We start from the raw sequence: 57,671 nt of genomic DNA on the forward strand, positions 1-57,671 counted from the left end.
CGTGAGGTGCCCCGCCTCCACGACCTGGTCCTGCCCGACCAGCTGCGGGTGGTCGCCGACGACTTCGTGAACGCCGACCCGGCCCCGCCGTTGCTCACCCAGGCCACCACCGCCGTCGAAACCCTCCGCGCCGCCCTCTGACCCAGCGCCGTCACTCACCGGTGCCCCGCGTCAGACCCGTCGACGCCGGCCGGCCGCGCTACCTCAGGGCTGATCCGTCACGGGAAGACCGAGACCGATCAGCCCCTCCACCGGCCGGAACCCGAGCGACCGGTACAGCGCGAGGGCCGGCGTGTTCGCCGGCTCGGTCTGCAACGAGATCCGGATCGCCCCCGCCGCCCGAGCCTCGGCAACAACCTGATCCAGGAGCGCTCGCGCAGCACCACTCCGGCGGCATTCAGGACGAACGAACACGTCCCGTACGGCCCAGAACTCCCCCAACCGCAGCGAAGCCGGCATCACCGCCGCGGTCAGGAACCCGGCCGCGCGCCCGTCCTGCTCCGTCACCCATGCCCGCAGCCTGTCACCCCGCAGCTGCACCGAAAGCCACTCCGCCGTCCGCGCCGGCTCGGCCGCCTCCCCGTAGTGCACCCGGTACTCGTCGAACAACCCCACCAGCCCTCGAAACCCGGCCTCGCCGACCCCGACCCTCACAACTGTCACTGCCACCCCACCATCCTCCGCCCGGAACGCAGCGGCCCCAGCCTCCACCCCGACCGCCAGAGCACCCCTGAGCGCCAGCCGACAACACCTGGCCGGCCATGTGAGGTCCCGCCCACCGGCCGAAGCCCCTCTGGTCGCCGGCCGGCAACGCCCGGCTGGGTTTCCGGGGTCTCTCACGACCGCGTAATCAGTGCTGACTACGCGCTTGTTGGTGCGGCTCCAGCCGGGGCGGCGCGCCGGCGGACGTGACTCCGAGTCGGGGTTGGGTTTGGGGTTGGGGTGAGCTTGACCCGCCACGGACGTCGCCCTGGAGGGCTTCGCGTTCAGGGCCGGCCACGGCCCTGCGAAGCCTGTAAGGGCCCCCGCGGGAGCGACGATCCGGACCACAGCGGAGAGGGGACATGAAGCATTTGAATCTGATCTTGATTTGCGTCAAGGAACTCCGCGATCAGACCGAGACATCGCAGTGGAATGCCCGATGAATACAAAAACGACGCCCGGACCGCTGGGAGCGGGCCGGGCGTCGGTGAGGCGGGGGCAACGCCCGGACCGCGGGGAGTCGGGCCGGGCGTTGCGGGTTGCGGACGCGGCCGGCGAACCGTCAGTCGCGCCCTGCGAAGCGCGTCAGTCGTCGCCCTGGAGGTAGCTGAGCAGGCGCAGGATCTCGATGTAGAGCCAGACCAGGCCGACCAGGATGCCGAACGCAGCCGTCCACGAGTACTTCCGGGGGAGGCCGGCGCGGACGCCCTCCTCGATCTCGTTGAAGTTGAGGATGAAGCTGAGCGAGGCGACGACGATGCAGACCAGGCTGAAGATGTAGCCGAGCGGACCGTTGTCGCGCAGGCCGGTGTTGACGTCGAACAGCGCCAGCACGAAGTTGATCAGCATGACGCCGAAGAGGCCGGCCATCACCGAGATCATGATGCGCTGGAACTTCGGCGTGGCGCGGATGACGCGGGCCCGGTAGAGCGCCGCCATCAGGAAGAAGACGCCGAAGGTGGCGACCACTGCCTGCAGGACGATGCCGTCGTAGCCGAGAATGGTCTCGAACGCCTTGCTGACCATGCCGACGAAGACGCCCTCGACCACCGCGTAGGCGATGACGAGCGGCGGGCTGGCGATCCGCATGAACGAGATGACCAGGCCGAGCACGAGGCCGACCATCGCCGCCGCGATCCACGCGACGCCGGTCAGCTCGACGGGGATGAGGTTCCACGCGGCGATCGCGGAGATGCCGGTGATGCCGAGCAGGGTGACGGTCTTGACGACGACGTCGTCGACGGTCATCGGCTGCACAGCGGGCGGGGCGGCGGGGTAGCCCTCAGCGGTCGGGTACGGCTGACCGTAGCCCGGCTGACCGTAACCCGCGCCGGCCGGTCCGTATGGCCCGTACCCAGACGTACGCTCCCGCTCGGCCGCCTGGCCGAGGCGCGAGAGCACCGGGTTAGAAGTCTTCACTGTGTCCAGCCTCCCTTGAGGATCGGCACAACAATGCCTGTCGTTCCAGGGTAAGCGCTACGCGCCCGAAGTGCCGCTCTCCGGAGCTGTGAGCAGGCTGAAAATGACATCCGTCATGGGTTTCCGAGCAGGGCCGGTGGTAGTCGGAGCCGACATGACGGCCGAAAGACGAAACGGCCGCGACGGAGAGTCGCGACCGCTTCGCTATGTGTGTGCCCGGGGCGGGTCTCGAACCCGCACGCCTGTTAGGGCAGCCGCTTTTAAGGCGGCCGTGTCTGCCATTCCACCACCCGGGCGGGCCTGCGAACACCGTAGCTGGTGCCGCCCGGGTCGTGGAGAACGGCCTGACGTCAGCGCGAGGCCGAGGCCACCTTCTCCTCGGACTTCTCCTCCGCCTTCGGCTTCGGGGCGACCGGCGGGGTCACCTCGAGGAACTCTTCACGCGGGCGGTGCAGCTGGCCGAGGGCCACGGTCTCGCGCTTGAGCACGAAGGCCAGCACCCAGTCGGCGAGGACGCGGACCTTGCGGTTGAACGACGGGATCCGGCTGACGTGGTAGAAGCGGTGCATCAGCCACGCCGGGTAACCCTTGACCTTGATGCCGTAGACGTGCGCGACACCCTTGTTGATGCCCAGGCCGGCGACGCCACCGACGTGCTTGTGCCGGTACTCCGTGGGGGCACCGCCGAGGATGACCTGGCGGATGTTGTCGGCGAGCACCTTCGCCTGGCGGACCGCGTGCTGCGCGCTCGGCGAGCACCAGCCACCCGGGTTGGTCAGGTCGGGGACCTGAGCGCAGTCACCGGCGGCCCAGGCACCCTCGAGCACCTCGCCCTCGAGCGTGGCGATCTGGAGGGTCGGCAAGCAGTTGACGTGACCGCGCGGGCCGAGCGGCAGGTCGGTCTGCTGCAGCATCGGCGACGGCTTGACACCGGCCGTCCAGACCAGGGTCTCGGCGCGGAACGAGTCACCGTCGGAGAGCTCGATCTTGCCGTCGACGCACGAGTTCAGGAACGTGTCGAGACGCATGTCCACACCGCGGGCGGCGAGCTGACGGGCAGCGTAAGCACCCATCTCCGGCCCGACCTCGGGGAGGATCCGGTTCGTCGCCTCGACGAGGATGAAGTGGACCTCCTTCGGGTCCAGCTCCGGGTAGTACTTCAAGGCGTCGGCGACCACGTCCTGCATCTCGGCGAGCGCCTCGATGCCGGCGAAGCCACCGCCGACGAAGACGAAGTTCAGCGAGGCCTTGCGCACCTCCGGGTCCGGCGTCACGGCGGCGACGTCGAGCCGGTCGAGGATGTGGTTGCGCAGGTAGATGGCCTCACCGATGGTCTTGAGACCGATACCGATCTCGCTGAGGCCGGGGATCGGAAGAGTCCGCGAGACGGAGCCGGGCGCCACGATGATGTGGTCGTAGGCCATCTCGTAGGAGGGGCCGTCGATCGGCTGGATGGTCACGGTCTTGCTGGCGTGCTCGACCTTGGTGACCTCACCGGAGACGATGCGGCACTTCTTCAGCTCACGGCGCAGCGGCACAACGGCGTGGCGCGGCGAGATGCTACCGGCCGCTGCCTCGGGCAGGAACGGCTGATAGGTCATGTGCGGCACGGGGTCGATGACAACGACCTCGGCATGGTTCCGGTTCAGCTTCTTGGAGAGGCGAAGGGCCGTGTAAAGCCCGACGTGCCCAGCTCCTACGACGACTATGCGCGGCGGATTCACGCCCCTATTCTCGCGCGCGGCGGGCAGTTCATGCGTCGTTCTGTGACCATCGCAACCTTGAAAGTCAAGTGTCTAAGGACACATAAACTGCCCAGAATTCAGGTTCGCCTGGTAAGGCGAACCAGAATTACCGTCACTCCTGTCGCAGCAGCCAATCCCACCAATGTCGCCAATTGGAACGCATCGCCACCAAGGTCCTCGGTGAGACCGAGAGCGAGCACCGTCAACACGGCGGAGATCAGCACGACGACCAGCGCCCGCCCGAGCCAGAGACCCGGCACGTCGAGGTTGACCACACCGTCGTACGGCAGGACCGCCGCCAGCGCGGTAAGTGTGTGACCGAGATAGAGCAGCGTGGCCAGTGTGACGACCCGCCACAGCGCGATCCGCGAGTCGTAACCGGCGGTGTCGACGATCCAGCCACCCACCGTGACCAGCGCGGCGAACGTGGCGCTCCGGCCCCGCGGGGCGAACGCCGGCCAGACCGCGATCACCAGCAGCGGCACGACGAACTGGCTCGCCACCAGCTCGATCGGCCAGGCCACGACCATCGCGAACACACCGGCGAGCGCGATGCCACAACGCACCAGCACCGGTACGACGGTGGCCCGCCGCACCACGGTGGGGATCCGGCTCAGTCGCCGGAGCAGTCCGGTCAGCACCGTCAGCGCCCCCTCGGCGCGGCGGCCATCCGGGCCACGTCGCGCAGGACCAGGTCGAGACTGCCGGCGCCGGCCCACGTGACGACCGGCACACCGTGCTCGCGGAGCCGGCCCAGCACGTTCTCCCGCTCGATGCGCCACAGCCGGGTGGCGAACGGGGTCCACTGGTTACGGACCGGCGGGGCGGTCTCCTCGGGCAGGGTGTCGACCGCGACGACGAAACGGCCGGCCTGGGTGAGCTGGGCCAGCATGTCCGCGGCGCGCGGGTCGATCAACGGAGTGAGGACCACGACCAGCGCGGACGTCGAGATGTGGTGGGCGCCGAGGACCGGCTCGTAATCCTCCTCGACCGGGTCAGCGCGCACGTCGAGCAGCCATTCCAGGACGGTGAGGTACTGCCGGCGGCCGGACGCGGCGCGCAGCCGGCGGGCGGTCGCCCCGTACTCCAGCAGCGACACGCGGTCGCCGCGGTGCAGGTAGTGCTCGGCGACCGCGGCGGCGGCGCGGACCGTGGTGTCCAGCACCGACGCGCTGCCGCGGACACCGCCCGAGCGGCCCACCTCGCCGAGCAGGTCGAGCAGGAGCAGCACCTCGGCGTCGCGGTCGGACAGGGTGGAGGCGACGTGCAGGTCACGGGTGCGCAGCGACACCCGCCAGTCGATGCGGCGCAGCCGGTCACCGGGAGCGAACTGGCGCACGCCGGCCAGCTCGCCGCCCTCGCCGAGCCGCCGCGAACGGTGCGCGCCGACCAGACCGGCGGCGGCCGGCATCGCCTCGGTCGCCTTGAACGGCTCGGTGGTCGGGTAGACGCGGACACCACGGGCCGGGGTGACGACCGGGCGGCAGGCCAGCAGGCCACCGCAGGCCGCCGCGCGGGCCGCGGCCGGCCCCACGTCGTGCCGGCCCCAGCGCAGCGCCTCACCGGGCAGGTCGATCGCGGCCCAGCCGTCGGACGGGACGGTGATCGCGAACGGGCGGTCGGCGTGCTCCAGGCGGAGCCACGGAGAGACCTTCGTACGGACGACGACCAGGTCGTACCCGAGTGCGTCAGCGTTGGAGACGGTCAGCCCGGCCTGGACCGTCCCGCCCTCGACCAGGTACGTCTCGTCGGCCGTGATCGTCACCTCGGGCACCGACTCCGGCCGCCGGCGCAGGTGCAGCGCCGCCCCGATCGCGAACGGCGCGGCCAGCAGCACCAGGTCGACCCGGCCCAGCGCCACCCCGAGCAGCAACAGCAGCCCGGTGAGCAGCACCGAACGGCCGAGCGCACGGGTCGGCGCCCAGCTCGGAGCGGCCGGTTCAGTCATGCCGCGCGTACGTGGGAAGCGCCCCGCTGGCCGGGGCCGGCACCGCGCTGAGCACCTCCTGCACCACGAACGACGGGTTCACCTGACGCAGCCACATCTCCGGGCGCAGCGTGATCCGGTGCGCCAGCGCCGGCACCGCGACGTCCTTGACGTCCTCGGGCACGACGTAGTCCCGCCCGGCCATCGCGGCCCGGGCGCGAGCCAGGAGCAGCAGCGCCAGCGAGCCACGCGGCGACGAGCCGACCAGCACCGCGTTGTGCTCACGGGTGGCGGCGGCCAGCGACACGATGTAACGGCCGATCGAGTCCTCGACCGTCACCGCCTCCAGCGCGGCCTGCATCACCTGCAGCGTGCGGGCGTCGACGACCGGGGCGAGCTGGGCCTCCTCCTGCCGGCGGGACATCCGCCGGCGCAGCACGTCCCACTCCTCCTCGGCGGTCGGGTAACCGAACGACACGCGGAGCATGAAGCGGTCGAGCTGAGCCTCGGGCAGCGGGTACGTGCCCTCGTACTCGATCGGGTTGGCGGTGGCCAGCACGTGGAACGGCGGGTCCAGCCGGTAGGTCACACCCTCGACCGACACCTGCTTCTCCTGCATCGCCTCGAGCAGGGCGGCCTGGGTCTTCGGCGGGGTGCGGTTGATCTCGTCGGCCAGCAACATGTTCGTGAAGACCGGGCCGGCCCGGAACGCGAAGTCACCCTTGCGCTGGTCGTAGAGGAACGAACCGGTCACGTCCGCGGGCAGCAGGTCGGGGGTGAACTGCAGCCGCCGGAAGTCCAGCCCGAGCGCCTGCGCGAAGGAGCGCGCGGTCAGCGTCTTGCCGAGCCCGGGCAGGTCCTCCAGCAGGACGTGCCCACCGGCCAGGATGCCGGCCAGCACCATCTCCAGGGCCTCCCGCTTGCCGACCACGACGCTGTTCACGGCGTCGAGGACGGCTCCGGCCAGGCGCCCGACCTCGAACGGGGGGAGGGCCTGTACGCCTGTCTGCGTCACCGGCGCACCTTTCTCACAGTCGTTCCATCGCTTGTACGTACGTCTCCAGGTCCCGCGTCTTCAGCCCGCGCCGGCCCGGGTCGGAAAGCACCGACCAGGCCTGTTCGCCGAGCAGCTCACGGGCACGGGCCGGGTCACCGGCCCGGGTGATGCCATGCCGCAACCGCAGGCGCTCGTCGGCGAGTTCGCCGAGCACCGGCAAGACGTTACGCGCATAGGTGTCCGACTCGGAGTGCGCCTTGTCGAGAGTTCGCTCCCAGCGGCGCACTGTGGCACGCAACGAGTCGGTCGCGCGAGCCGACGCGCTGCTGCCCGCGGCACCACCGCGGAACGCGCGGGGCGGGCGAACCGCCGAGGCCGCGATCGTGACCACCCGCAGGCCGGTCAGCAGGGCGACGACCAGCAGCAGCGGGGCGTGCACCGAGCCGGCCCGCAGCGCGGCGACGACCACGACGGTGGCGGCGGCGATCAGGATCACGTTGCCGGCCACCCGGACGGCCGGTGAGCGACGGCGCCGCGGCTTCGGCGCCGGCTCCGCGGACGCGGGCGCCGTCATCTCGAAGAGCTCGCCCAGTCCCCCGTAACTCATGCCGCCACCTCCGCTGCGCTCCGGCGTCGCCACGAGTTCTGGACTGAGCCCGATGATTCACTCGCAAGCTCGCTCATGCCGCCACCTCCGCTGCGCTCCGGCGTCGCCATGAGTTCTGGACTGAGCCCGATGATTCACTCGCAAGCTCGCTCATGCCGGGACCCCCGCTCCCAGGTCGGCCCGCAGGCGTTCCAGAGCGTTACGGGCCTGGAGCCGCATCCGGTCGTCGACGGTGTGCGTGGCGTACCGCGCCTCCCGGTACACCTCCATCAGCGCGGCCAGCACGGCCGCGTCCACCTGCTGCTCGGCCAGCAGCCGGCCGACCAGGTCGGTCGGGCTGTCGCCGGGATGTCTCGGGGTGCCGGCCTCGGCCGCCGCCTGCTCCAGCCGCACCCAGCAGGCGATGACCGCACGGCGCGGGTCCCGGTCGGCGTCGGAGAGTTCCTCCAGGCCGGCGTCGAGCGCGGCGACCAGGTCCTCCGCGGTGTTACCGGCGCGGCGCGGGTCACGGCGCCCGGTCCGGTTCCGGCGGCGGCGGTTCACGTCGCGCAGCAGCGCCCAGGTGAGAACCGCCACCATGCCGATCACCAGGACGGTGAGCAGCACGACCGTGACCGTGCCGATCCAGTCGGGCAGGCCCTGGGCGGCCTCGACCGGGGCGGGTGTCCCCTCCGGCGCGGTCGGGTTCGGGGTGGGTGGCAGCAGCGGCGCCTGCGTCGTGGGCGTGGCCGCGCGCGGGGTGATCCGGTCCAGCTGGGGCGCGGACCGGGTCGCTGCCAGCGAAGTCACGAAGAGCAGCGCGATGACGGCGACCAGAGGCCACCAGCGACGCAGTTGTGCAAGGTCCATACGGGCTGTTCAGATCCGTGACTCGAAACGGGATTCGGACACGCGCATCATGCCAGGCCCGCCAGAGCCTTGGCACGAGTGAACACCGCGTCGAGCATGTCGGGGGTGAGCCGGCCGGTGAACGTGTTCTGCTGGCTGACGTGGAAACACCCGAGCACCGGGGGTACGCCGGGCAGGCTGACCTCGGCTCCGTGCCCGAATTTGGGACGCGGGACGGGCGGGTTCACGCCGTACGCCGATCGCATGGCCGGCCACCAGGCGGCCCAGGCGAAGGCACCCAGGGCGACCACGACGCGGAGGGTGGGAGTGATCATTTGCAGTTCCCGGCGGATCCAGGGCGCGCAGGTGTCCCGTTCCTCCGGTGTGGGCTTGTTGTCCGGCGGGGCGCAGCGCACCGCCGCGAAGATCCGGGTGTGCCGCAGCTCCAGGCCGTCGTCGGCGGAGACACTGGTCGGCTGGTTGGCGAGGCCGGCCCGGTGCAGGGCGGCGAAGAGGACGTCCCCGGAGCGGTCGCCGGTGAAGATCCGGCCGGTGCGGTTGCCGCCGTGCGCGGCCGGCGCCAGGCCGAGGATCGCGATCGACGCGTCGGCGGGGCCGTAGCCGGGGATCGGACGGCCCCAGTACTCCTGGTCCCGGAAGGCGGCCCGCTTGACACGTGCGACCTCGGTGCGCCACTCGACCAGCCGTGGGCAGGCAAAACAATCCGCGATGCGGGCGTCGAGCACGCTCAGCGACGCGGCCTCGGCCGCCTGTGCGACAACCATTTCCGGCGTACGTGGTGAGGACTCCGACGGTTGCACCGGATCAGCACAACATCTGGGCCGCGTCGTGGTGCAACCGGGGGCGGCGTTCCAGGCCCGGAACGCCGCCCCCGATCAGGTCCCGCCGCGGATCAGGCCTTGGCCTTCACGCAGAGCAGGTACTTGTCGTCCGCACCGGTCGGGCTGGACAGGATCGCCGGGTCCTTGTCGGCCTCGGTGAAGAACGAGTCGCAGGCCTTGCTGTTCACGTCGTCGACGCCGGGAACCTTGCCGACGACCACGAACTTGGCCTTCGAGTTCGAGCAGTCGACGACGTCGGCCTCGGTCTCGGTCTCCTTGTCGGAGAGCTTCTCGCTGACCGAGATGCAGTCGCCGACCTTGGCGTCCTTGGTCGGGTCGGAGCTGAGCGCCGAGCGCAGGCCGATCTTGATCACGGCGATCACGATGATGATCGCGATCACGCCGAGGATGCTGAGGATCCGCTTGCCGGCCGACTTCTTCGGGGCCGGCTGCAGCGGGGCCGGCGGCGGGAAGCCCGCGGCGCCGGGCGGCGGGTAGCCACCGGGGGCACCGGCACCGGGCGGCGGGTAACCACCGGGGGACCGGCACCGGGCGCCGGGTAACCACCGGGGGCACCGGCACCGGGCGCCGGGTAACCACCGGGCGCGCCGGCGTTCGGCGGCGGATAGGCACCAGGCGTTCCCGGGGTGCCCGCGTTCGGCGGCGGGTACGCGGCGCCGGCTGCGTTCGGCGGCGGGAAGGCCTGGCCGCCGTGAGTCGGCTCAACCGGGTTCGACATCGATGCTTCCTTTCGCGGACGTTCACCGTCCGATCGTCTGGCAGGCGAGGATAACGACCGGCGGGAGCGTCGCGCGACCCCGATCTAGCTGGGGTTATCTGACATCACGCAACGGGTGCTGTGACTTTCCTGGGAATATGACCCGGTGTGCGCACGATGACGACACACGGGCAGCGAAAACCGGCCGAAAAGGCAGACCGATTTGCCCGTCCGGAGCCGGATCAGGCCGATGCGGCCAACCCGAAAGCGATGCCGTCCAGGATGTCGTGCTCGGAGGCGATCACCGTGTCGTGACCGGAACGCTCCAGGATGATGCGCATGATCAGGGCGCCGGCACCGATCACGTCGGCCCGGCCCGGGTGCATCACCGGCAGTGCCAGCCGCTGCTCGACGGTCATCGCGAGCAGCTCCCCGGTGACCCGGGTGACCGCCTCGCGGCTGAGCTCGCTGTGGTGGATGCGGTCCGAGTCGTACTCCGGGAGGTCGTGGACCAGGGCGGCGACCGTGGTGACGGTGCCGGCCAGGCCGACCAGCGTGCACGCCTCGCGGCCGGCGACCGCGGCCAGCGCCGTGTCGACCGCCGCCGTCACGTCCTTCTCCGCGGCGGCCAGCTCCTCCGCGGCAGGCGGGTCGCCGCGCAGGTGGCGCTCGGTCATCCGGACACAACCGATGTCCATCGAGATCGCCCGCTCGACCGTATCCGTGCCGGTGACGAACTCGGTGGAACCGCCCCCCAGGTCGAACACCAGGTACGGCCCCGGCGCCGGGAGACCCTTCACCGCCCCGAGGAACGAGAGCGTGGCCTCCTCCTCACCGGTGATCACCTCCGGATCCACGCCCAGCACGCCACGCACCATGTCCCGGAAGTCCTGCGCGTTCGAGGCGTCCCGCGAGGCGGAGGTGGCACACATCCGTACGGCGACCGCTTCTGATCTTTTGATCTCGGCGGCGTAGCCGACGAGCGCGACCCGGGTGCGCTCGATCGCGGCCGGGGAGAGCCTGCCGGTCCGGTCGACGCCCTCGCCCAGGCGGACGATCTCCATGGTGCGCCGGACGTCGGTCAGCCGGTCACCCTCGACGTCGGCGATCAGCAGACGGACCGCGTTGGTCCCGCAGTCGATGGCGGCGACCCTCATAGGTGCAGCAGCATTCTCGTGTTCCCCAACGTGTTCGGCTTGACCCGTTCCAGGTCCAGGAACTCGGCGACACCCTCGTCGTACGACCGGAGGAGCTGTTCGTAGACGGCGTGCGGCACCGGCGCGCCGTCGATCTCGGTGAACCCGAACGCGCCGAAGAACCGGGTCTCGAACGTCAGGCAGAAGACCCGGCGCACGCCGAGCTCACGGGCCTGGTCGAGCAGCACCGACACGATCCGGTGACCGATTTTGCGGCCGCGCTGGCTCGGGTGGACGGCGACCGTGCGGATCTCCGCCAGGTCCTCCCACATGACGTGCAGGGCACCGCAGCCGACGACCGTGCCGTCCTCGTCGACCGCCACCCAGAACTCCTGGACGGACTCGTAGAGGGTGACCGTGGCCTTGCTGAGCAGCCGCCGATCCGTCGTGTACGTGTCGACCAGGGCCCGGATCGCCTTCACGTCCCCGGTGCGGGCGCGACGGATCATCACTCGGCTTTTCGCACACACGGGCCGTCGACCCACCACGGCTCGACCGCGTCGCGCACCTCGTCGCCGAACGGGTTCACCCCGCGGCCCGCGGCCAGCGCGTGCCCGAGGTGGACGTGCAGGCACTTGACCCGATCGGGCATGCCGCCGGCGGACACGTTGCGGATCTCCGGCACGTCCTCGATCGCCTGGCGACGGTCCAGGTAGTCCTGATGCGCCTTCGCGTACTGCGCCGCGAGCTCGGGGTCGGTGCTCAACCGTTCCTGCATGTCGCGCATCACGCCGGCCGACTCCAGGCGGCTGCACGCGGCGGTGGCATGTGGACAGGTCAAGTAGTACATCGTGGGAAACGGCGTGCCGTCGTCGAGGCGCGGCGCGGTCTCCACCACATCCGGGTTGCCGCACGGGCAGCGGTGCGCGATCGCCCGGGTGCCGCGAGGACGGCGGCCGAGCTGGGCCGCCACGATGTCGAGATCGGCAGGGTCTGGTGCATCCATCAGTTCGCGGGCTCCGCGTCGGCGGCTCGGACGCTGTTCCACAGCGTGTCGTACCAGCGGTCCGGGACGGCCGCCGGGGCTTTCGGGTCGGCGTCACGGGACGCGCCGGGCGAGGCGGTGATCACCAGCAACGGGGCTTCGCCACGCCGTACGTAATAAAGGTCTTTCCGGGCTTGAATCCGGATGTACTCCTGGTCGTTCCACTTCTCCAGCTCGGCGGCGGTCTTCGCGATCTCGCCGCTCTGCTCGGCCTGCGAGCGCTTGAGCTGGGCGATCTCCGACTCCTGCTGCAGGTAGACGCGGATCGGATAGGTGTAGGCCAGGGCCAGCACCACGAACACCGCGAGCAGGATGGTGGCCCGGCTGGTCAGCGCGCGGGGCCGGGGAGCGTCGGTGCGCCGGGCGGCGGGACCGCCCGATTGCGACTGACGCCGTGAACCGGCCGGCCGGGCACTGCGAGACGCCGGCACCCGGACCGTGGGGCGCGCCTCCACCCGGATCGCACCGGTGTTGCGGGTGCGGGACGACGAGCCGGGACGGCCGCCGCCGCCGCTGCCACTCGATCGACGGGACGGACCCTGACCGCTCGGCATGCGACGCTGTGTCATCTCCACCCCTCCCCCACAACCGTCACGGATTGTGGCACCCGAGTGGGCTCGGGTGCCACTTCACCATGATGGCCGGTCGGGTGTTACGCGACCCGGTAACGCGGGAACGCGCCCGCACCGGCGTAACGCGCGGCGCTCTCCAGCTGCTCCTCGATGCGCAGGAGCTGGTTGTACTTCGCGACCCGGTCGGAACGGGCCGGGGCACCGGTCTTGATCTGACCCGAGCCGACCGCGACGGCCAGGTCGGCGATCGTGGTGTCCTCGGTCTCACCGGAGCGGTGCGACATCATCGTCTTGAAGCCGGCCCGGTGGGCCAGGTCCACGGCGTCCAGCGTCTCGGTCAGCGAACCGATCTGGTTCACCTTGACCAGCACCGCGTTGCCGGCCGCCTCGGCGATGCCGCGGGCGATGCGCTGCGGGTTGGTGACGAACAGGTCGTCGCCGACGATCTGGATCTTGTTGCCCAGCTCCGCGGTCATCGCGCTCCAGCCGGCCCAGTCGTCCTCGGCCAGCGGGTCCTCGATGGAGACGATCGGGTAGTCGGCGGCGAGCTTCGCGTAGTAGGCGATCATCTCGTCGGTCGACTTCGGGGCGCCCTCGAAAACGTACGACCCGTCCTTGTAGAACTCGGTCGCGGCGACGTCCATGGCCAGCACGATGTCGCTGCCCAGGGAGAAGCCGGCGGCCTGGACGGCCTCGGCGATCAGGTCCAGCGCGGCGGCGTTGGCCGGCAGGTTCGGCGCGAAGCCGCCCTCGTCGCCCAGGCCGGTCGACAGGCCCTTCTTCTTCAGCACCGACTTCAGCGCGTGGTAGACCTCGGCGCCGGTGCGCAGCGCCTCGCGGAACGTCGGGGCGCCGATCGGGGCGATCATGAACTCCTGCACGTCGACGTTGGAGTCGGCGTGCGCGCCACCGTTGACGATGTTCATCATCGGGACCGGCAGGACGGCGGCGTTCGGGCCACCGACGTAACGGAACAGCGGAAGCTCGGCGGAGAGCGCGGCCGCCTTGGCGACCGCGAGGGAGACGCCCAGGATCGCGTTGGCGCCCAGCTCCGACTTGGTGTCGGTGCCGTCCAGGTCGAGCATCTTCTGGTCGATCAGGCGCTGCTCGCTCGCCTCGTAACCGATCAGCTCGTCGGCGATCTTGTCCTCGATGTTGGCGACGGCCTTCTCGACACCCTTGCCGAGGTAACGCCCCTTGTCGCCGTCACGCAGCTCGTGCGCCTCGAACGCACCGGTGGAGGCGCCGGACGGAACCGCGGCGCGGCCGACGGTGCCGTCGTCGAGGCCGACCTCGACCTCGACGGTCGGGTTGCCACGGGAATCCAGGATCTCGCGGGCGACGATCGCTTCAATGGTGGCCATTTGTGGTGTCGCTCCCTAAGCGTTGTACGAATACCGTTTCGGTCCGCGACCCTGCGGGCCGACCACGCCAGTGAGCGTATCGAGCCGACGAGTCGCCTGTTCGGCCGCCCGGCCAACTTCACCGCGCGGTATGCCTCAAAACCACGGCCCGCCTGCCGAAACAGGGGGCACTATGAGCAGCAGCCTGATTCCTGAGGACGGCTCACGCGTCGAGATGGAAGCCGGTGGCGATATCCACCCCGGTGTCCGGGTCGTGACCGCCACCGAGGCGGCCGTGACCGTCTCGCTCCCCCGCGCCCACGTGCCGCGCCAGGGGTCGGTGGTGATCCTGCGCTGGTCCGCCGCACCCCGCGGCCGGTACGTGGTCTCCGCCACCGTCGCCGGCACCGACGAGAACCGGGCCGAGCTGCGGCTCTCCGGCGCACCGGAGATCGTTCAGAACCGCCTCTACGTGCGCGGAGGCGGCGGCGAGCCGATCGTGATGACCCGCACCGGGCACCCCGACGCGATCGGCTGGATCCACGACATCAGCGAGCGCTCGGTGCGCGCCCACTTCACCGACGTCGAGGTGCGGCCCGGTCACGAGGTGGCGCTGCGGGCGCAGCTCGGCGGCGACGTGGTCGAGTTCACGGCAACCGTGACGAAGGCCAGCGCGATGCGGCAGCAGGTACCGGTCCGTGGCCCGTTGTCGGTGGAGATGGTCGCCCTCTACGACCCGCCGGAGTCCGAGGCGAAGATCATTCGCCGTTATGTCATGCGTTATCAACTCATGCAGCGCACCAAAGCCGCCGAGTCCGCCTGAACAAACAATTCCCCCCTTTATCGACCGACATATATCGTTTGCGTGCGACTGACGTCCGGACCAGGGTGGGGATCGTGGCCCGCCGACGATTCGCGAATGCTTTCCTCGCCGCCGGCATGCTCCTCGCCACGGCCGCCTGCGCCGATCTCGCCCAGGCCGGCGCGGCCGGGGTCGGTCCGGCCGACGCGGTCACGCAGATCGCCGGCCAGATCGCCGACTCCGCCGGGCTGACCTACACGGCGGCCTACCGCCTGGCCGACGGGGCGACTGCGAAGATCATTCAAGAGCCTTCCCGTACGGCCTATCGCTGGCCCGGCGGTTCGCTGATCGTCACCCCGGCCGCCACCACCCGGTGCGCGCCCGGCTGCGTGGTCTCCGCCCCCGGCGCCGCCGACCTGCCGCCCGCCTCCGGCCTGATCACGCCGGCCGCGGTCGAGGCGAAGCTGCGGGCGGCCGCCGCTGACCCGGCACTGGAGATCACCGAGCGGGACACGACCATCGCCGGGCGGCACGCGGCCTGCGTGAAACTGACCGGCGCCTTCGAGGTGTGCGTGACCGGGGACGGGACGCTGGCCGCCTTCACCGGGGTGCTGGCCGGCACGGAGGCGGACCTGACGCTGACCGCGCTCGTCGGCACCGCCGACGACGCGGACTTCCAGCCCCGCTGAACGGCTCGGCCGCGCGGGATCTTCCGGCTGGCGCGGAACCGCCTGGCCGGCTGGCACGGAACCGCCTGGCCGTGACGACGCCGACTGCGCCGCGGCGTGCTCCCGCGCGGGGGGAGGCGCGGGTGCACGCACGGCCACGAGGGCATGCCTTCCTGATCGCTGCTGCGCCACGCATCACCTCCTTCCGCCGGTCGCGTCTCCCGGGCCTGCCCCGCTGCTTTCCCGGGTTCAAGCCTCCCGCCGCGACACACCCCGCATCAGGGCCGAAGGTCACCGCCGGGCGGACCTCTCAGACGCCGAGGAGGGCGCGCAGGTGGCGCGGGGGCGGCGAGCCGTGGGCCAGCATCGCGTCGTGCCAGGCTTTCGGGGTGGCGCCGAACGGGCGGGCCGCCGCGATCGCCGCGACCTCGGTGTAACCCACGAAGTAGGTGGAGAGCTGGGTCGAGGTGAGCAGCGCCCGCCGCCACTTGCCGGCCGCCTCGCCCTCCTCCTGGAAGCCGCGCCCGGTCATCAGCGCCATGGCCTCGGACTCGGCCAGGTCGTCGCAGTGCACCAACTGGTCGACGACCGCGTTGAGGCTCATCCGCAACTGCATCTTGAGCTGCTGCAACCGCACCTTCGGGCCGCCGAAGCCGAGACCGACCATCATCTCCTCGGCGTAGACCGCCCAGCCCTCGACGAACGGCCCGGACAGGCCCAGCGCGCGCACCTTGCTGCTGCCCCGGAACCGGCGGCCGTGCGCGAGCTGCAGGAAGTGACCCGGCATCGCCTCGTGCACGGTGAGATTCCGGATCATCTCGTTGTTGTATTCCCGGTAGAAGCTGCGGACCCGCTCGGCCGGCCAGTCCGACGGCGCCGGGGCGATGCAGTAGAACGTCGGGACGTCCGCGGTCTCCAGCGGGCCGGGCGGGTCACAGTAGGCCACCGCGACGCCGCGGGCGAACTCCGGCATCTCCTCGATCACGCAGGGATCGTCCACCAGCGACACGACGTCATGGGCGCGGACGAACTCGGTCGCCTCGTCCATCGCCCCCTTGGCCAGGCCGACGATCGTGGTGTTGTCCGGGTGCTGCCCGGCGATGGTGTCCAGCGCGCGGCGGACCGTCTCGTCGCTGGGCTCGCCGCCGACCAGCTCGGCCGCGAGCGTGCGCAGCTCGGCGCCGACCCGGTCCAGGTTCGCCTGGGCGCGGCTGAGCACCTCGGAGGCGGAGAGCTCGGTGTCCAGCGTGTGCCAGAGCCGCGCCTCCCACAGCCGGCGGCCGAGTCGCGGGTCACGGCCGGGCTCGCCGCTCTCCAGCCGCTGCCGCAGCCAGCCGCCGAACTCGCCGAGCGCGGCCAGCGAAGCCTGCACCACCGGCTCGACCGAGTCACGCAGGCCCGGCTCCTGAGCCAGCAGCACGGGCAGCTCGTCGCGGATCAGCCCGGCCGTGCCGGCGAACTGACCGGCCGCGGTCTCGGCATGGACCCGTGGCACGTCGCGCAGCACGGCACGAGCGGTGGCCAGCGCGTCGGGCAGGGCGGCGAGCCGGCCGCGCAAGCTCTCCAGCCGCTCGGCGGGCGGGGCGAACGGGCGGGACAGCAGGCCGTGCAGCAGCGGACCGGGGTTGTGCTCCAACGGATTCCACTCGTGCTCACGCACGTCGGTCAGCTCGAACAGCCGCCGCTCGACCTGGGCGCTGAGGATGGCGTGATCGGCCTGATCCTCCGCGTCGAGCCCGTCGGCGTCGATGCCGCTGAGCGCGTCGGCGGCATCGCGGAGCATGGCGACCCGGCCCCCGACCGCGGTGGCGGAGAGGTCGGGCAGGCGGTCGTCGAAGCGATGGTCCCCCGCGTAGAGGGCCGTCACGGGGTCGCTCTCCAGCAGAGCGTCGGCGATGCGCTCGGCGAGCGGTACGAACTCCGGCATGCCGAGAAAACTACTCGGGAGGTCCGACTTTTTCCGCCGCTCGCACCGCTTCGGCGTACGCCAGAGTGGCTTTTCGCAGTTGTGCCTCGGGGTCGAGACCTGCCTCACGCGCGTCGGCGACCAGGCGCAACAGCCCCGAGCCGAGGTCGTCGTCGCCGGGAAGCGGCACGTCGACACCGCCCCGGGCCGCGCGGTGCAGGATCTTCGCGGCCAGCGCGAGCGCCGGCTGGCTCAGTGCCACGCCGTCCAGAACGGAGTCGCGCGACTTCTCCTCGCGCTTGATCCGCTCCCAGTTCGCGGTGATCTCCTCGATGTCCTCGACGCGCTCACCGGCGAAGACGTGCGGGTTCCGGCGGATCATCTTCTCCACCAGGATCCCGGCGACGTCGTCGATGTTCCAGGCCCGGCCGTCCGGCAGCTCCTCGGCGAGGCGGGCGTGCAGCACGATCTGCAGCAGCACGTCGCCGAGTTCCTCACGCAGCTCGTCGAGGTCGTCGCGCTCGATGGCGTCGTACGCCTCATAGCTTTCCTCGAGCAGATAAGGCGCGAGCGTACGGTGGCTCTGCGCCCGCTTCCACGGATCGCCCCCGGGCGAGGCCAGGCGGTCCATGACGGCGACCGCGTCCAGCAGGCGCGCGCCGGGCGGGTCCCAGCTGCCGTACATCAGCTCGAGCTCGGCCAGCCCGGGTTCACGGGCCAGCCGCAGCCCGAGCTGGCGTGCGAACGGCTGATCGCCGTGCGGCCCGGCCAGCCAGACCGCGAGCGGGGCGTCCCCGATCGCGTCGAGCAGGCCCTGCGCGTCGGTGTCCAGCACGGTCACCGGCACACCGGCCGCGCGCAGCGCCACCGCCTGCTCGGACTCGGCGGCGGCGAAGACCGGGCCGGAGCGCACGGTGTCCCACGCCTCGGCGGTGAGCAGCCCCGCCGGCAGGCGCGGCGAGGTGACCAGCAGGACGATGCGACTGCTCAAGAGGCGATCCAAGTCGTTCAGGAGGCGCCGGCTTGTTCACCGGACGTCGGCTTTGTTCAGGAGACGTCGGCTTTGTTCAGGAGACGTCGGCGACCGGGACCGTGGCGTTGCCGCCGACCTGCGCCGCGACGATCTGATAGATCGCCTTGGTCTGCTGGTTCTGGACACCGTAGACGCCCAGCTCGATCGGCTGGTAACGCGGGTTGACGGTGACGTCGAGCGGGTCGGCGACCTGGTGCACCTCGTTGCGCAGCGCGACCGCGGCCTCCAGATCCTTCGTCACGTCGGCCGGGACGGTGCCCTTGAAGGCATCGAAGGTGGTGCCCGGCTCCAGCGCGTTGTTCGCGGTGAGCCGCTGGTAGACGTCCTTCAGGTCGTCCTCGGTGAGCGCGGTCGTGCCGGTGATCGACTGCTCGACGGTGTACTGCAAGGCGTTGTACTGCGCGTACAACTGCACGTACTCCGTCTTGGCGGGCAGGCGGACCAGGGCGGCGAACTGGTCGTAGGAGAGACCGGCCGGCAGCTGCACGTTGTGCCGCTGCGCGACCCGTTCGATCAGATTCCGGCTGACCAGCACGTTGACGACGTCGGTGCGGGTGATCGGCATGGCCGCGGCGTCGCCCAGCGCGGCGCGGGCGTCGTCCCACACCTCCTGGACCCGCTTCTCGGTGATCCGGGTGTCACCGATGTACGCGGCCACGGCCGGTTCGGACCGGCAGGCGGAAAGGCCGGTCACCGCGAGGGACGCGACGACGGCCATGGATGCGAGTCGACGGCTACGCTGCATGGCCATCACCTTCTCACGATCAATGTGATCCGTCACACCCGGGCCGCGACCGGCGCGTCGCCGAGCACGTCCTTCAGCAGCTGAGCGCACCACTGCAGCAGGGCCTGGTCGCGCAGCGGCTCGCCGCCCAGCCGGCGGGTGGCCGGGCGCGGGACACTGACCTGCTCGTTCGCCGCCTTGTAGACCGAGTCCGGGTGGTACCGCTTGAGCCGCATCTGCTTCGAGTCCAGCAGGTTCAGCGGCGAGAAGCGGAGGTGTTTGCCCTGCATGGACACGTCGGTGAGGCCGTAGGCGCGGGCCAGCTGGCGGAAGCGGGCGACCGCGATCAGGTTGACCACCGGGGCCGGCGGCTCGCCGTAGCGGTCGGTCATCTCGGCGATGACCTCCTCCAGGCGCGCCTCGTCGCGGGCCTCGGCCAGCTTGCGGTACATCTCCAGGCGCAACCGCTCGACCGCGATGTACTCCGTGGGCAGGTGCGCGTCGATCGGGAGATCGATCTTGACCTCGGGCTCCTCCTCGGGGCGCTCGCCCTTGAACGCGCTGACCGCCTCGCCGACCATCCGCACGTAGAGGTCGAAGCCGACGCCCTCGATGTGGCCGGACTGCTCGCCGCCGAGCAGGTTGCCGGCGCCGCGGATCTCCAGGTCCTTCATCGCCACGTACATCCCGGCGCCGAGCTCGGTGTGCTGGGCGATGGTGGCCAGCCGCTCGTGGGCGTGCTCGGTGAGCGGCTTCTCACGGGGGTAGAGGAAGTACGCGTACGCCCGCTCGCGCCCCCGGCCGACCCGGCCGCGGATCTGGTGCAGCTGGGCCAGGCCGAGCAGGTCGGCACGCTCGACGATCAGGGTGTTGGCGTTCGGGATGTCGATGCCGGACTCGACGATCGTGGTGCAGACCAGGACGTCGAACTCCTTCTCCCAGAAGCCGACCATCACCTTCTCCAGCTGTTCCTCGCTCATCTGGCCGTGCGCCACCGCGACCCGGGCCTCGGGCACCAGCTCGCGCAGCTTGCGGGCCGCCCGGTCGATCGACTCGACCCGGTTGTGCAGGTAGAACACCTGGCCGTCACGCAGCAGCTCGCGGTGGATGGAGGCGGCGACCTGCTTGTCGTCCTGGGCGCCGACGTAGGTGAGCACCGGGTGGCGCTCCTCCGGCGGCGTCGCGATGGTCGACATCTCCCGGATGCCGGTGATCGCCATCTCCAGCGTCCGCGGGATCGGGGTGGCCGACATGGTCAGCACGTCGACCGAGGCGCGCAGGGCCTTGAGCTGCTCCTTGTGCTCGACGCCGAAACGCTGCTCCTCGTCCACGATGATCAGCCCGAGGTTCTTGAACCGGGTCGATTTCGCCAGCAGGCGGTGCGTGCCGATCACGATGTCGGCGGTGCCGTCGGCGGCGTGCTCCAGGGTGAGCGCGGCCTCCTTCGGCGTCTGGAACCGGGACAGCTGCTTGATCTGCACCGGGAACTGGCTCATCCGCTCGGTGAACGTGTTGAAGTGCTGCTGGGCGAGCAGCGTGGTCGGCACGAGCACGGCGACCTGCTTGCCGTCCTGCACCGCCTTGAACGCCGCCCGGACCGCGATCTCGGTCTTGCCGTAACCGACGTCGCCGCAGATCAGCCTGTCCATCGGGGTCTGCAGTTCCATGTCGTGCTTGACCTCGACGATCGCGGCCATCTGGTCGGGCGTCTCGGTGTACGGGAACGCGTCCTCCAGCTCGCGCTGCCACGGCGTGTCCGGCCCGAACGAGTGACCCTTGGACGCCTGGCGGGCCGCGTACAGCTGGATGAGCTGGGCGGCGATCTCCTTGACCGCCTTCTTGGCCCGGGCCTTGCTCTTCTGCCAGTCGGCGCCGCCCATCTTGTGCAGCGTGGGCTGCTCACCCCCGACGTAGCGGGAGAGCTGGTCGAGCTGGTCGGTGGGGACGTAGAGCCGGTCGCCGGGCTGGCCGCGCTTGGACGCGGCGTACTCGATCACCAGGTACTCCCGGTCGGCACCGTTGACCGTGCGCTGGACCAGCTCGATGTAGCGGCCGATGCCGTGCTGCTCGTGCACCACGAAGTCGCCCGTCTTCAGCTCGAGCGGGTCGATCGTGTTGCGCCGGCGAGCCGGCATCTTGCGCATGTCCTTGGTGGAGGCGCCGCGGCCGCCGGAGATGTCGTTGCCGGTGATCACCGCGAGCCGGGACGCCTCGTCGACGAAGCCGTGGTTCAGCCCACCGCAGGTGACCAGCAGCCGGCCGTCGGCGATCGGGGTGGAGATCGAGTCGACCGGGGTGACACCCAGGCCGGCGTCGCGCAGCAGCTCGGTGGCGCGCTGGGCGGTGCCCTTGCCCTCGAAGACCAGCGCGATCGCCCAGCCGGCGGCCGCCCATTCGGACAAGTCGGCCGCCAATTTCGCCGTGTCACCGTGATAGAGCGGAACCGGCTGGGCCGCCAGCGCGACCGCGTCGCCGGTGTCCGGGGCGACCTCGACAGCTGCGGCGTCCTCCCAGGGCAGCGGTTCCCCTGGTTCAGCGCCGGCCAGGCCGAAGGGCGAGATCGTCCACCACGGCTGCTTCAGGACAGCCGCGTGCGCCCGCACGTCGGCCAGGCTGCGGAAGGCGACCGCGCCGACGTCGATCGGCGCCTGCCCGCCCACGGCAGCCGCGGCCCAGGACGCCTCCAAGAACTCGTCGGAGGTACGGGTGAGGTCGTGCGCCCGCGTCCGGATCCGCTCCGGGTCGCAGAGCAGCACGTGCGTCCCGGCCGGCATGCAGTCGATCAGCAGCTCCATGCTGCCGGTCCCGTCCAGCAGCGCCGGGGCCAGCGACTCCATCCCCTCGACGGGGATGCCGGCCGAGAGCTTGTCCAGGATCTCGGCCAGCTCGGGGTGCTGGACGGCCAGCGCCGCGGCTTTCTCCCGCACGGCCGGGGTGAGCAGCAGCTCCCGGCAGGGTGGGGCCCAGAGCCGCTCGACCTGCTCGATCGTGCGCTGGTCGGCGACGGCGAAGGTGCGGATCTCCTCCACCTCGTCGCCCCAGAACTCGACCCGGGACGGGTGCTCGTCGGTGGGCGGGAAGACGTCCAGGATGCCGCCGCGGACGGCGAACTCGCCGCGCTTGGTGACCAGGTCGACCCGGGCATACGCCATGTCGGAGAGCCGCCGGGCGACGCCCTCCAGCTCCGCCTCCCGGCCGGTGACCAGCTCCACCGGCTCCAGGTCGCCCAGGCCCTTGAGCTGCGGCTGCAGCAGCGACCGGACCGGTGCCACGACCACCTGCAACGGCTGGTCACCGGGGTGGGCGAGGCGACGCAGGACGGCCAGGCGCTTGCCGACCGTGTCCGACCGCGGGGAGAGCCGCTCGTGGGGCAGCGTCTCCCAGGACGGGTAGACCGCCACCCGCTCCGGGTCGATCAGGCAGCCGAGCGCGTCGGCCAGGTCGTCCGCCTCGCGGGAGGTCGCGGTGACCGCCAGGACCGGGCGCTGGGCTCCGCCGACGTCGGCCGGGCCGGCCACCGTGGCCACCACGAACGGGCGCAGCGAGACCGGCGCCGTGAGATCCATCGAGTCGGAGTCGACGAAACCTTTGGCCGCCAGGTCACGGGCCCGGGCGAGGCCACGGTCGCGCAGGGCGGCCGGGATCAGACCGGCGAGTTGCATGGCGAGGACCCTCCGAGGGCACGACGAACGACCCCGGTCGAGGAAAGGGCCGGGGGTATGACCATCAGCTTAGTCCGACCGTCCGGCACTCCCGCCCACGTGCGCCTCAACGCACAACATGTCCGGCATGTGAGCTGAGCGGTGTTGAAGAGTGCCCCCGGGAACAAGGGGGAGGCACCGCCATGCGCATCTTGCTGCTCGTCAGCGCTTTCAACGGCTTGAGCCAGCGGATCTGGTGCGCGCTGCGCGACGCCGGTCACGAGGTCGGCGTGCTGCTCGCGGTCGGCGAGCGGGAGATCGTGGACGGGGTGCGCGCCGCCGCGCCCGAGCTCATCCTCTGCCCGTACCTGAAGGATCGGGTTCCGGCCGTCGTCTGGCAGCGCTTCCGCACGGTGATCCTGCACCCCGGCCCGGTCGGTGACCGCGGCGCCTCCTCGCTGGACTGGGCGATCACCGACGGCCTGCGGACCTGGGGCGTCACCGCTCTGCAGGCGGTCGAGGAGTTCGACGCCGGGCCGATCTGGGCCACCCGCACGTTCGGCGTGCCGGCTACTCCTCCGCGCAAGTCGGCCCTTTACACCGGCCCGGTCTCGGACGCCGCGCTGGAGTGCGCGCTGGAGGTGGTGGCCAAGGCCGCCGACCCGTCGTTCACCCCGGTCCCGGCCGAGCAGACGCCCACCCGGACGCCCGGCGCGGGGCCGCGACCGCTGATGCGGCAGGCCGACCGGGCCTTCGACTGGTCCGCCCCGACCGAGACCATCATGCGGCGGATCCGGGCGGCCGACGGTTCGCCGGGGGTTCTCACCGAGGTCGGCGGGCTTGCCGCGTACGTCTACGACGCGCACCCCGGCCCGTTCCGCACGGCGCGCCCGGGCACGCTGCTGGGTCGCCGCCAGGGCGCGGTCCTGGTCGCCACCGGGGACGGCAGCCTGTGGCTGGGCCACCTGCGCCCGGCCGCCGAGGGTGGCATCAAGGTCCCGGCGACCAGCGCGCTCGGCGCCCGGCTGCGCGGCGTGCGGGACTCGCCCGTGCCGGCCTGGGCCGAACCGGAGACCCCGAACGCGTACCGCCAGGTGCGCTACCGGCGCACCGGCGCGATCGGCTGGCTGCACTTCGACTTCTACAACGGCGCGATGGCGCCCGGGCACTGCCGCCGGCTGCTGGCCGCGCTGCGGCACGCGACCGCGCAGGACACCCGGGTGCTGGTGCTGCGCGGCGGGACCGAGGCGTTCAGCAACGGCATCCACCTGAACGTGATCGAGGCGGCGCCGGACCCGGCCACGGCCGCGTGGGCCAGCATCCGGGCGATCAACCAGGTCTGCCGGGAGATCGTCACGTGCACCCGGCAGGTGGTGGTCGCGGCGTACTCGGGCAGTGCCGGCGCCGGGGGCGTGATGCTCGGGCTGGGCGCGGACGTGGTCGCGGCCCGGGACGGGATCGTGCTGAACCCGTACTACGACATGGGTCTCTACGGCTCCGAGCTGCACACCTACACGCTGCCCCGGCGCGTCGGGGCGGACCGGGCGCAGCGCCTGATCGAGGGAAAGCTGCCGGTCAGCACCGCGCAGGCGGTCAGGTTCGGACTGATCGACGAGATCGGGCCGCGGCACCCGGAGGCGTTCACGCAGTGGCTGACGCTGCTGGCCGAGCGCCACAGCGATGCGCGGGCGGCGCGGAAACAGCGCGCCGCGAAGGCGCGCCGGCTGGCGGCCGAGCGGATCCCGCTGGACGTCTACGAGACCCGTGAGCTGGCCGAGATGAGCCGGGACATCTACGCCGACCGGTCCGGTTTCGCCGCGGCCCGGGGCGCGTTCGTCGGCAAGGTCCGGCCCACGGCCACGCCGCGGCAACTGCTGCTGGCCGGCAACACCGGACCGGTCCTCGGCGGCCGGCCGCGCCCCGGCAACGCCGGTCCGACATCCGAGCGGCGGGCGCCGGTCACGGTCCGCCCCGCCGTGCCGGTGGTCGCCTGACTCCGCGATGGCCAGACATCTCTACACCGGCGGACGCCGGCGACGCTGGGCGCTGCTCGCCGTCGCGCTGACGCTCACCGCCACGATCCCGCTGCTGCGCGGGCACGGGGCGGAACCGGCCGTCGTGCACGTCCCGGAGGCGGTGGCGCCCGAGAAACCGGTGTTCTACGTCGACCCGCACGGCCCGGCCGCGGTCGAGGCCCGCAACCTGGAACGTCAGGGGCGGCACGACCAGGCGGCGGCGCTGCGGCGGATCGCCGGGCAACCGGTCGCGACCTGGCTCACCGACACCCGGCCGGCGACGCTGACCCGGGCCGAGGCACTGGTCGGCGACGCGGCGCGGGCCGGCCGGGTGCCGCTGCTCGTGCTCTACTCCATCCCGCACCGGGACTGCTCGGGGCCTTCCGCCGGAGGCGCGCAGGACGCTACGGCGTACCGCAAATGGGTCCTTGATCTGGCTCTTGTCCTGCGCGGGCATCGCGCGCTGGTGATCCTGGAACCGGACGCGGTCGCCCAGGCGGCCACCGGATGTCTCACGGCCGCGCGGACCGCGGAGCGCTACCGGCTGCTGGCCGATGCCGTGGAGACTCTGCGGGCCCTGCCCGGGGTGCGCGTCTACCTCGACGCCGGCAATCCGACCTGGGTGCCGTCGGCGACAATGGCACCGGCGCTGCGCCGTTCCGGAGCGACGCGCGCCCATGGCCTGGCGCTCAACGTCGCCAACTTCGAAACCACCAAAGACAATCTGGCGTACGGCGCGGAGCTGTCCCGCCTCCTCGGCGACGCCCACTTCGTGATCGACACCAGCCGTAACGGCAACGGACCCGCGCACCGTGGCGCGGGCGGCCCGACAGCCGGCCATTGGTGCAATCCGCCCGGACGGCGCCTCGGCACGCCGCCCACGCTCCGGACCGGTAACCGGCTCGCCGACGCCTACCTGTGGATCAAGCGACCGGGTGAGTCCGACGGCGCCTGTGGCGGCGGTGCTCCCCCGGCGGGTCGCTGGTATCCGGCGTACGCGCTGGCCTTGGCCGGGTGATGGTTTTCTTCCTGAACGACCGTGAGACTCTTGACTCAATTCACCCCCGCGCGGGGGTACGCCGATACGATCGGCGAAGTCGGGACAGCGCCGTCCTGGAGCCATCCGAACGAAGGAGCGCCCCGATGACTGAGCTGTCCGCCCACCTCGACGAGCCGGAGGGACCGGACGCCGCGCTACGTGCCGACATCCGCCGGATCAGCACGTTGCTCGGGCAGACCCTGGCCCGCCAGGAGGGCCGTCCGCTGCTCGACCTGGTCGAGGAGATCCGGCACCTGGTCCGCCAGGACGCGCCGGCCGCCGCCGAGCGGCTTTCCGCGATGGACATCACCACCGGCACCAAGCTGGCGCGGGCCTTCTCCACCTACTTCCACCTGGCCAACATCACCGAGCAGGTGCACCGCGCGCGGGATCTGCGGCGCCGCCGCGCCAAGGACGGCGGCTGGCTCGACCAGGCCGCCAAGCGGATCGCCGAGGCCGGTGTCCCGGCCGACGAGATCGCCTCCGCCGCCCGCCGGCTCGCGGTCCGCCCGGTCTTCACCGCGCACCCGACCGAGGCCTCCCGCCGCTCGATCCTGTCGAAACTGCGCCAGGTCGCCGACTCGCTGGACGCCGAGTCGGCCGCCGCGGTCCTCTACGGCGACAACGACACCACGGTCTCCACCAAGCGGTTCGCCGAGCTGATCGACCTGCTCTGGCAGACCGACGAGCTGCGGCTCGACCGGCCCGACCCGCTGGACGAGGCGCGCAACGCGGTCTACTACCTCAAGGACCTGTACGCCGAGGCCGCGCCGCAGGTCCTCGACGACCTGGCCGAGACGCTGCGCCGGCTCGGTGTCGAGACCGCGCCGACCTCCCGGCCGCTGACGTTCGGCTCGTGGATCGGCGGTGACCGCGACGGCAACCCGTTCGTCACCCCGGCCGTCACCCGCGACGTGCTGCTCATCCAGCACGAGCACGGCATCCAGGCCACCGAGAAGGTGATGGACAAGCTGATCGAGGAGCTGTCCGTCTCCCGCCGGCTGCGCGGGGTCTCCCTGGACCTCTCCGCCAGTCTCGCGCAGGACCTGGACAACCTGCCCGAGGTCCAGGAACGGTTCCGCCGGGTCAACGCCGAGGAGCCCTACCGTCTGAAGATCCGGGCGATCAAGGCGAAGCTGGCCAACACCCGGTCCCGCCTGCAGCACGGCACCCCGCACGTGCCCGGCCGCGACTACCTGGGCAGCGACGAGCTGATCGCCGACCTGGAGCTGATGCGCGCGTCGCTGGCCCGCAACTCCGGCCAGCTCTCCGCGATCGGCGTGGTCGCCACCGCGATCCGCCAGGCCTCCGCGTTCGGCCTGCAGCTGGCCACGCTCGACGTGCGCGAACACGCCGAGAAGCACCACGAGGTGCTGGAGCAGATGTACGCGCAGGTCGGCGAGGTCGACGACTACGCCACGCTGGACCGGGCCGACCGCACCAAGCTGCTCGCCACCGAGCTGACCGGGCGACGGCCGCTGAGCAGCGCCGACACCCCGCTGACGGACTCGGCGCGCAAAACGTTCGACGTGTTCCACACGATCCGCGACGCGCAGGACAAGTTCGGCATGGACGTCGTCGAGTCGTACATCATCTCGATGACCCTCGGCGTCGACGACGTGCTCGCCGCGGCCGTGCTGGCCCGCGAGGCCGGCCTCGTCGACATCCAGACCGGGCGGGCCCGGGTCGGCATCGTGCCGCTCCTGGAAACCCCGGCCGAGCTGGACGCCGGCGGTGACCTGCTCGACGAGATGCTGTCCCTGCCGGCCTACCGGGAGATCGTCCGCGCCCGCGGTGACCTGCAGGAAGTCATGCTCGGCTATTCGGACTCCAACAAGGAGGCCGGCATCACCACCAGCCAGTGGCGGATCCACAAGGCGCAGCGCTCGCTGCGTGACGTGGCCGCCCGGCACGGCGTCCGGCTGCGGCTCTTCCACGGCCGCGGTGGCACCGTCGGCCGCGGTGGTGGCCCGACCCACGAGGCGATCCTGGCCCAGCCCTACGGCACGCTCGACGGCGCGATCAAGGTGACCGAGCAGGGCGAGGTCATCTCCGACAAGTACACGGTGCCGGCCCTCGCCCGGGAGAACCTGGAACTGACCACGGCCGCGGTGCTGCAGGCGACCCTGCTGCACACCACGCTGTCGGTCGACCCGGTCCGGCTCGAAGTGTGGGACGCGACCATGGACACCGCCTCCGACGCGGCGTTCACGGCGTACCGCAAGCTGGTCGAGAACCCGGACCTGCCCGCCTACTTCTGGGCCGCCACCCCGACCGAGCTGCTCGGCGCGCTCAACATCGGCTCCCGCCCGGCCAAGCGGCCCAACGCCGACGCCGGCCTCGGTGGCCTGCGCGCCATCCCGTGGGTGTTCGGCTGGACGCAGACCCGGCAGATCGTGCCCGGCTGGTTCGGCGTCGGCACCGGCCTGGCCGCCGTCCGCGCGTCCGGCAACGGCAACGTGCTCGACGAGATGCACAAGGACTGGCAGTTCTTCCGCACGTTCCTGTCGAACGTGGCGATGATGCTGGCCAAGACCGACCTGTCGATCGCCCGGCGTTACGTCGAGACGCTCGTCCCGGCCGAACTCCACCCGATCTTCACCACCATCGAGGCGGAATACGAGCTGACCGTCCGCGAGGTCCTCGCCATCACCGGCGAACCCCAGATCCTGGCCGCGCAGCCGGAACTGTCCCGCACCCTCGGGGTCCGCGACACGTACCTGGAGCCGCTGCACCACCTGCAGGTCGCGCTGCTCCGCCAGTACCGCGACCTGGGCGAGGCCGGCCGTCAGCTGCCGACCGCGCCGGGTGCCCGTCGCGGTCCGTCGGACTCGACGGCGCTGGAGCGGGCCCTGCTCACCACGGTCAACGGCATCGCCGCCGGCATGCGCAACACCGGCTGACCCTGCGGTAGATCGTTATGAGACAGCCCGGGAGTTTCTGCTCCCGGGCTGTTCTCATTCCGCCCCGTCCGGCTCCACAACGCGGTGCGTGATCTCGGTTCGCCGAGAAGCGTGACGAGCCCCTGCTGCCGCAGGCCTTGGAGGGGCATGCTGGACCTGGTCCTTGCGCGGCCCTGTGACATGCTCGGGACTCGCGCGGGAGGACGGTTCGCTCCGGAGCGCCGTCAGTGCTCGGCTGAGTCCCGACGAGGATCGAATCACGGGGCAGAAAAAACCGGCTAGCGCCGAAGCGCGGGCCGGTCTCACCGGGGTGACGGGGTCAGCTGGTTTCGCCGGCCAGGCTGAACGAGCCGAGCCGGTTGATCGCGACGACCGTGCTGACCACCACGAACAGCGCGCTCATCACCACCGCCGTGGTGACGCTCAGCTGCCCGGTCAGCATGGTCGTCGGGTGGATCTTGTCGGCGAGCGTGATCACGTACTGCTCGATGGAGAGCACCCGGGTCCCGCTCACCCAGCGCCCGAGCAGCCCTTCCCAGATCAGGATGTAGACCAGTCCGAGCAGCACCGGCCGCCGGGTCAGCAGGCTGAGCATGACGAACAGGGCGGTGTACGCGAACGATCCGACGACGGCCGAGATCGCCAGGGCGGCGGCGAACTGGGCCGAGCCGGCGAGCAGGCCGACGACGTACAGCGGAATGGTCGTGGTGATCGTCGTGACGACCGCGGCGACCAGGTATTTGGCGAGGATGATGTCGCGGCGCGGCAGGGGTTTGGTGAGGATGTGCACGAGCGTGCCGTCGTCGATCTCGGATCCGAGCACGCCGGTGCCGACGATCAGCGCGATGACCGGGAGCACCACGGCGAAGCCGAGGCCTTCGACGACCGGGGCGCCCCAGTTGAGCGGGTCGACGTCGAAGCTCTTGCAGAGGGCGGCGAGGCCGATCAGCAGCAGGGGCAGTGGCAGGAGCATGAGCGCCCGGCGCCGGCCGAAGAGGCCACGCGCCGTGATCATGGCGACGGTAGACATCAGGCCTCCAGCAGGTAGGAGAAGACGCTCTCCAGGGATTCGTCCGACGGCACCAGCTGGTGCAGGCGGATTCCCTGGTCGAGGGCGATGCGGGGCAGCATCCGGGTGAAGTCGCCGTAGTCCGACGCCCGTACCGTCATGCCGGTGTTGTCGATCTCGATGCCGCTCACCGATTTCTCGCCGATGAGCGCGACCGCGAGGCGCCGGTCGTCGGAGCTGCGGACGGCGAAGACGTGCGGCCGGTTCGTCATCAGCCGGCGGATCTTGCGGTAGTCGCCGGACGCCGCGAGCCGTCCCGCCACGATCACCTGGACGAGGCCGGCGACCTGCTCGACCTCTTCCAGGATGTGCGAGCTGAACAGGATGGTGTGCCCGTTGTCGCCGAGGCGGTGCAGCAGTTCCATCATGTGCATGCGCTGACGCGGGTCCATGCCGTTGAACGGCTCGTCGAGCAGCAGCACCTTCGGCTCGTGGACGAGCGCGGCGGCGACCCGGGTGCGCTGCCGCATGCCTTTGGAGAACGTGCCGATGCGGCGGTCGGCCGCGTCGGTCATCTCGACCAGTTCGAGGGCGCGGCGGGTGGCGCCGGCCGGGTCCTTGAGTTTCTGCATCTTCGCGCAGGCCAGCACGAACTGCTCGGCGGTGAGGAACGCGTGCACCGCCTCGCGTTCGGTGACCAGGCCGAGGTCGCGGTAGACGGCCGGGTTGCGCCAGGCCGGCTTGCCGTGGATGGTCAGCGTGCCCTTGGACGGGGCCAGGAACCCGGCCATCATGTGCAGGACGGTGGTCTTGCCGGCCCCGTTCGGGCCGAGCAGTCCGGTCACGCCGGCGTTCAGCGACATGGTGATGTCGTTGACGGCGACGACGTTGCCGTACCAGCGGGACACGTTCTGCAGGTCGATGACGCCGGCCGGGGTGGTCACCGGGGCCGTGGTCGCGGTGGTTTCGACTGAGGTGGTCACAGCGCGGACACCTTCCGGTACCGGGCGAGCAGGAGCAGGAGGCAGGCGGCGATCAGGCAGAGCGCCTCGATGCCGTAGATCGGGCCGTACCGCCCGATGTCGAGGCCGATCTCGTTGCCCAGCGCCCAGTGGCCGACGCCGTTGATCAGGGTGATCGGGCTGGTCAGGCCGGCCAGGTGGTTGGCGGTGCTGGACGGCAGCTGGGCGAGGACGGCGACGACCGGGGTGGTCATCAGGAAGACCGCCACGATGCCACCGGCGGCGAACGCCTGCTTGCCGGTGAGCGACGCGATCAGCAGGCCGATGCTGGTGAACAGCAGCGCCCACAGCAGGCTGTAACCCCAGGCCGGGACCAGGTCCTGGACCTCGTGCCAGACGCCCTTCATGCCGGTCTTGGTGGTGAACGCGGCGCCCAGGAACATGATGAACTGCGGGACGCCGAGCAGCAGCCAGATGGCGGAGACCATGGCGAGGAACTTCGCGGTGACGTAATCGGCGGCGCGCAGCGGACGGCTGAAGTAGAGCGGCAGCGTGTTGGAGCGCAGGTCCCGCGAGACCAGCGTCGGCGCCAGGATCGCCGCGAAGAAGATGATCATCCAGCTCAGCTGGTCGTCGAGCTCGACGTAGCTGAACGTGATCTCGGAGAACTGCGACTTCAGCGCGGCGACGATGATGGCGACCAGCAACGCGATGCCGGCGACCAGCCACGGGAAGATCTTGGCTTTGGCGGAGCGGCCCAGCCCGAACGCGGCCCGCAGGCCGTGCACGTAGAGCGCCCCGACCCCGGCGGACCGGCCCAGACGGGGCCCGGTGTACCGCTGATAGCCGATGTCATGGATGACGCCGGTCTCAGACATCGGCGGTCTCCTTCGCGGTGAAGAGCTCGGCGACACGGTGCCGGCGCTGGTCCAGGCGGTGCAGGTGGAGTTCGAGATCGGTCACCGCGCGCAGGATCCGGTCGTACGCGTCGTCGGACTCCATCGGCACGAGCAGCATCCGATGATCCCGGGTGACCGTGAGGCCCATTTCGGCGAGGCGGGCGGCGAGTTCGTCGGCGCCGTCGCTGACCTCGACCGCGAGCACGTCGGAGGCGGCGGTCATCGAGGAGATCCGGTCGGCGCGGAGCAACCGGCCGCCCTGGATCGCGATCAGTGAGTCGCAGATCCGCTCGACTTCGCCGAGCAGGTGCGAGCAGACCACGACGGAGATGCCGAACTCGGTGCCGATCCGGTGGATCAGGGCGAGCATGGCGTCGCGGCCGGCCGGGTCGAGGCCGTTGGTCGGCTCGTCCAGCAGCAGCAGGTCGGGGTCGTGCACCAGGGCCTGGGCGAGCTTGACCCGCTGTTTCATGCCGGTCGAGTAGCCACCGATCTGCCGGTAGCGCTCCTCGTAGAGGCCGACGTGCCGGAGCGTCTCCGACGCGCGCTCGCGGGCGGCGGTGCGGGGCAGGCCGCTGATCCGGCCGAGGTGGGTGACGAATTCGGCGGCTGACACGTCCGGCGGGAGGCAGTCGTTCTCCGGCATGTATCCGACCCGCGCCCGCACCTTGTCGGTCTCGGTGACCGGGTCGATGTCGAAGACCCGCACCGAGCCCGAGCTGGGCGCGATCAGGCCAAGCATGATCTTGATGAACGTGCTCTTGCCGGCGCCGTTCGCGCCGACAAGGCCGATGACCCCGGCTTCGACCTGCACGGTCAGATCGGAGAGGGCGGTCACCCCGCCCCCGTACGTCTTGGTGAGCGCCTGAGTAGCGATGATGTTCACGGACTCAGCCTAGGAAGCCACCGCACGTCGACGAATCAGGAAGGACCCTGAGGCAGTCTCAGGGTCCCTCAGCGTTCTCACAGCTTTGCAAGAAGATCAAAAACCGATTTTCCCGTACGCCGGTGAGCCGCCCGTCCGCGGCTCACCGCAGCGAGACCTGGAAAACCGGGAGTCTTCCCAGGCGACGGTACTCCCGCAGAGCGGCCGGCGTGCTGTCCACCGACGAGTCCTGCCCCTTCTGATTGGCCGGTGTCTCGAAGTGCACCATCGCCTTGATCGCCGGGAAGTGCCCGATCTGCCGGCCCACTTCGCGGTAGAAGGCGGCCATGTGCCCGGGGTTGCGCCGGCTGAACCACACGCCCCACTCCGCCACCATCAACGGTTTGCGCGGGTGGTGCGCGCGCACCCAGTTGTAGAAGCCGGGCCAGCGCGGTTTCATCGCCGACCGCCGGTTGAGCAGCTCGGCGAAGTCGCCGTGGCCGTAACCGGGGTCGCTGTAGGAGTAGGTGTCGAAGCCGATCCAGTCGACCACGTCGTCCCCGGGGTACATGTCGCTGAACCAGCTCTTCGTGGTGTGCGGAACGTACGCCATGTGCACCAGCACGGTCACCAGGTTCTGCGCGCCGTGCGCCCGCAGCCGGTTCACCACGTGCCGGAACATCGCCGCGTAGTCGCGGGCCGTGTAGCCCGACCCGCGGCGCTCACGCACCTGGTCCTCGGCCTCGTGGTGGATCGCGAAGAAGAACGGCTCCCGGAAGTTGCGGTGGATGTGCGCGGCCAGTTGGTCGAGGAACGCGTCGGTGCGGCGGTCCCCGCGGGCGATCCGCGCCCAGGAGGCGCTCTCCGGCTTCCAGTTGAGCAGCAGCACCCGCTTCTTGCCGGGCTGCCTGGCGATCGCCATCTCCTGCGGTGTCGGGAAGAGCTGCCGGATCCCGTGGTGGTACGCATGGAAGATCGCCTGGTGCCGGCCGGTCTTGCGCTCGAACTCGGTGAGCGCCTCGAAGCCGTGGTCCTCGGTCCGGGCGCCGGGCGCGACACCCCAGAGGATGCCGCAGGTGGGTACGAGTTTGTAGCCGGTGACGCAGCGCGCGGGGCGCGGCGCGGCGGCCCGGGCGGCGACGACGCGGCCCAGCGGACGCTCCTCACTGCTGAGCAGAGTGGTGGTGGCGGAGGCGGACACCACCGGTTCCGCCGGGTCGGCGGCGCCGGTCCACGTCCAGGTCACGGTGGCCGCCACGGCCATGACAACGGCGGTGCCGAGCGCGGCGACATGGAATATCTGTCTCACAATCGTCCTATATTAAGGGATCCTCCGCAATTGTCCAGAAAGATGCGGAGATCGTCGGTGATCCGGCAAACGGACGATTTTCGGGTCGGGACGGCAAGATCGCGAGCCCGCCTCGACCGACTGGAAACGGGCTGCGAAACTGTCACCCAAGTCGGCCGCGGCAAGGGGATACAAAGGTGAGTGGCTCGGTTCTGCCGGAAGACGTCCTACGGGACGCACCGTCGTACGCCCCGCGCCCGTTTGAGCTGGCGGATCTGGAACTGCTGCTCTCCGGGGCCTATGCACCGCTGACCGGATTCCTCGCGCGCGCCGACCTGGCCGCGCTGGCCCGCACCGGCCGGCTCGCCGACGGCACGCCCTGGCCGGTCCCGGTCACCCTGGAGATTCCACAGGAGCTGGCCGAGCGACTGAACCCGGCCGACCCGGCGCGGCGCACGGTGGTGCTGACCGACCTGGAGGGCGCGCCGATCGCCGCGATCGAGGCGCGCGACGTCTGGCGGGTCGCCGAGAACCGGTACGGCGTGGGCGGCCCGGTCCGCAAGCTGGGTGACGGCGGGCACGGCCCGTTCCAGCGCCTGCGGCGCACCCCGGAGGAGGTCCGGTCGCTGCTCCCACCCGGCCGGGTCCTCGGCGTGATCGCCGACCGGCCGCTGCACCGCCCGCAGCTCGCGCAGATCGCGCACGCCGCCCGGACCCTGGCCGCGCACCTGCTGATCCTGATCCCGGTCAGCGGGCACGGTCCGGACGGGCTGCCCCCGGAGGCGCTGGTCCGGGCCGTCTTCGCGGCCCGCGACCGGATGCCCCCGGCCACGATCGTCGCGGTGCCGGTCTCCCCGCACGGCGACGAGATGCGGGACGCTCTGCTGCGCTCGCGCGTCGCCGCGTCCTACGGCGTCACCCACATCCTCTCCACCAGCGAGACCCTCTCCGGCGCGGGGCTGCGGGTGCTGGTGCCGCGCGAGCTCGCCTACGACAACCGGGACGGTCAGTGGCGCTGGCGTGACGACATCCCGCCGCGTAACCGCCGCCTGGCCATGCTCCCGGAGGAGATCGAGGACCTGCTCGACCGGGGCTTCCCGCTGCCCGAGTGGCACACGCCGCCGGCCGTGGCCAAGGAACTGTCCCGGGTGCGGCCGCCGCGCAGGCACCGCGGCCTGGTGGTCTTCTTCACCGGCCTGTCCGGCTCCGGCAAGTCGACGATCGCCCGGAACCTGGCCGACTCCCTGCGGGAGACCGGCGAGCGGACGGTCACCCTGCTCGACGGTGACGTGGTGCGCCGGGAGCTGACCGCCGGGCTGGGCTTCAGCAAGGCCGACCGGGATCGCAACGTGCGCCGGATCGGCTGGGTCGCGGCCGAGGTGGGCCGGCACCGCGGCATGGCGGTGGCCTGCCCCATCGCGCCGTACGAGGCGGCCCGCTCGGCGGTGCGCCGGATGGCGGTGGAGGCCGGCGCCGGGTTCGTGCTGGTGCACGTGGCGACCCCGCTGGAGGTCTGCGAGGCGCGGGACCGCAAGGGCCTCTACGCCCGGGCACGGTCCGGCCAGCTGCGCGGGATGACCGGCATCGACGACCCGTACGAGGAGCCGCTCGACGCCGAATTGACGATCGACACCACCACGATGTCGGTCAGCGAGGCCGTCGAGACGGTTCTCGGCTACCTGGTCGAGAACGGCTGGGTGGAGCCCAAACTGAGTTAGATTGCTCGCCTTCGGCTCGCGGCATTGCGCTCTTGGCGGGGGGGGGGGGGGGGGGGGGGGGGGGGCCCCGCCCCCCGCCGGGGGGGGGGGGGGCGGGGGGGCGCGCGGGGCGGGGGGGGGGGGCGGGCCACCGGCGGGGGGCGCGGGGGGGCGCCGCCCACCCCCCCCCCCCCCCCCCCCCCCCCCCCCCCCCCCCCCCCCCCCCCCCCCGTCGGCGGGCGCAACGCGCGGTGGTTCCTGTTACCCCCGGCGATTCACAGGCTTGGCGTTACCCATCACTGCGGCGGGAGTAGGGCGTTGGACCCCTTGGGGCGAAACGCCCAAAACTCCTTTTCGAAAGGCCGCGGTCTCCGATGGAAGCGTCTCGCCCACCGTCCTCCGACGTCGCCCACTACCTGGGCGCGGTTCGCCGGCACTGGTGGATCGCCCTGGCCGCGACGGCCGCCGGGCTGGGCGTCGGTGCCGCGGTGACCCACTCCCTGCCCAAGGTCTACGAGTCCTCCTCGTCGGTCCTGGTGCAGGCGGTCGACCAGGACGTCAACGCCCAGGGCGGCCGGACCAAGGGCTCGGTCAACCTGGACACCGAGGCCCAGCTGGTCGGTTCCGGCGCGGTCGCCGCGAAGGCCGCCGCGCTGCTGCGCACCGACGTCGCGCCGGTCGAGCTGGCGCACTCGGTGTCGGTGCAGGTCCCGGCGAACACCACGGTCCTGGTGATCACGTTCCAGGCCGACACGCCGATGAAGGCGCAGGCCGGCTCGCACGCGTTCGCCGAGGCCTACCTGCGCAACCGGGAGGAGTCGGCCCGGTCGGCGCTGGACAAGCAGATCGCCTCCCTGAACCTGAAGGTCAAACAGCTCACCACCTCGCTCACCGGGATCAACGCCAAGCTGGCGCAGGCCAAGCGGGGCAGCTCGATCGAGAGCAACCTGCTGAGCCTGCGCAGCAACTCGCAGAACCAGCTGAACGGCCTGACCGGGCGCCTCAACGAGCTGACCACCACCCAGGTCGGCGCGGGCGCGATCATCAGCGACGCGCGTCTGCCGGACACCCCGTCCAGCCCGAACACGCTGCTGGACATCGCGACCGGCGGCATGATCGGGCTGCTGCTCGGGCTGGTGCTGGCGTACCTGCGGGAGCGCTTCGACCGGCGGCTGGTCAGCGCGCCGGACGTCCGGGACCGCGGGCGGGTGCCGGTGCTGGCCGCGCTGGACGAGCGGACCACGCCACACTTCGACGACGTGCTGCAGCCGTACGGCCCCGGCGGTCGCGTCTTCAACCGGCTGCGCAACGAGGTGCTGGCCAGCCTGGACGACGACGACCGCGTGATCGTGGTGACCGGGACCAGCCGGGGCTCGGCGAGCACGCTGGTCGCGGCGAACCTGGCGGCGGCGCTCGCCCGTACGGGAAGCGATGTGGTCTTGATCGGAGCGCATCTGCCGGACAGTGTCGTGGATGCGGCGCCCCTGGCCCGGATGCTCGGTGTGAACGCCGTGCCGGGCCTGTCCGAGCTGCTCGCCGGCCGGGTCGGGCTCAGCCGGGTTCTGCAGCGCACCCCGCGCATCCCGTCCCTGCGGGTGATCACCACCGGCGGTTCGGCCACCGCGGCCGGCCTGATGCAGTCGCAGCGGCTGCGGGACACCCTGGATGCGCTGCGCCTGCAGAGCGGGTACATCGTCATCGAGGCGCCGTCGACCAGCAGCAGCGCCGACGCGCAGAGCCTGGCCAGCTTCGCCGACGCTGCGATCCTGGCCGTCGAGCTGCGCCGCACCAGCCGCCCGGCTCTGATGGACGCCACCGAGCAGCTGCAGCGGGTGGGTACCCCGCTGCTCGGCGCCGTGGTGCTGCCCCGGCTCGCCCCGCGGAAGGCGCCCACCGTCGACGAGCCGGCCGTGGCCCTGCCGCCGCCCGGACCGGAATCGGTGATCGACGAGTCCACCCAGCACTTCGCCTCGCTGCCCGACCGTGGTGAACCGGTCCCGGCGGCGGTCCGGCCGCGCCCGGCCGACGGCAAGGCCAAGCCGGCCTCGCGCGTCAAGAGGTCCGGCCCTGCCGCCACGGACGGCGACGAGAAGTGACCACGGTCGTCCCGGCGCCGGCCACGGCCGCCGGCCCGGCCCGCGATGCTGCCGGGAAGGACCTGACGCTGCCGGCCTGGCCGCTCACCGGGATCCTGCTGCTCTACCCACTCTGGTGGGCGCTCGGCCTGGGCGTGCTGATCTTCCCGTTGATGGCCGCGCCGATGCTGTTCCTGTTGATCCGGCGACGGGCCGCGGGACGGCCGTTGCACCTGCCGCCGGGCTTCGCCTGGTGGCTGATCTTCCTGGTCACGGCGGTGGTGAGCATCGCCGCGCTGGGCGCGGACCCGGCCGGGACGGTGGTCGAGCGGGCGGCCGGGCGCCTGCCCGCGGTCGCCTACAAACTGGCGATGTACGTCTCGATCACCGTGCTCCTGCTCTACGCCGGGAACCTGACCGAGCGTGAGCTGCCCCGGCGCCGGCTGGTCCGGCTGCTGGCCGGCATGTTCGTGCTGACCGTGCTGGGTGGCCTGCTCGGCATGGTGGCCGGGAACTTCGAGTTCACCTCGCCGGTGGAGTGGCTGCTGCCGCACGGGATCCGGACCAAGGGGTTCGTACGGTCGCTGGTGCATCCGTACGCCGCGCAGATCATGGACATCGTCGGCGGCGACGCCCCGCGCCCGGCCGCGCCCTGGGGGTACACCAACACCTGGGGCAACAACTTCTGCCTGCTGGTGAGCTGGCTGCTGGTGGCCGCCGCGGCCTCGACGAGCGGGCGCAAGCGGGTGTTCGCCTGGCTCTGCCTGCTGGTGTCGATCGCACCGGCCGTCGTCTCGCTCAACCGCGGCCTGTGGATCGGGCTGGGGGTCGTCCTGCTGTACGTCGCGGTCCGTTACGTCCTGGCCGGCAAGCTCTGGGTCCTCGGCGCCCTGGCCCTGACCGCCGGGGCGATCGCGCTCACGCTGACCGCCACCCCGCTCGGCTCGACCGTGCAGGCGCGGCTGGACAACGGCAAGTCGAACGGGGTGCGCACGTTCCTGACCGAGAAGGCGCTGGAGGGCTTCGCCGATTCACCGGTGATCGGTTACGGCGGCACCCGCAACACGCTGGGCGGGCGCAACTCGATCACGGTCGGCGAGAGCTCGGAGTGCGAGCGCTGCGGCAACTTCACGATCGGCGGCAACGGGCAGCTCTGGCAGTTGCTCTACGCGCACGGCGCGGTGGGCACCGTGGGTTACCTGGGCTTCTTCGCGTACGGCCTGTGGCGTTTCCGCTCCGACCGCAGCGCGATCGGGGTGGCCGGCAGCGCCGCGCTGGTCAGCTCGTTCTCGGCGATGCTCTGGTACAACTCGCTGGTCACCCCTCTGGCCTTCATGGTTCTGGCGTACGCGCTGCTCTGGCGCAACTGGATCGAGGGGGAACACATTTGAGTCCGGTCAAGACCGCGCCCGCCGAGCTGACCGCGGGCGATGCCGCGCTGCGTACCCAATATCTGACCGAGGTCCTCGCACTGCTCTATCCGCAGCCGTGCCGGACCGCCCGCGAGGACGACGGCGAGACCAACCGCATCGCCGAATACCTCGTGGTGCCGAACGCGCACCGTCCCCGCCTGCTGGTGCCGAACCCGTCCCCGGCGGTCGCCGCGGCCGCGGTCCGCCGGTACGCCGAGCCGCAGTCCCGGATGGCCAAGCTGAAGCGCCACGCGGTGGTCGCGGCCGTGCACGCCCGCGCCGACCGGCTGGTGTTCCGGGACCGGATCCTGGTCACCGGCCCGGTCTCGGCCAGCATCGACGGGTACCTGAGCGACGCACTTCGGCGCGATTTGTCCGTAAGTGTCCATATCGGTCCGGCTCGCGCCAACCGCAAACCGGTCCTGCAACTGCTCACCCCGGACGGCGAGACGTTCGCGTTCGGCAAGATCGGCACCGGGCCGCTCACCCAGCGCCTGGTCCGCGCCGAGACCGCCGCGCTCAACGCCCTCGGCACCAGCGGGCTGACCAAGCTGACCGTGCCGCGGGTGATGCACGCCGGGCAGTGGCGCGGCCTGCAGGTGCTGGTCCAGTCGGCGTTGCCGGTCTGGCTGCCCCGCGCGCCGCTGACCCCGCGCCGGCTCACCGCCGCGATGCTCGACATCGCCGGGTGCTGTGGATACACGACCGGGCCACTGGTGCAGAGCGCGTACTGGCACGAGCTTCGCGCCCGGCTGGCCGCGGCCGGCGAACGACCCGAGGGCGCCGCGCTGATCGCCGCCGTCGACCTGCTCGCCGCGCACGCCGGGGAGACCACGCTGCGGTACGGCGCGTGGCACGGCGACTGGGCCCCGTGGAACATGGCCAACCTCGCCGACGCGCTGCTCGTCTGGGACTGGGAGCGGTTCGCCACCGGGGTGCCGCTCGGCTTCGATGCCGTCCACCACGAGCTGCAGAAACGCATCCAGTCCAGCGGCGACGCCCGGGGCGCGGTGGAGGCGACCGTGCGCAAGGCCGACGAACTGCTCGCCCCGTTCGGGGTGGCGCCGGTCGCCCGCGAGACCACCGCCCTGCTCTACCTGGTCGACCTGGCCGTGCGCTATCTGACCGACCGTCAGGCCGAGGCCGGCGCCCGGCTCGGCGTGCTCGGCACCTGGCTGCTGCCGGTGCTCATCCGGCGTGTTGAGGAGCTGTGATGAACGTGCGAAAACTCCCCGCCCCGATGAAGCGGGTGGTGCACCTGGGCTCCCGTTCCTACGGCCGGTTGACCTCCGAGCACCGGATGCTGCCGTCGTTCCTGATCTGCGGCGGCCAGCGGTGCGGCACCACGTCGCTCTACCGTGCGCTGGCCGCGCACCCGGTGGTGCTCAAGGCCGTGCTGCACAAGGGCGTGCACTACTTCGACACGTCCTACCACCGGGGGATCGACTGGTACCGGGCGCACTTCCCGGGGCGGCGCACCGGCGAGCGGATCGCCGAGAAGTACGGCGTACCGGCCCAGACGTTCGAGTCCAGCCCGTACTACATGTATCACCCGCAGGCGGTCGCTCGGATCGCGCACGACCTGCCGTACGCCAAAATCGTGGTTCTCGTCCGTGACCCGGTGGAACGCGCCTACTCGCAGCATCACCACGAGGTGGCCCGGGGTTTCGAGACCGAACGTGACTTCGGCGCGGCGGTCGCGCTGGAACCGGCCCGGCTGCACCGGCAGGAGGAACGGCTCGCGGCCGACCCGGCCTACTACAGCTTCGCCCACCAGCACCACGCCTACCGCGCCCGCGGCGAGTACGCCCGCTACCTGAGCGTGATGGCCCAGCACGTCGGCCGCGAACGCATCCACGTCGTGGAGAGCGAGCGGTTCTTCACCGACCCGGAGCCGGTCTACGACGAGGTCTGCGCGTTCCTGGGGCTGCCGCCGAACCTGGAACGCCCGGCCTTCGAGCAGCACAACGCCCGTCCGCGGCAGGCCGACATGGACCCGCAGCTGCGGCGCGACCTGTACGCCTACTACCAGCCGCACGACGAGGCGCTGGCCGGCTGGCTGGGACACCCGGCGATCTGGCGCCGCCGGTGACGGTCCTCGCACCGGAGTCCACCGAGGCGACCCGCGGCGTGGCCCGCGGCGGACTGGCCAACGTGGCCGGATCCGCCCTGGCCGGCGGCACCGGCGTCGTGGTCACCTGGATCGTCGCGCGCAGCCTGGGCCAGGCCGAGGCCGGCGCGTTCTTCTCCGCCACCGCCGCGTTCGTGCTGGCCGGGGGCCTGGCCAAGCTCGGTACCAACACCGGGCTGGTCTACTGGCCGGCCCGGCTTCGGGCCACCGGCCGGGACCATCTGCTCGGACCGTGCCTGCGCACCGGGCTGCTTCCGGTCATCGTGTTCTCGCTGCTGCTGGCGGCCGGGATGTGGATCGCGGCCCCGCGGATCGCCGCACCCGGCGTCACCGAGGGGCTCCGCGTGCTGGCGCTCTTCCTCCCGCTGCAGGCGCTCACCGACGTGCTCCTCACGGTGACCCGCGGATACCGTTCGATGCGGCCGACCGTGCTGCTCGACCGGGTGCTGCGCAGCTCGTTGCAGCTGACCGCGGTCGGCGCCGCGGCGCTCTGGACCGCGGCGTCGCTGCCGGTCCTCGCCGCGGCCTGGGCGCTCCCCTACCTCCCGGTGACGATCTTTTCCGCGTACGCGGCCAGGAGCGTCTACCTCGCCGGGCGTCCCCCCGACACGGCGACCGAGCGACGCGAACGCCGTCGCCTGCGCCGCGAGTTCTGGCTGTTCACCGGCCCGCGCGCGCTGGCCGCCGTGGCCCAGCTGGCCCTGCAGCGGGTCGACGTGCTGTTGGTCGCGGCGCTCGGCGGGCTCGGACCGGCCGCCGTCTACGCGGTCGCCGGCCGGTTCGTGATCCTCATCCAGTTCGCCAACCAGGGCATCTCCCAGTCGGTGCAACCGCGCCTGGCCGAGGCGCTGAGCACCGGCGACCGGGACGCGGCGAACCGGCTCTACCAGGTGGCGACCGGCTGGCTCGTGCTGATCACCTGGCCGGTGAGCCTGCTGGTGATCCTGTTCGCCCCGTACTACCTGCGGTTCTTCGGCCACGAGTACACCGCCGGCACGCCCGTGGTCCGCGTCCTGGCGGTGGCCATGCTCGTCGCCACCGGCTGCGGCATGGTCGACATGGTCCTGTCGATGGCCGGCCGCACCTCGCTGAACCTCGCCAACGTCCTCGTCGCCCTGGCCGTCACGATCGGCCTGGACGTGCTGTTGATCCCCCGGTGGGGCGCGCTGGGCGCGGCCGCGGGGCTGGGCGGCGCGATGCTCGCCAACAACCTGCTGCCGCTGATCCAGGTGTTCCGCGGCGCCCGTCTGCACCCGTTCGGGCCGGGCACCCGGGCCGCCGCCCTGCTCAGCGCCGGCTGCTTCGGGCTGCTGCCCCGGGCCGTGACCGCACTCATCGGCGACGGCCCGGCCGGCCTGGCGCTGGCCGCCACCACCGCGACCGCGGCCTTCGGCGCCGGCGTGTGGCTGCTGCGCGAGCGGCTCGAACTCGGCGCGTTCACCCGACGAAACCCCCAGGAGGCGAGTTGACCAGCGACTACACCGAGGTGTTCCAGGACACCGAGGCGGTCGAGAAGTACGAGTCGGTGACCTACGCCCCGGACAGCTACGCGACCCGGATCAACGAGCGGCAGCGCGACTACCTGCGCACCCTCGTCCGCCGCGAGTTCGAGGGCCAGCACCCGCCGGTCCAGCACGACTTCGCGTGCGGCACCGGACGGGCCATCCGCACCCTGCACGGGCTGGTCCGGGAGGCACACGGCTACGACACGTCGGCCGAGATGATGGCGAAAGCGGCCGAGGTCGGGTCACGCGCCTACTGGCACCAGGTGCCGATGGACGGGCCCGTCCCGGCGCCGGTCGCGGCCGGCTTCCCGGCCATCGTGACGATCTTCCGGCTGCTGCTCAACGTGCACGACACGATCCGCGACCGGGCCCTAGCCTTCGCCGCGAAAGCGCTCCCGCACCGCGGCTCCGGGGTGCTCGTCGTCGAGAACCACGGCAACGCCGGCTCGATCCGGCACCTGCGGGCGCGGCGGCACCGTGGCGAACGCTGGTTCGCCGAACTCTCCCACGAGGAGGTCGCGGCGCTGCTCGACCGGCACGGCTTCGAGATCGTCGAACGCCGCGGGTTCTCCATGCTCACCCCGAACCTGCACGACAACCGGCTCGCCCGGGTCGCCGACGCCGCCGCACGGCGCCTCCCCGGGACCGACGGATACGCGGTGAACGTGCTCTACACGGCTCGGCGCGTCCATGCGTAGGGCGGCGGCGAGCGCGCTCATCGTCGTACTGGCAATCCTGTCGGCCTGCGGCCATGACAAGCGCGAGAATCCGAGCCCACCGCCCGCACCGGATCTGTCCGCGCGGCCGCAGGCCGTCGCGGTGCAGGCCGGTCCCTTCGCCGCCGGGCCGTTCGCGCCTCCGGCGAAGGGTGCGTACGTCGGCGCGTGGATCAAACCGGATGAGTTGACGCACGTGGGCCGGATCGAAGCGGTCGGCACCCTGGAGAGCTCCCTCGGCCGGCGACTGGACATCCTGAACACGTACCGCCGATTTGATCAGCTCGTCGGGACCGAATCAGATCAGGAGTTCCTTGCTCAGGGACAGTCCCTGATGGTCAGCTGGGCCACCGGCGATAACCGGTCCATCCTCGACGGCGAGCACGACCGCCTGATCCGGGAGCAGGCCCAGGCGATCCGGAAGATCAAACAGCCGGTGCTGCTGCGAATGCGCTGGGAGATGGACCGGCCCAACCTGCGCGCGACCATGTGGTCCGGCGCCGACTACATCGCGGCCTGGAAATACGTCCGCGCGATCTTCAAGCAGGAGCGCGCCGACAACGTGTCCTGGGTGTGGTGCCCCACTGCCGAGGGATTCCAGCGCGGCGAGGCCGCCGACTTCTACCCCGGCGACGACCAGGTCGACTGGAACTGCGTCGACGTCTACGCCGGGGCCACGTTCCAGCCGATCGGCGAACTGATGGGACCGTTCCTGCAGTGGGCCGCCCAACGACCGAAACCGATCATCATCGGCGAGTTCGGGGTGGCCAAGGCGTGGGGCTCGGCCAACCGGGCCGCGTGGCTGAAGGACGCGGAACGCACCTTCAAGATCAACAAGCAGATCAAGGCGGTCGCATACTTCGAGTCCGACCCGGAGGGCAACGGGCCCAACCAGCAATTCCAGCTGAGCGGGGACAGACAGGCCTTCGGGGCGTTCCACGCGCTGGCCAAGGACCCTTACTTCAACCCGTGACGGCTCAGTTGGCGGGAGCGCCGGAGGGCCGGCAGACGCCGCCCTCCGGCCGAGCCACGTCGCAGTACCCACTCACCACCGTCCTCGCCTCGCCGGCCCCCTCCGGGATGCCACCGGCCGAGCCGGTCAGGTCATAGTCGTCGGTCCCGCAGTGCCGTTGATCACCGATCCCGTCGATCGCGCCGCCGACGACTCGTCCGGACGAGTCACGGAAGACCATCGCGGTACCCCCGCTCGCCCCAGCCGTGGACATGGTTCTTGAGGGCACGGACACCGGCGAACTGATCACGAATCAAGGCCTGGGCGACAACGGCTCGACAATGTCGTTGATCAATTGGGCGGGATCGGTTCGAGGAACTCCAAGCGGTTCCCGTGCGCGTCCGCGGAGTAGAGGCGGCGGTGGCCCGGGAAGTGCGGATCCCAGTCGACCGGGTGGCCCGCCGCGGTCAGGATCGCGGCCAGCCCGTCCAGGTCGTCGATCAGGACGCCGGGGTGGGCCTTGGTCGCGGGACGGAAGTCGGGGACCGGGCTGAGGTGGATCTCCCAGCCGCCGGCGCGGAACCAGCAGCCGCCGCGCGCGGCCAGGACCGGGGGTTTGACGATCTCCGTCATGCCGAGGACGCCGCTGTAGAAGGCGCGCGCGGCGGCTTCACCGGCGGGCGGGATCAGGAGCTGGACGTGGTGAAGATCAACGATGCGCATGGCGACATTTTAACAGTACGTACGTACGGTTTGGGAAGACGGAAAAGTGTCGTACACGTGTTCCATAGTGGGGCTCAGTCCGTCTTCTCAGGGGGTTCCATGTCTGACTTCTTCGCCGAGCAGACCGAGATCATCCAGCAGTTCGGCTGGGCAGTGGTGCACGTGCTGCCCTCCGACGAGGATCCGGCCGACGCGGTCCCGTTCGCCTACACCGTCGGCCTGACCGCCGCCGCCCGGCCCGAGCTGGTGATCGCCGGTCTGCCGCCCGACCTCGCTCATCAGCTGCTCAACGAGGTGGCCGGGCGGGTCCACGACGAGGGCGCCCACTTCCACCACGGCCGCCGCGTCACCGACCTGATCATCGACCAGGAAATCGTGATCCTCACCGGGGCACCGACCTCCGACCTGTGGCCGGGAGCGGCCCTGGCTCGCTACGGGCGGGAGAAAGTCCGCCTGCAGCAGCTGGTCTGGCCCGACCCGGGCAATCATTTTCCCTGGCAGACCGGCTATCCGTCGGAGGAGTACCACCAGCCGCTGATCGACGCGCCGTCGGTGGCGCTGGCGCGTTGCCGGGCGCCGCGCAGCCTGGCCGGGCCGCGGATCCGGCGGATGGGTACGCGCCGCGGCCACGAGACTTCCTGAGCCCCGCGCCGCCGCGGAGCCTGAGGGGCGCAACACCGCGCGCGGGCGCGGGGCCACCGGGGCTGGGCCGTGACGCACGTGCCGCCGGGCCGGGAACGCGGACCGGGCCGGCAACGCGGACCGGGCCGGCAACGCGGACCGGGCCGGCAACGCGGACCGGGCCGGCAACGCGGACCGGGCCGGGAATGCGGGCCGCCGGGCCGGGCCGGGAACGCGGGCCGCCGGGCCGGGCCGGGAACGCGGGCCGGGCGGGTCTCGCGACGACCGCGGGCTGTTCAGCCGGCGGTGATCTCGGCCGGGTGGCCCGGGCGGGCGCGGCGGCGCGGGGCCCGGGCGAGCAGCCGCAGGGCGTAAGGCGCGTCGTGCCGGAGGTAACGGCCGGCCAGCCGGCGCGGTTCGGTGCCCAGGCGGTGGGCCCATTCCAGACCGGTGCGCTGCATCCACCGCGGCGCCCGGTGCACGTCGCCGGCGACGAAGTTCACGGCCGCACCGCAACCCACGAACCAGGTCGAGGGGAGGTCACGACGGAGGCGTTCGATCACCGTTTCCTGCTTGGGGAAGCCGAGGCCGACGAAGACCAGGTCGGGTTCGGCGTCGATGACCCGCGCGCAGACCTCGGCGTAAAGGCGCTCGTCGTCCTCGAAACCGTAGGGCGGGCTGATCGCGCCGGCGATCCGCAGTCCCGGGCTGGCAGCGGCCAGGCGGGCCCCGGCGCGCACGGCACCGCAGGGTCGCCCCGTCCCCGTCCCCGCGGGCAGGCGACGCAAAGGTTCCTCGGGCGAGCGACGCGACGGCTCCCCGGGCAGGCCACGCGACGACCCCTCGGCCACGCGACGCGACAACCTCTCGGGCAGGCCGCGCGACGACCCCTCGGCCACGCGACGCGACAACCTCTCGGGCAGGCCGCGCGACGACCTCTCGGGCAGGCGGCGCGACGGCCCTGCCGCTGTCGACTGGTCCTGCAGCGGCGACTCCAGGAGGTCGCGGAGCCCGGGGGCGAGGACCCGCGGCGCGGGTGTCCCGCCGACGATGAAGATCGAGCGGGCGTCGCGCCCCAGCCCTGCGGAGAGCGACCAGATCAGGCTGCTCCCGGCGACGCGTTCGGGGAGGGGCGCCCCGCCGAGGCGGCTGGCCCAGATCAGTGGCATGCCGTCGGCCACGATCAGGTCGGCGTCGTCGAGGTGGCGGCGGGCGGCCGGGTCGGCCGACGCCCGGCGCAGGATGTCGACGTTCGGGGTGATGATGCGCCCGCCGCGGCCTCGGGCGAGGGCGTCGCGGACGACGGCGACGACTTCGTCCTCGGTGATCCGGTCGATGCCGGTTCCGTCCAGGTGCACGCGGTCGAAAGCCTCGATAACCACCTGACGCCTCCTTTTGCCTGCTTCACTCGTTACCAGAGCGAAACGAGCGAAGGCGGGCCAAAGTGGCACAAGTGCTATTTCTGGGCGGATTGGGGCGAAGCGGCACCACCCTCGTCGAAAGACTGCTCGGTGAGCTGCCCGGGGTCTGCGCGCTCGGTGAGGTCGTCCATCTCTGGCAGCGCGATCTTCGCGACGACGAGCGTTGTGGTTGCGGGGAGCGGTTCTCCGCGTGCGAGTTCTGGCAGCGGGTGGGCAAGAGCGCCTTCGACGGGTGGGAGAACGTCGACGTCGACCGGGTGCACGCCCTGCGCGACGCGGTGGAGCGGACCCGCCACATCCCCCGGCTCGCGTCGAGCGCCAGGCCGCCGGCCGACGTACGGGAATATGCGTCTTTCTATGCAAAGGTCTATGCCGCCGCCGCCGAGGTGTCGGGCGCCCGGCTGGTCGTCGATTCCTCGAAGCACTCGGCGCTGGCCCACGTGCTCCGCGCGTCCGGCGACATCGACCTGCGGGTGGTGCACGTGGTGCGGGACGCGCGCGGCGTCGCCTACTCGTGGACGAAACGGGTCGCCCGACCGGAGACCGACGGCGCCGACGAGATGACCCGCTACTCCCCTGGCCGCTCGGCGCTGCTGTGGAACGCGCACAACGCGGCGTTCGGCCTGCTGGCCCGCCGCGGCGTGCCGATGCGGCGGATCCGGTACGAGGAGTTCCTGGCCGACCCGCGGGCCGCGCTGATCCGGCTGGCCGAGTTCGCCGGTGTCCCCTTGCAGCCCACCGACCTGGACTTTCTCCATCCCGGGCACGCCGACCTGCGGGTCGGGCACAGCGCGGCCGGCAATCCGATGCGCTTCACCGTGGGCCGGCTGCCGCTGCGTCACGACGACGCCTGGATGCGCGCGCTCCCGGCCGCCCAGCGCCGGCTGGTCGGCGCGGTGTGCGGCCCCATGCTGCGCCGGTACGGCTACCCGCTCAACCAGGAGGAGGCCCGATGAACTGGCCCTCGGTCGGGGTCGTCATCCCCACCCGGAACCGCCCCGAGCTGGTTCGCCGTTCGATCGCCGCGGTCCGCGAGCAGCGCTACCCGGGTGAGCTGCGGATCGTCGTGGTCTACGACCAGACCGAGCCGGACTTCTCGCTGGCCTGCACCGAGGGCGTGCCGGTGCTGGTGCTGACCAACTGGCGCGCGTCCGGCCTGGCCGGTGCCCGTAACACCGGCGTCCTGGCGCTGGACACCGAGCTGGTGGCGTTCTGCGACGACGACGACCGCTGGCTGCCCGACAAGTTGCGCCGTCAGGTGGCCGCGCTGCTGGCCGAGCCGGACGCCGAGTTCGCCACCTGCGCGATCGAGGTGGAGTTCGAGGGGCACACCACGCCGCGGCTGGCCGGGCAGAGCCGGGTGACCGTCGCCGACCTGGCCCGTTCCCGGATGTCGATGCTGCACTCGTCGTCGTTCCTGATCCGCCGCGAGGCGCTGGCCGACGACGCCATGGGCTTGGTCGCCGAGGACGCCCCGGGCAGCCAGAACGAGGATTGGGATCTTCTGCTCAGGGCGGCCCGCCGCGCGCCGATCGTGCACTTGGACGAGCCGCTGGTGCAGGTGCTCTGGGGGCGCAGTTCGCACTACGCGTACGAGTACGCCACCAAGATCTCCTCCTTGCGCTGGATGATGCAGCGCCATCCGGAGATCAGTGGCTGCCGCCCGGGTGCCGCGCGGGTCTACGGCCAGCTTGCCTGCTGGTCGGCCGCGACCGGGAATCGCAGTCAGGCCTGGCAGTTCAGCAAGGAGGCGGTCCGGGCGAACTGGAAGGAACCGCGTACGGCGATCGCGCTCGCCGCGATGACCGGCGCGGTGAAGGTGGAGAATGTGCTTTCGGCGCTGCACAAACGGGGACGCGGTATCTGAAGTCACTCTTTCGCGCACACCCGATCAACGGTACTGTTCAAGTGTGTTCGAAATAGTGCGGAAAGCCTGGCCGAAGTTGGTGGATTGCTGATGCTCGCCCAACAGCGACAGGCCGCGATCCTCGACCGGGTCCGCGCCACCGGCGGCGTCCGGGTCAGCGAGCTCGCCGCGGAATACAGCGTCTCGGACATGACGATCCGCCGTGACCTCGAAGCGCTCGCCGACCGTGGACTGCTCGCGAAAGTACACGGTGGCGCGACCACGGTCAGCCCCGGATCCGCACACGAGCCCGGCTTCGCCGCCAAATCCGTGCGCCAGCGCGACGAGAAGACCGCGATCGCGGCCCGCGCGGCCGCCCTGGTCTCGCCCGGCGACGCCATCGCGCTGTCGGCCGGCACCACGACCGCCGAGCTGGCCCAGCGGCTGGTCGACGTTCCGTCGCTGACCGTGGTGACCAACTCGATCCCGGTCGCCGACGTCTTCTACCGCGCCGGCCGGCCCGATCAGACGGTCGTGCTGACGGGCGGTACCCGGACGCCTTCGGACGCCCTGGTCGGCCCGGTGGCCGTGGCCGCGATCGGCACCCTGCACCTGGACATGCTGTTCCTGGGTGTGCACGGGATGAGCGAGCGCGCCGGCTACACCACGCCCAACTTGATGGAGGCGGATGTCAACCGCGCTCTCGTCGAGGCGGCGGAACGTCTGGTCGTGCTGGCCGACAGCACCAAGTGGGGCACGGTCGGCATCTCGTCGATCGTCCCGCTGGAGCGGGCCGACGTGCTGATCACCGATGACGGCCTGGACGCCACCGCGCGCTCCCTGCTCACCGAAACCGTCCCTGAACTCGTGGTGGTGAACCCCTAGTGACACCCATCCGCTCGACCGTCAAGCTCTCCGACGGGCGCGAGCTCATCTACTTCGACGAGACGCCGGACTCCGGCCGCTCGGCGTATGCCGACACCCGCGAGCTGCCGCCGCCGCCGCCGGCGTCCCAGTTGCGCTATGACCCGCTGGTCGACGAGTGGATCGCGGTCGCCGCGCACCGCCAGACCCGCACGTTCCTGCCGCCGTCGGACGCGTGCCCGCTCTGCCCGACGAACTCGCACTTCGCGAGCGAGATCCCGGCGCCGAGCTACGACGTGGTGGTCTTCGAGAACCAGTTCCCGTCGTTCAGCTACCGGGAGGTGCCCGGCGGTGACATCACCGAGCTGACCGACATGGTGCCGGTCAAGCCCGGTTACGGACGCTGCGAGGTGGTCTGCTTCACCAGCGACCACAACAGCTCGTTCGGCGCGCTGACCCCGGCCCGGGTGCGCACCGTCGTCGACGCGCTGGCCGACCGGACCACCGAGATGTCGCAGCTCCCGGGCGTGGCGCAGGTCTTCCCGTTCGAGAACCGGGGCGTCGAGATCGGCGTGACGCTGCACCACCCGCACGGGCAGATCTATGCGTACCCGACGGTGCCGCCGCGCACCGAGGCCATGCTGCGGGCCGCCCGCAAGCACGCGGAGAAGACCGGCGGGCGCAACCTCTACGCCGACGTGCTCGCCGCCGAGCAGGAGGCGAAGGTCCGGGTCATCGGCGCCAACGAGCACTGGACGGCGTATGTGCCGGCCGCCGCCCGCTGGCCGTTCGAGGTGCAGATCGCGCCGCACCGTCAGGTTCTCGACCTGCCCGGGCTCACCGACGACGAGCGGGACGCGTTCGGGCCGCTCTACCTCGACGTGCTGCACCGGTTCGACGGGCTGTTCGGCAAGCCGATGCCGTACATCTCGGCGTGGCACCAGGCGGTCGTCGGCGAGGGCCGCGACCTGGGTTACCTGCACCTGCAGCTGTTCAGCATCCGGCGCGCCGCCGACAAGCTGAAGTACCTGGCCGGCTCCGAGTCCGCGATGGGCGCCTTCGTCAGCGACGTCGTCCCGGAGAAGGCGGCGCAGCTGCTGCGCGACGCCATCTGATCTCGGCATACCGAACCGCCGGCGCTCACGGCGCTGCCGTTTCGCATGGTGTGGAAAGGGGACCAGCGGGGGCCCGGGACAAGGCCCCCGCTGAAGGGGACGGCGAGCGGCCTACCCAAGCCTGCCACCCGCACCACTGAGTCAAACGAAACCCAGTACCCACCGGTTACGTCACGAAACATCCGTTTTGCGAAGTTTTTCGGAATCAAAAACCCCAACCCCTCATGTGGTACGCACGGAGCACCGCTCACGCCGTACCACATAAAGGGGTTGGGGTTTGTTGTCCGCGAGTGATCAGGCGAGCTTGCGCGCCAGGTTCTCGTCGAGCGCGTTCATGAACTCGTCCGTGGTCAGCCACGGCGCGTCCTTGCTGATCAGCAGCGCCAGGTCCTTCGTCATCTGACCGCCCTCGACGGTCTCGATGCAGACCCGCTCCAGCGTCTCGGCGAACTGGGTGACCTCCGGCGTCCCATCCAGCTTGCCGCGGTGCTTGAGCCCACCCGTCCACGCGAAGATCGACGCGATCGGGTTGGTCGAGGTCTTCTCGCCCTTCTGCCACTGCCGGTAGTGCCGGGTGACAGTGCCGTGCGCGGCCTCGGCCTCGACGGTCTGCCCGTCCGGCGTCATCAGGACCGAGGTCATCAGGCCGAGCGAGCCGAAGCCCTGCGCGACGGTGTCGGACTGCACGTCACCGTCGTAGTTCTTGCAGGCCCAGACGTAGCCACCCTCCCACTTGAGCGCGGCCGCGACCATGTCGTCGATCAGCCGGTGCTCGTAGGTGATGCCGGCGGCCTTGAACTGGTCCGCGAACTCGGTCTCGAAGATCTCCGCGAACAGGTCCTTGAAGCGGCCGTCGTAGGCCTTCAGGATCGTGTTCTTGGTCGACAGGTAGACCGGGTAGTTGCGGGCCAGACCGTACCGGAACGAGGCGCGCGCGAAGTCGCGGATCGACTCGTCGAAGTTGTACATCGCCATGCCGACGCCGCCGGCCGGGAAGTCGGCCACGTGCATCTCGATCGGCGCGGAACCGTCCTCCGGGGTGAAGGTGACGGTCATCTTGCCCTTGCCGGGCGCGACGAAGTCCGACGCCTTGTACTGGTCGCCGTGGGCGTGACGACCGATGATGATCGGCTTCGTCCAGCTCGGGACCAGGCGGGGTACGTTGCTCAGAATGATCGGCTCGCGGAAGACGACGCCGCCGAGGATGTTGCGGATCGTGCCGTTCGGCGACCGCCACATCTTCTTCAGGCCGAACTCCTGCACCCGCGCCTCGTCGGGCGTGATGGTGGCGCACTTGACGCCCACACCGTGCCGCTTGATGGCGTTGGCGGAGTCGATCGTCACCTGGTCGTCGGTCTCGTCCCGGTACTGAATGCCCAGGTCGTAGTACTCGAGGTTGACGTCGAGGTACGGCAGGATCAGCTGCTCACGGATCTGCTTCCAGATGATCCGGGTCATCTCGTCGCCGTCGATCTCCACGACCGGGTTCTTGACCTTGATTTTCGCCATCGGCCGGCGCTCCTCTCCCGAAACACACGCTTAGCAGTACGAGCGTACTGCCCGCCCGCTGAAGATCGCCGGGCGGCCCCGAACTGGTGATCCCCCTCTACCATCCCAGCGATGACGCCCGTGCGTGCCGATAAGCGTCACGAGCCCGGGGTCAGCTGATGATCGCGCCGTAGGCACGGGCGAACTGTGCCGCCTGAGCGAGGTCGATCTTCGCGCCGGCGATGTCGACGTCGCGCAGCGGTGCGCCGTCAAGATCGGCACCCCGGAGATCAGATCCCTTGAGTACGGCGTTCTTCAGCCGGACATTCGACAGATCCGCGCCCCGCAGGTCGGCCTTCGACAGGTCCGCCCCGGTCAGATCGGCCTCGCGCAGCCGCAGCGCGCCGAACCGGATGCCGGACAGATCGTGCCCGCGCAGCGACACGAAACCCCAGTCACCGCCGGTCACGGTGAGGGGGCGCAATCCGCAGTCGTCGAACGTCGTGCCGGTCAGTTTGCAGTCGTCGAACGTGGCGTCGAAGAACGAGCAGCGGCGCAGCGTGGACTGCAGGATCGCGGTGCGTTTGAACGTGGCCGCGTTGAACTTGACGTTGCCGAACTCGCACCGCTCGAACGTGCAGGCCGTGAACGTGGACTCACTCCAGTCCACGTCATGGAACACGCAGTCCACGTAGTGAACGCGCTCCTCCTCGGCAAGCGCCCAGTCCTCCCCCGAGAACCGCCGCTCCACCCGCTGGCTCATGAGATTCTCTCGAAACGCCGCCGCTGAGGAGCCAGCTGATTTTCCGACGCCCGCGGGCTTTGCGGGTGGCGGAAAATCATCTGACTCCTCAGCGGTTACAAGGCGTTTCGTGCGCGGAGCGAAGCGGAGTAATCAGACTCAGCGGAGCAATCAGACTCAGCGGAGCAATCAGACTCAGTGGTAGAAGTGGCGGGTGCCGGTGAAGTAGACCGTCAGACCGGCCTTCTCGGCGGCCTCGATCACCAGGTTGTCGCGGATCGAACCGCCGGGCTGGACCACCGCCTTGACGCCGGCCTCGATCAGCACCTCCAGCCCGTCCGGGAACGGGAAGTAGGCATCGGAGGCGGCCGCGCTGCCCGCCGCCCGCTCGGCCCCGGCCCGGGCGACCGACAGCTTCGCCGAGTCGACCCGGTTGACCTGGCCCATGCCGATGCCGACGGTCGCGCCGTCGTGCGCCAGCAGGATCGCGTTGCTCTTCACGCTGCGGATGGCCCGCCAGGCGAACGCCAGGTCGCGCAGGACCTCGGCGGAGGCCGGGGCGCCGGTCGCGAGCGTCCAGTTGGCCGGGTTGTCGCCGTCGGCGTCGATCCGGTCGGAGAGCTGCACCAGGACACCGCCGCCGACCTGCCGGATCTCCGCGGGCGGCGGGTTCCACGCCGGGGCGACCAGGACGCGCAGGTTCTTCTTCTCGCGCAGCACGTCGAGGGCCTCGGGCGCGAACGACGGCGCCACGATCACCTCGGTGAAGATCTCCGCGACCTGCTTGGCCAGTTCGAGCGTGACTTCCTGGTTGACGGCGATCACGCCGCCGAACGCGGAGACCGGGTCGCACTCGTGCGCCTTGCGGTGCGCCTCGGCCACGTCCGCACCGATCGCCACGCCGCACGGGTTGGCGTGCTTGATGATCGCCACGGCCGGGTCGGTGAAATCGTTCGCGGTGCGCCAGGCGGCGTCGGCGTCGACGTAGTTGTTGTAGGACATCTCCTTGCCGTTGAGCTGCTCGGCCTGCGCCAGCCCGGCGGGAGCGTTCGGATCGGTGTACAGGGCGGCCTGCTGATGCGGGTTCTCGCCGTACCGCAGAATGTTCTGCTTCTTCAGGGCGAGGCCGGCGAATTCCGGCCACTCCGTGCTTTCGACCAGCGTCGAGGCGGTCCAGTTCGCCACCGCGACGTCGTACTCCGCGATGTTGATGAACGCTTCGGATGCCAGAACCTTGCGCTGTGCCAGCGTGAATCCGCCGCTCTGCAGCGCCGACAAGATCAACGGGTATGACGAAGCGGAGACGACGACCGCGACCGAGGCGTGGTTCTTCGCCGCGGCGCGGACCATCGCCGGACCACCGATGTCGATCTTGGCGATGCACTCCTCCTCGCTCGCCCCGGAGGCGACCGTCTCGGAGAACGGGTAAAGGCTGCTGACCAGCAGGTCGAACGGCTCGATGCCGTGCTCGGCCAGCTCCTGCGCGTGGCTGTCGAGCCGCAGGTCGGCGAGCAGACCCGCGTGCACCTTCGGGTGCAGGGTCTTCACGCGGTCACTGAGGATCTCCGGGAAGCCGGTCAGATCCTCGACCCGGGTCACCGGGACACCGGCCTTCTCCACGGTCGACGCGGTGGAGCCGGTCGAAACGATCTCCACGCCGGCGGCGTGCAGCGCCTGGGCCAGCTCGACGATGCCGGCCTTGTCCCACACGCTCAGCAGCGCCCGCTTGATCGGCCGCAACCCCTGGTCGGTCATGCCGACACTCCGCTTCGCTCCGCGCCGGCATGACTGTTGAGACTGAGCCGAATGGTGCCCTCGCTGCGCTGGGTCACGGGATCCGTACCTTCCTGTTCTGAATGGTCCAGCCCTCACGGACCAGGCGGCCGACGTAGTCGACCAGCTGGGCCCGCTCGGCCACCTTGATCCGCTCGGTCAGCGTCTCCTCCGTGTCGTCGTCGAGCACGGGAACGCTGACCTGGGCGATGATCGGTCCGGTGTCGACGCCCGCGTCGACGAAGAAGAGCGTCGCGCCGGCCAGCTTCACGCCGTAGGCGAGCGCGTCGCGCGGCCCGTGGATGCCGGGGAACGACGGCAGCAGCGCGTTGTGCGTGTTGATGTAGCGGTCGCCGAACGCGTCCAGGAACTGCTTGCCGACCAGCTTGAGGAAACCGGCCGAGATGACCAGGTCGGGCCGGTGTGCGGCGACGTGCGCGGTGAGCGCGGCATCCCAGTCGTCGCGGGTCTCGTAAGCCTTCACCGAGTCGACGAACGTGGGGACACCGGCCGCGGCGGCGATCTCGAGACCGGCGATGCCGTCCCGGTCCGCCCCGACGGCGACGACCTCGGCACCGTAGGCCGGATCCGTGGCCGCGTCGAGAAGAGCTTGCAGGTTGCTGCCCGATCCGGAGATCAGGACGACCAGGCGGGCGGGCGCGGGGTCAGTCACCTGAGCACCCTATCCGGGCCGCACGGAGCAACCGAAATCGGGCGGTTATCTGCGGCTTTTGTTCACCGAGGCGCGGCTCTTGCTCCCGGCCGGGCGACGCGAGGTGCTGAAGACCCGGGCGGCTGTCGCACCGACGATCACCGAGATCGCGGCGACGACCATGGCGACCACCCCGACCTGACCGGCGGCCGGCCCGATCTGGGCGAGGCGCCCGCTGCCGACCGGCCCGCCCGAGCACCACGCGAGGACGCCCACCACCAGACCGGTCACCGGACCGGCGAGCAGGCCCGCGCCGATCAGCAACGACCAGGACGGCTCCGGACCCTCCGCCCCGGAACCGCGGCCCGGGCCCCAGGCGTGCGCCCGCCCGTACCGCAAGCGCTGGGTGAGGCCCCAGCCGGCGACAGCCCCGGCGACCACCGGAAGCGCCAGCAGCAACGTGCCACCGGCGCCGGCCGGACCGTTCGGCAGGCCCGCCAGCAGCGGCAGCGTGGGCAGGTCACCGACCGCCAGCTCGGTCACCGAGACGATCGACCCGACGCCGAGCGCGAAACCCGGCCCGAGCAGGTAGGCGGTGGTCCAAATCGCCGCGTTCACCGCGTAGGCCACACTGACCAGCGTGATCCCGGCCTGGCCGGCCGTCCCGGTGTGGTACGCGGCGATGATCTTCGTGGCGTCGCCGCCGCTGAGCGCCACCGACAGGCCACCGACCGCGGCGCCGGCTCCGAGCATCAGGAACGCCGCGACCAGACCGGTCCGCAGGCCGTGGCGCAGCGCCGGCGGGACACGCCGGGCCAGCGTGGTGACGGCGCCACTGCCGCGCAGCGCGCCGATCAGCGATCCGATCAGCCCGAGCAGCAGAAAATCAGACGCGGCCCGCGCGGTGGAGACCTGAGTGCCGCGACCATCCGTCAGGTGGGCGGTCAAGGCACCGATTGCCGCGTACGTCGCCCCGATGCACACGGCCACGAGGAGCGCCGACCCGATCGAGCCCGAGCGCCGCGCGCCGATCGCCCTGGTCACGTGCAGCCCGGCCCGGTTGAGCCGCCACAGCACGAGCGCGGTGAGCAGGAGCGGGGCGAGCCCGAGCGGGCCGATCGACGTACCGATCGGCACCCCGTGACCGAGCAGCCAAGCGGCCGCCCCGGCGTGTGCCGCCCCGGCCAGGCCGCCCTGCCCCTCCAGGGTGCGGGCCAGCCCCATCGCGGCGGTGACGGGCAGATAGATCAGCAGTGCCGCCCAGATCGTGGCGAAAGCCACCGCGACCGGCAGCGGCGCACCACGTAGCCGTTCCGGAGGACGGCGCTGGCTCGGCACCCGGACCGTCTCGCGCCGGCCGAGCACCTCGTCGTCGACGACGACGGTGTCCCTGGTCGCCGGGTCAGGAGCGGACTCGTCCCGGACCGGCAGGGCCTCGGTGTCCCGCACCACGGACTGCAGCGCCTCGGCGACCGCGAACGGGTCCTCCGAGCCGCCGGGACGGTCGGTTGTGCTGGGCATCGCGACCTACCTTGTCACGCCGGAGCACTTACGGCGATGCAGATACGACGGCGCGCCGCCGATCGGGTCGTATCGACCCGGCCCGCGGCGCGCCGACCGTAGAAAATCGATGGTCAGCTCATGATCTCGCGCATGAGCCGGGCGGTCTCGCTCGGCGTCTTGCCGACCTTGACCCCCGCCGCCTCCAGCGCCGCCTTCTTCGCGTCGGCGGTGCCGGCCGAGCCGGAGATGATCGCGCCGGCGTGACCCATGGTCTTGCCGGGCGGGGCGGTGAAGCCCGCGATGTAGCCGACGACCGGCTTGGTCACGTTGGCCTTGATGAACTCGGCCGCCCGCTCCTCGGCGTCGCCACCGATCTCACCGATCATGACGATCGCGTCGGTGTCCGGGTCCTCCTGGAACGCCTTCAGCGCGTCGATGTGCGTGGTCCCGATGATCGGGTCGCCACCGATGCCGACGGCGGTGGAGAAGCCGAACTCCCGCAGCTCGTACATGAGCTGGTAGGTCAGCGTGCCGCTCTTGCTGACCAGGCCGATCCGGCCGTGCGGGGTGATGTCGGCCGGGATGATGCCGGCGTTCGACGCACCCGGCGAGGCGATGCCGGGGCAGTTCGGGCCGATGATCCGGGTCTTCTCACCCTTGGCCACGTTGTAGGACCAGAACGACGCCGAGTCCTGCACCGGCACGCCCTCGGTGATCACGATGGCGAGCGGGATCTCGGCGTCGATCGCCTCGACCACGGCGGCCTTGGTGAACGCCGGTGGGACGAAGACGACCGACAC

Annotated in this window: 52 protein-coding genes and 1 tRNA gene (2 of these 53 cut by a window edge); 19 read left to right on the plus strand and 34 right to left on the minus strand. The window is 71.1% G+C overall.

Annotated features, from left to right (window positions below):
- Window positions 1-141: the end of a hypothetical protein gene (locus ACH442_RS12560; RefSeq protein WP_396338061.1), read on the plus strand. Its footprint begins 165 nt before the window's first position; the window shows 141 of its 306 coding nt (coding positions 166-306); its start codon lies off the left edge, out of view; the stop codon is at window positions 139-141.
- Window positions 142-204: 63 nt separating this feature from the next.
- On the opposite strand, the gene ACH442_RS12565 is transcribed toward ACH442_RS12560, so the two are convergent.
- The 16 genes from ACH442_RS12565 to eno all read right to left on the minus strand — a co-directional run bounded on the left by ACH442_RS12565 (window position 205) and on the right by eno (window position 13,902).
- Window positions 205-663: a GNAT family N-acetyltransferase gene (locus ACH442_RS12565; protein WP_396338062.1), complete on the minus strand. Its 459-nt coding sequence runs from the start codon at window positions 661-663 to the stop codon at window positions 205-207.
- Window positions 664-1,287: 624 nt separating this feature from the next.
- Window positions 1,288-2,121 (minus strand): Bax inhibitor-1/YccA family protein, encoded by an 834-nt coding sequence (locus ACH442_RS12570; RefSeq protein WP_396338063.1) that lies wholly within the window; start codon window positions 2,119-2,121, stop codon window positions 1,288-1,290.
- A 213-nt stretch (window positions 2,122-2,334) separates the two neighbouring features.
- Window positions 2,335-2,417: transfer RNA gene (locus ACH442_RS12575), tRNA-Leu, on the minus strand.
- Between the two features lie 54 nt (window positions 2,418-2,471).
- On the minus strand, window positions 2,472-3,845 hold the full coding sequence (locus ACH442_RS12580; RefSeq protein WP_396338064.1) for an NAD(P)/FAD-dependent oxidoreductase: 1,374 nt from the start codon (window positions 3,843-3,845) through the stop codon (window positions 2,472-2,474).
- A 98-nt stretch (window positions 3,846-3,943) separates the two neighbouring features.
- Entirely contained in the window at window positions 3,944-4,507 is a 564-nt protein-coding gene (locus ACH442_RS12585; protein ID WP_396338065.1) for a hypothetical protein, read from the minus strand.
- Window positions 4,508-4,509: 2 nt separating this feature from the next.
- Complete coding sequence (locus tag ACH442_RS12590; RefSeq protein WP_396338066.1) at window positions 4,510-5,814, minus strand: DUF58 domain-containing protein; 1,305 nt, start codon at window positions 5,812-5,814, stop codon at window positions 4,510-4,512.
- Window positions 5,807-6,808: an AAA family ATPase gene (locus tag ACH442_RS12595; protein WP_396338067.1), complete on the minus strand. Its 1,002-nt coding sequence runs from the start codon at window positions 6,806-6,808 to the stop codon at window positions 5,807-5,809. Before ACH442_RS12595 ends, ACH442_RS12590 begins: the two co-directional genes overlap by 8 nt.
- Before the next feature lie 13 nt (window positions 6,809-6,821).
- Window positions 6,822-7,397 (minus strand): hypothetical protein, encoded by a 576-nt coding sequence (locus tag ACH442_RS12600; protein ID WP_396338068.1) that lies wholly within the window; start codon window positions 7,395-7,397, stop codon window positions 6,822-6,824.
- Between the two features lie 150 nt (window positions 7,398-7,547).
- Window positions 7,548-8,246, minus strand: a complete 699-nt coding sequence (locus ACH442_RS12605; protein ID WP_396338069.1) for a DUF4129 domain-containing protein — start codon at window positions 8,244-8,246, stop codon at window positions 7,548-7,550.
- Between the two features lie 47 nt (window positions 8,247-8,293).
- Window positions 8,294-9,010, minus strand: coding sequence for a uracil-DNA glycosylase (locus ACH442_RS12610; RefSeq protein WP_396338070.1), 717 nt, complete (start codon window positions 9,008-9,010; stop codon window positions 8,294-8,296).
- 128 nt (window positions 9,011-9,138) lie between these two features.
- Window positions 9,139-9,468, minus strand: coding sequence for a hypothetical protein (locus tag ACH442_RS12615; protein ID WP_396338071.1), 330 nt, complete (start codon window positions 9,466-9,468; stop codon window positions 9,139-9,141).
- A 559-nt stretch (window positions 9,469-10,027) separates the two neighbouring features.
- Complete coding sequence (locus ACH442_RS12620; RefSeq protein WP_396338072.1) at window positions 10,028-10,942, minus strand: exopolyphosphatase; 915 nt, start codon at window positions 10,940-10,942, stop codon at window positions 10,028-10,030.
- Window positions 10,939-11,430 carry an amino-acid N-acetyltransferase gene (locus tag ACH442_RS12625; RefSeq protein WP_396338073.1) on the minus strand — a complete coding sequence of 164 codons (492 nt, stop codon included), beginning with the start codon at window positions 11,428-11,430 and terminating at the stop codon, window positions 10,939-10,941. The genes ACH442_RS12620 and ACH442_RS12625 overlap by 4 nt, the downstream gene beginning before the upstream one ends.
- Complete coding sequence (locus ACH442_RS12630) at window positions 11,430-11,927, minus strand: DUF501 domain-containing protein (RefSeq protein ID WP_396338074.1); 498 nt, start codon at window positions 11,925-11,927, stop codon at window positions 11,430-11,432. The genes ACH442_RS12625 and ACH442_RS12630 overlap by 1 nt, the downstream gene beginning before the upstream one ends.
- Window positions 11,927-12,535: a septum formation initiator family protein gene (locus ACH442_RS12635; protein ID WP_396338075.1), complete on the minus strand. Its 609-nt coding sequence runs from the start codon at window positions 12,533-12,535 to the stop codon at window positions 11,927-11,929. Before ACH442_RS12635 ends, ACH442_RS12630 begins: the two co-directional genes overlap by 1 nt.
- Before the next feature lie 83 nt (window positions 12,536-12,618).
- Window positions 12,619-13,902, minus strand: coding sequence for a phosphopyruvate hydratase (eno, locus tag ACH442_RS12640; RefSeq protein ID WP_396338076.1), 1,284 nt, complete (start codon window positions 13,900-13,902; stop codon window positions 12,619-12,621).
- Window positions 13,903-14,074: 172 nt separating this feature from the next.
- On the opposite strand from eno, the gene ACH442_RS12645 reads away from it, so the two are divergent.
- Window positions 14,075-14,704 carry a hypothetical protein gene (locus tag ACH442_RS12645; RefSeq protein WP_396338077.1) on the plus strand — a complete coding sequence of 210 codons (630 nt, stop codon included), beginning with the start codon at window positions 14,075-14,077 and terminating at the stop codon, window positions 14,702-14,704.
- A 74-nt stretch (window positions 14,705-14,778) separates the two neighbouring features.
- A complete protein-coding gene (locus ACH442_RS12650; protein WP_396338078.1) occupies window positions 14,779-15,372 on the plus strand; it encodes a hypothetical protein in 594 nt (197 codons plus the stop codon).
- Between the two features lie 289 nt (window positions 15,373-15,661).
- On the opposite strand, the gene ACH442_RS12655 is transcribed toward ACH442_RS12650, so the two are convergent.
- The 4 genes from ACH442_RS12655 to mfd all read right to left on the minus strand — a co-directional run bounded on the left by ACH442_RS12655 (window position 15,662) and on the right by mfd (window position 22,676).
- Complete coding sequence (locus tag ACH442_RS12655) at window positions 15,662-17,278, minus strand: DUF885 domain-containing protein (protein WP_396338079.1); 1,617 nt, start codon at window positions 17,276-17,278, stop codon at window positions 15,662-15,664.
- Between the two features lie 10 nt (window positions 17,279-17,288).
- On the minus strand, window positions 17,289-18,248 hold the full coding sequence (locus ACH442_RS12660) for a nucleoside triphosphate pyrophosphohydrolase (RefSeq protein WP_396338080.1): 960 nt from the start codon (window positions 18,246-18,248) through the stop codon (window positions 17,289-17,291).
- Window positions 18,249-18,324: 76 nt separating this feature from the next.
- Window positions 18,325-19,035, minus strand: a complete 711-nt coding sequence (locus ACH442_RS12665) for a hypothetical protein (protein ID WP_396338081.1) — start codon at window positions 19,033-19,035, stop codon at window positions 18,325-18,327.
- A 32-nt stretch (window positions 19,036-19,067) separates the two neighbouring features.
- A complete protein-coding gene (gene mfd / locus ACH442_RS12670) occupies window positions 19,068-22,676 on the minus strand; it encodes a transcription-repair coupling factor (protein WP_396338082.1) in 3,609 nt (1,202 codons plus the stop codon).
- Between the two features lie 182 nt (window positions 22,677-22,858).
- On the opposite strand from mfd, the gene ACH442_RS12675 reads away from it, so the two are divergent.
- The 3 genes from ACH442_RS12675 to ppc all read left to right on the plus strand — a co-directional run bounded on the left by ACH442_RS12675 (window position 22,859) and on the right by ppc (window position 28,612).
- The gene (locus ACH442_RS12675; protein ID WP_396338083.1) at window positions 22,859-24,649 is read left to right on the plus strand and encodes a hydrogenase maturation protein; all 1,791 of its coding nucleotides are present in this window, start codon (window positions 22,859-22,861) and stop codon (window positions 24,647-24,649) included.
- A gap of 7 nt (window positions 24,650-24,656) precedes the next feature.
- Complete coding sequence (locus ACH442_RS12680) at window positions 24,657-25,688, plus strand: glycoside hydrolase family 6 protein (RefSeq protein ID WP_396338084.1); 1,032 nt, start codon at window positions 24,657-24,659, stop codon at window positions 25,686-25,688.
- 125 nt (window positions 25,689-25,813) lie between these two features.
- Entirely contained in the window at window positions 25,814-28,612 is a 2,799-nt protein-coding gene (gene ppc, locus ACH442_RS12685) for a phosphoenolpyruvate carboxylase (protein ID WP_396338085.1), read from the plus strand.
- A 319-nt stretch (window positions 28,613-28,931) separates the two neighbouring features.
- Here ppc and ACH442_RS12690 read toward each other — a convergent pair whose 3' ends face one another.
- The 5 genes from ACH442_RS12690 to ACH442_RS12710 form a co-directional block, all read right to left on the minus strand.
- Window positions 28,932-29,642 (minus strand): ABC transporter permease subunit, encoded by a 711-nt coding sequence (locus ACH442_RS12690; protein WP_396338086.1) that lies wholly within the window; start codon window positions 29,640-29,642, stop codon window positions 28,932-28,934.
- On the minus strand, window positions 29,642-30,604 hold the full coding sequence (locus ACH442_RS12695) for an ABC transporter ATP-binding protein (protein ID WP_396338087.1): 963 nt from the start codon (window positions 30,602-30,604) through the stop codon (window positions 29,642-29,644). The genes ACH442_RS12690 and ACH442_RS12695 overlap by 1 nt, the downstream gene beginning before the upstream one ends.
- On the minus strand, window positions 30,601-31,461 hold the full coding sequence (locus ACH442_RS12700; RefSeq protein WP_396338088.1) for an ABC transporter permease: 861 nt from the start codon (window positions 31,459-31,461) through the stop codon (window positions 30,601-30,603). Before ACH442_RS12700 ends, ACH442_RS12695 begins: the two co-directional genes overlap by 4 nt.
- A complete protein-coding gene (locus ACH442_RS12705) occupies window positions 31,454-32,368 on the minus strand; it encodes an ABC transporter ATP-binding protein (RefSeq protein ID WP_396338089.1) in 915 nt (304 codons plus the stop codon). Before ACH442_RS12705 ends, ACH442_RS12700 begins: the two co-directional genes overlap by 8 nt.
- Before the next feature lie 142 nt (window positions 32,369-32,510).
- Window positions 32,511-33,656: a glycosyl hydrolase gene (locus tag ACH442_RS12710; RefSeq protein ID WP_396338090.1), complete on the minus strand. Its 1,146-nt coding sequence runs from the start codon at window positions 33,654-33,656 to the stop codon at window positions 32,511-32,513.
- 176 nt (window positions 33,657-33,832) lie between these two features.
- On the opposite strand from ACH442_RS12710, the gene cysC reads away from it, so the two are divergent.
- The 8 genes from cysC to ACH442_RS12750 all read left to right on the plus strand — a co-directional run bounded on the left by cysC (window position 33,833) and on the right by ACH442_RS12750 (window position 44,144).
- The gene (gene cysC, locus ACH442_RS12715) at window positions 33,833-35,353 is read left to right on the plus strand and encodes an adenylyl-sulfate kinase (protein WP_396338091.1); all 1,521 of its coding nucleotides are present in this window, start codon (window positions 33,833-33,835) and stop codon (window positions 35,351-35,353) included.
- A 353-nt stretch (window positions 35,354-35,706) separates the two neighbouring features.
- Window positions 35,707-37,428, plus strand: a complete 1,722-nt coding sequence (locus ACH442_RS12720) for a Wzz/FepE/Etk N-terminal domain-containing protein (RefSeq protein ID WP_396338092.1) — start codon at window positions 35,707-35,709, stop codon at window positions 37,426-37,428.
- Window positions 37,425-38,798, plus strand: coding sequence for an O-antigen ligase family protein (locus ACH442_RS12725; protein ID WP_396338093.1), 1,374 nt, complete (start codon window positions 37,425-37,427; stop codon window positions 38,796-38,798). Before ACH442_RS12720 ends, ACH442_RS12725 begins: the two co-directional genes overlap by 4 nt.
- Window positions 38,795-40,033 carry a hypothetical protein gene (locus tag ACH442_RS12730; RefSeq protein ID WP_396338094.1) on the plus strand — a complete coding sequence of 413 codons (1,239 nt, stop codon included), beginning with the start codon at window positions 38,795-38,797 and terminating at the stop codon, window positions 40,031-40,033. Before ACH442_RS12725 ends, ACH442_RS12730 begins: the two co-directional genes overlap by 4 nt.
- Window positions 40,033-40,911: a sulfotransferase domain-containing protein gene (locus ACH442_RS12735; RefSeq protein ID WP_396338095.1), complete on the plus strand. Its 879-nt coding sequence runs from the start codon at window positions 40,033-40,035 to the stop codon at window positions 40,909-40,911. Before ACH442_RS12730 ends, ACH442_RS12735 begins: the two co-directional genes overlap by 1 nt.
- A complete protein-coding gene (locus tag ACH442_RS12740; RefSeq protein WP_396338096.1) occupies window positions 40,908-42,419 on the plus strand; it encodes a lipopolysaccharide biosynthesis protein in 1,512 nt (503 codons plus the stop codon). The genes ACH442_RS12735 and ACH442_RS12740 overlap by 4 nt, the downstream gene beginning before the upstream one ends.
- Window positions 42,416-43,153 carry a methyltransferase domain-containing protein gene (locus ACH442_RS12745; RefSeq protein WP_396338097.1) on the plus strand — a complete coding sequence of 246 codons (738 nt, stop codon included), beginning with the start codon at window positions 42,416-42,418 and terminating at the stop codon, window positions 43,151-43,153. Before ACH442_RS12740 ends, ACH442_RS12745 begins: the two co-directional genes overlap by 4 nt.
- Window positions 43,146-44,144, plus strand: a complete 999-nt coding sequence (locus ACH442_RS12750; protein ID WP_396338098.1) for a glycosyl hydrolase — start codon at window positions 43,146-43,148, stop codon at window positions 44,142-44,144. Before ACH442_RS12745 ends, ACH442_RS12750 begins: the two co-directional genes overlap by 8 nt.
- A 4-nt stretch (window positions 44,145-44,148) precedes the next feature.
- Here the strand turns inward: ACH442_RS12750 and ACH442_RS12755 are convergent, their stop codons facing one another.
- Window positions 44,149-44,397 carry a hypothetical protein gene (locus ACH442_RS12755; RefSeq protein ID WP_396338099.1) on the minus strand — a complete coding sequence of 83 codons (249 nt, stop codon included), beginning with the start codon at window positions 44,395-44,397 and terminating at the stop codon, window positions 44,149-44,151.
- Between the two features lie 77 nt (window positions 44,398-44,474).
- Window positions 44,475-44,846 carry a VOC family protein gene (locus ACH442_RS12760; RefSeq protein ID WP_396338100.1) on the minus strand — a complete coding sequence of 124 codons (372 nt, stop codon included), beginning with the start codon at window positions 44,844-44,846 and terminating at the stop codon, window positions 44,475-44,477.
- Between the two features lie 99 nt (window positions 44,847-44,945).
- Between ACH442_RS12760 and ACH442_RS12765 the strand changes: the two genes are divergently transcribed.
- The gene (locus ACH442_RS12765; protein WP_396338101.1) at window positions 44,946-45,488 is read left to right on the plus strand and encodes a DUF4262 domain-containing protein; all 543 of its coding nucleotides are present in this window, start codon (window positions 44,946-44,948) and stop codon (window positions 45,486-45,488) included.
- Window positions 45,489-45,763: 275 nt separating this feature from the next.
- Here the strand turns inward: ACH442_RS12765 and ACH442_RS12770 are convergent, their stop codons facing one another.
- Entirely contained in the window at window positions 45,764-46,849 is a 1,086-nt protein-coding gene (locus ACH442_RS12770) for a WecB/TagA/CpsF family glycosyltransferase (RefSeq protein WP_396338102.1), read from the minus strand.
- A gap of 62 nt (window positions 46,850-46,911) precedes the next feature.
- On the opposite strand from ACH442_RS12770, the gene ACH442_RS12775 reads away from it, so the two are divergent.
- From ACH442_RS12775 to galT, 4 genes are all read left to right on the plus strand, one after another.
- Window positions 46,912-47,844: a sulfotransferase family protein gene (locus tag ACH442_RS12775; protein WP_396338103.1), complete on the plus strand. Its 933-nt coding sequence runs from the start codon at window positions 46,912-46,914 to the stop codon at window positions 47,842-47,844.
- Complete coding sequence (locus ACH442_RS12780) at window positions 47,841-48,755, plus strand: glycosyltransferase family 2 protein (RefSeq protein WP_396338104.1); 915 nt, start codon at window positions 47,841-47,843, stop codon at window positions 48,753-48,755. Before ACH442_RS12775 ends, ACH442_RS12780 begins: the two co-directional genes overlap by 4 nt.
- Before the next feature lie 90 nt (window positions 48,756-48,845).
- Entirely contained in the window at window positions 48,846-49,619 is a 774-nt protein-coding gene (locus ACH442_RS12785; RefSeq protein WP_396338105.1) for a DeoR/GlpR family DNA-binding transcription regulator, read from the plus strand.
- Window positions 49,619-50,713 carry a galactose-1-phosphate uridylyltransferase gene (gene galT, locus ACH442_RS12790; RefSeq protein ID WP_396338106.1) on the plus strand — a complete coding sequence of 365 codons (1,095 nt, stop codon included), beginning with the start codon at window positions 49,619-49,621 and terminating at the stop codon, window positions 50,711-50,713. Before ACH442_RS12785 ends, galT begins: the two co-directional genes overlap by 1 nt.
- 294 nt (window positions 50,714-51,007) lie before the next feature.
- Here galT and ACH442_RS12795 read toward each other — a convergent pair whose 3' ends face one another.
- The 6 genes from ACH442_RS12795 to sucD form a co-directional block, all read right to left on the minus strand.
- Window positions 51,008-52,222, minus strand: coding sequence for an NADP-dependent isocitrate dehydrogenase (locus ACH442_RS12795; protein WP_396338107.1), 1,215 nt, complete (start codon window positions 52,220-52,222; stop codon window positions 51,008-51,010).
- Window positions 52,223-52,373: 151 nt separating this feature from the next.
- Window positions 52,374-52,964 (minus strand): pentapeptide repeat-containing protein, encoded by a 591-nt coding sequence (locus tag ACH442_RS12800; RefSeq protein WP_396338108.1) that lies wholly within the window; start codon window positions 52,962-52,964, stop codon window positions 52,374-52,376.
- Between the two features lie 174 nt (window positions 52,965-53,138).
- Window positions 53,139-54,698: a bifunctional phosphoribosylaminoimidazolecarboxamide formyltransferase/IMP cyclohydrolase gene (gene purH, locus ACH442_RS12805; protein WP_396338109.1), complete on the minus strand. Its 1,560-nt coding sequence runs from the start codon at window positions 54,696-54,698 to the stop codon at window positions 53,139-53,141.
- Between the two features lie 73 nt (window positions 54,699-54,771).
- On the minus strand, window positions 54,772-55,389 hold the full coding sequence (purN, locus tag ACH442_RS12810) for a phosphoribosylglycinamide formyltransferase (RefSeq protein ID WP_396338110.1): 618 nt from the start codon (window positions 55,387-55,389) through the stop codon (window positions 54,772-54,774).
- A gap of 45 nt (window positions 55,390-55,434) precedes the next feature.
- Window positions 55,435-56,889, minus strand: a complete 1,455-nt coding sequence (locus ACH442_RS12815) for a DUF6350 family protein (protein ID WP_396338111.1) — start codon at window positions 56,887-56,889, stop codon at window positions 55,435-55,437.
- 113 nt (window positions 56,890-57,002) lie between these two features.
- Window positions 57,003-57,671: the 3' portion of a succinate--CoA ligase subunit alpha gene (sucD, locus tag ACH442_RS12820; protein WP_396338112.1), read on the minus strand. It continues 213 nt past the right edge of the window; 669 of the gene's 882 nt are visible here — the last part of the coding sequence; its start codon lies beyond the right edge, outside the window; it ends in the stop codon at window positions 57,003-57,005.

The sequence above is a fragment of the Actinoplanes sp. NPDC020271 genome, from assembly GCF_044388125.1.
GTDB lineage: Bacteria > Actinomycetota > Actinomycetes > Mycobacteriales > Micromonosporaceae > Actinoplanes.

Coding starts and splice junctions, on each gene's coding strand:
- ACH442_RS12590 (WP_396338066.1), bottom strand. CDS start 5,814: ATGACTGAACCGGCCGCTCCGAGCTGGGCGCCGACCCGTGCGCTCGGC.
- ACH442_RS12600 (WP_396338068.1), bottom strand. CDS start 7,397: ATGAGTTACGGGGGACTGGGCGAGCTCTTCGAGATGACGGCGCCCGCG.
- ACH442_RS12605 (WP_396338069.1), bottom strand. CDS start 8,246: ATGGACCTTGCACAACTGCGTCGCTGGTGGCCTCTGGTCGCCGTCATC.
- ACH442_RS12610 (WP_396338070.1), bottom strand. CDS start 9,010: ATGGTTGTCGCACAGGCGGCCGAGGCCGCGTCGCTGAGCGTGCTCGAC.
- ACH442_RS12620 (WP_396338072.1), bottom strand. CDS start 10,942: ATGAGGGTCGCCGCCATCGACTGCGGGACCAACGCGGTCCGTCTGCTG.
- ACH442_RS12625 (WP_396338073.1), bottom strand. CDS start 11,430: ATGATCCGTCGCGCCCGCACCGGGGACGTGAAGGCGATCCGGGCCCTG.
- ACH442_RS12630 (WP_396338074.1), bottom strand. CDS start 11,927: ATGGATGCACCAGACCCTGCCGATCTCGACATCGTGGCGGCCCAGCTC.
- ACH442_RS12635 (WP_396338075.1), bottom strand. CDS start 12,535: ATGACACAGCGTCGCATGCCGAGCGGTCAGGGTCCGTCCCGTCGATCG.
- eno (WP_396338076.1), bottom strand. CDS start 13,902: ATGGCCACCATTGAAGCGATCGTCGCCCGCGAGATCCTGGATTCCCGT.
- ACH442_RS12645 (WP_396338077.1), top strand. CDS start 14,075: ATGAGCAGCAGCCTGATTCCTGAGGACGGCTCACGCGTCGAGATGGAA.
- ACH442_RS12655 (WP_396338079.1), bottom strand. CDS start 17,278: ATGCCGGAGTTCGTACCGCTCGCCGAGCGCATCGCCGACGCTCTGCTG.
- ACH442_RS12665 (WP_396338081.1), bottom strand. CDS start 19,035: ATGCAGCGTAGCCGTCGACTCGCATCCATGGCCGTCGTCGCGTCCCTC.
- mfd (WP_396338082.1), bottom strand. CDS start 22,676: ATGCAACTCGCCGGTCTGATCCCGGCCGCCCTGCGCGACCGTGGCCTC.
- ACH442_RS12675 (WP_396338083.1), top strand. CDS start 22,859: ATGCGCATCTTGCTGCTCGTCAGCGCTTTCAACGGCTTGAGCCAGCGG.
- ACH442_RS12680 (WP_396338084.1), top strand. CDS start 24,657: ATGGCCAGACATCTCTACACCGGCGGACGCCGGCGACGCTGGGCGCTG.
- ppc (WP_396338085.1), top strand. CDS start 25,814: ATGACTGAGCTGTCCGCCCACCTCGACGAGCCGGAGGGACCGGACGCC.
- ACH442_RS12690 (WP_396338086.1), bottom strand. CDS start 29,642: ATGTCTACCGTCGCCATGATCACGGCGCGTGGCCTCTTCGGCCGGCGC.
- ACH442_RS12700 (WP_396338088.1), bottom strand. CDS start 31,461: ATGTCTGAGACCGGCGTCATCCATGACATCGGCTATCAGCGGTACACC.
- ACH442_RS12720 (WP_396338092.1), top strand. CDS start 35,707: ATGGAAGCGTCTCGCCCACCGTCCTCCGACGTCGCCCACTACCTGGGC.
- ACH442_RS12735 (WP_396338095.1), top strand. CDS start 40,033: ATGAACGTGCGAAAACTCCCCGCCCCGATGAAGCGGGTGGTGCACCTG.
- ACH442_RS12750 (WP_396338098.1), top strand. CDS start 43,146: ATGCGTAGGGCGGCGGCGAGCGCGCTCATCGTCGTACTGGCAATCCTG.
- ACH442_RS12755 (WP_396338099.1), bottom strand. CDS start 44,397: ATGTCCACGGCTGGGGCGAGCGGGGGTACCGCGATGGTCTTCCGTGAC.
- ACH442_RS12760 (WP_396338100.1), bottom strand. CDS start 44,846: ATGCGCATCGTTGATCTTCACCACGTCCAGCTCCTGATCCCGCCCGCC.
- ACH442_RS12765 (WP_396338101.1), top strand. CDS start 44,946: ATGTCTGACTTCTTCGCCGAGCAGACCGAGATCATCCAGCAGTTCGGC.
- ACH442_RS12780 (WP_396338104.1), top strand. CDS start 47,841: ATGAACTGGCCCTCGGTCGGGGTCGTCATCCCCACCCGGAACCGCCCC.
- ACH442_RS12785 (WP_396338105.1), top strand. CDS start 48,846: ATGCTCGCCCAACAGCGACAGGCCGCGATCCTCGACCGGGTCCGCGCC.
- ACH442_RS12795 (WP_396338107.1), bottom strand. CDS start 52,222: ATGGCGAAAATCAAGGTCAAGAACCCGGTCGTGGAGATCGACGGCGAC.
- ACH442_RS12800 (WP_396338108.1), bottom strand. CDS start 52,964: ATGAGCCAGCGGGTGGAGCGGCGGTTCTCGGGGGAGGACTGGGCGCTT.
- purH (WP_396338109.1), bottom strand. CDS start 54,698: ATGACCGACCAGGGGTTGCGGCCGATCAAGCGGGCGCTGCTGAGCGTG.
- ACH442_RS12815 (WP_396338111.1), bottom strand. CDS start 56,889: ATGCCCAGCACAACCGACCGTCCCGGCGGCTCGGAGGACCCGTTCGCG.